Origin of the sequence: Neorhodopirellula pilleata (genome assembly GCF_007859915.1) — a bacterium.
Taxonomy (GTDB): domain Bacteria; phylum Planctomycetota; class Planctomycetia; order Pirellulales; family Pirellulaceae; genus Rhodopirellula; species Rhodopirellula pilleata.
Genome location: NZ_SJPM01000021.1, coordinates 1 through 57671, shown reverse-complemented (window position 1 = coordinate 57671; position 57671 = coordinate 1). Strand labels below are relative to the sequence as shown.

The following is a 57671-nucleotide window of genomic DNA, read 5'->3' as shown; positions in this document are numbered from 1 at the left end:
CAATGGCAGTTCTTCGAACGCGGACATCGCCTTTGCCGTGGTAGACCTTGCCTTGTTCGATGCGTTCGTTCGAGATCGTGATCTCGTTGCGGCAAACGATAACCTCTCGAAACTACGTTTCAATAATTTGCCGTTAAACTTCGCCTCGACGGATGACGAGATCGCACTCGCTCTGGTCAATCGCGACGAGTTCAACATCACGACAGCGGCTCGAAGTTTGCTACTATCGGATCCTGACGCGATGGATGCGGCTGTTCGATTGGCTTCGTTGGGCCTGGATGAAAGTGCCACGAATGCACAAATCGAATCGCTACTTGGGACGACGCAGGACGAGATCGATGCCACGAAGGAGATGCGTGATGTATTACTCGACACGACCGCCAATGAGGGGCTGGTGGCGTTTGCGAAGAGCTTTCTGGCCGAAAAGGGACTCAATGGCACCCCCACGGATGAACAGATTCTCGCCGAACTGGACGATACCGACGCAATCGCCGAGGCCACGACCGACCGCGACCTACTGCGTGGGCGGAGCATCGAGATTCGCGACGCGGCGGCTCTCCTGATCGGTCTGGGGCTGAACCCGAATTCGACCGACGCTGAAGTCGCAACCGCCCTGGCCGATACCTCCGCGCTGGCTGCTGCCAGGTCAGATCGGAACCTACTCGCGTTGCAAGGCGAAACAGCGGCCGAGGTCAGTCGCGCAGTGGCGGATGCCCGCGCAAGTCTCGTGGCGCAAGGTCTCGACGGGAGATCCACCAACGAGCAAGGAGCAGTCGCGTTAGCCGATCCAACGGAGCTTGCGACAGCACTCACTCAGCGTGATACGTTGGCGCAGTACGAAGCGAATAGGTTGATGCAATTAACCTACAAGAATTCGGAACTGTCTGTCGATTTGGATTTCGAACAGTTGATTCAGGAACAGTTGGGATTCCAATTGGATCTCCAGGATCTTATTGACAACAGTCCGCCAGAACTTCAGGGCGCACTCAGGAATCTGATCGGCAACGCCGGTGCCTTCACTGCGTCCGCAAGCGGGATGTTGGACGTCCAGGCAAGGGCGCGGTTCAACCTGGGGTTTGGATTCGATCTTAGTAACGTCTTGAATCCCAAGTTCTATGTCCATGACGATACGGGGATTTCAGTTGGTCTGATCGTCGAACCGGCGAACGGAACTTCGCTTGATTTCACCGCGACCATTGACGTTCCGTTGCTTGGCGATGTAACCCTGGCGGCGCGCGACGTTGATGCCGGTTTGAATCTGCGCGGTCGCTTCGGCCTGGCGGACGACAGTGCCGACGACAACCAATACTTGATCAGTGAATTGACCACCTTGGGAGCCGCAGGAGTCGATGCGTCGATTACGGGTGGCCTCACGCTGGATGTTCCCCTGTTCTTCCCGACGGCTAACATGCCATTGGGAGGGTCAACGGCAGACGGCAATGCGGACGGGATTGCCGACAATTCGCTTCACGTCGATGCGGGTTTCGAAGTCGGCGGTGGTGGCTTCCAGGGTTTCAATGTGGTTGCCCCTAATCTTGCTGGCAACTTTGACATCATCTCGCTGATCAATAACCCGACGCTGATCATCAACGGTGTCAAGAGCGGACTCAACGGGCTGTTCGATACGATCGGCGATGGGATGGAAACGGGCGTCTTTGATGTGCCGATTCCGCTGGTGGGTGAGCGGTTGAAGGCGGAGCTTGGCTTCGCCGACGGCACCAGTTTCCTTGACACGTTGCAGTCCGATATCAACACCAAGCTGAACGATGCCTTGGCGGCGATTGGTGGCCGAACCACGGTCGAGCTGATTCAAGAGGCGTTGTTCGATGCCTTTGGACCTGGCTCCGACGGTCAGGGTCCGAATATCTTGGTCGATGACAACGATCAAACGATCACGCGAGTGGAAGACATTCCCGTCGTCGCGACAACGGATTACATCCAATTCAACGTACGGATCGCCGATGCGTTGATCGCCGCCGAAGTGCCGATGGATCTTGCCGCCTCGATTCCTGGTTTGGATCTCGATATCGATGGCAACGTGCGACTCGATCTGGGGTATCAGTTCCAGTTCGGATTCGGATTCCACAAAACCGATGGTTTCTACTTTGACACCACCGGCGCATTGCCCAGCGGCGAGGAATTTGCCTTCACGGTTTCGGCGAGTCTCGCGAATGATTTCAAGGCTTCCGGGACACTCGGTTACCTGACCGTCGAAGTGGCCGAAACGGCCAACCGGCCGGGCACCGCCGACCGCAACAGCGGTCTTTACGGCAGCTTCGGTGTCGATATTCGTGATCCCAACGGTGACGGTCGCTTTACCCTTCGAGAACTCGGTACCGCGGTGCTGGGCGAGACCATCGTCGGTACGTTCCAAGCGGAAGCCGATGTCGATTTGGGTATCACTGTATCGATTCCCAAATCGCCCGCTGGCGGTTTGGAATTCCCCACGTTCACCACCCAACTGCTTTACGACCAAGTGTTTGCCAACGTCAGCACCGCGCCCGGGGCGAGCAACGGATTTGGTGGCGCTCCGGTGGTCGAGTTTAAAGACATCCGTCTGGATTTGGGTGAGTTCATTACTGGATTCGTGGGACCGATCATCGACGAAGTCCACAAGATCACCGAGCCAATCGAACCGGTGGTCGATGTCATGCGGCAAGACATTGGTTTGCTCGTACAACTCAAAGCCGAACGCACCAATCTGTTGCAGATTGCCGAGGGCGTCTTAGGGCCGACGAAGTATGAGCCGGTCCTGACGGCCATTAATGCGATCATCGATATCGTTGACTTTGTTGAAAAGGTCAACGCGCTGCGGCAACTCAACCCCGACGGCAACCTAATCCTCGATTACGGCAGCTTCATCGTCGGTGGCAATTTGAAATCCGCAGGCGGATCGAAAGTTCCTGATTCGGCGCCTACTTCAAGCAACCCCGAATCTCAATTGGCAGGCGGTTCCAACGCCAATGCGAAAGGAAATGCACAGGCTACCGAGGTGATCAAGAGCATTGGGACGCAACCGGGTAGCATCCAATTCCCAATGCTGTCGGATCCCAGTGTCGCCTTCGGCTTGCTGCTTGGAAAACCCGAAACACTGTTCATCTATGACATGCCGAAACTCGATCTGAGTTTTAGCTACATCAAATCGTTCCCGATCTTTGCGGGTCTGAACGCACGATTGGGCGGCCGCGTGACTGCCCAGACGGACTTGGCATTTGCCTTTGACACCAACGGGTTTGAAGCGTGGAAACAAGGCGGGTTCGCTCCCGAACAGAGCGATGCCTTGTTCGATGGATTTCATGTCCTCGACCACGGCATTGAAAACACACCGGGCGATCGCCCCGAAGTCACGTTGACGGCATCCATCATCGCGGGACCATCAATCGGCATCGCGGGATTGGTCGAAGCGGGGGTCGAAGGTGACATCACCGCCAAGGTGGAATTCGACCTCAATGACGTCCCCACGCCCGGCTCAAATCCGCTCGAGTACGATGGCAAATTGACTTTGGATGAACTGTCCCAACGGGCCGCGCAAGGTGCCCACTGCGTGTTTGATACTTCGGGCACCGTTTCGGCGGGACTCACTGGCTTTTTGTGGGTCGGTGCCGACACGGGACTGTTCGGTCGGATCACTCTGTATGAAGAACGTGTCAGTCTTTATCGGCAAACATTAGCGACATTTGGATTGGGTTGTGCCGATCAAGTGCCGCCGACATTGGGACGCGTCAACGGTGGCGTGTTGACGCTCGCTTATGAACCGAGCGAATCGTTTCCGATGCTGCCCAGTGGTGATGCCTATCAGGTGTCCGAGTTCACCAAAGACAACGAAACCCAGATCCGAGTTCAAGCCAACGGGTTCACCCAGACTTTCAAAGGTGTCACCAGCATTGCCTACAACGGTACCGCCGGCGCCGACGCGGTGTTGGTCAGCAACGTTTCGGTCCCCGTGACGCTCCGCGGTGGCCATGGCAATGACTTGCTGCGGATCATCGCCTCGGCCGATAACACGGCAACTCGTGAATTGCACGGCGAAGGTGGTGACGATGTGCTGATCGGCAGCGATTCCTCCGACACGTTGCGAGGCGGAGAGGGCAAAGACGAACTGTCCGGCGGCAAAGGGATCGACACGATCGATGGTGGCAGCGCGGCAGACGAATTGTTTTGGATGTTCGGCGACGGGGCTGATTTGTTTGTCGGTGGTGATGGCTCGGATGTGATCAAGCTTAGCGGCTTTGATTTCGACGACGACGCACGCACGACCAAACTGCATGACGACACCGTCACGTTGACCAAGGCCGGCACGACAGTGGACGTTTCCTGGAAGCGGGGCAACACCACTCAGGTCTTGAACATCACGGGAACCGAGCAAATCCAGTTGGATGTCAGCGCGGGCAGCGACACGGTGACCGCCAACGACCTTCGCGGCTCGGGAGTCGTTGATGTGATTCTGAACTTCGGAACCACCGACTCGGACACGACGACCATCAACGTCTTCAATCCTCCGGTGCTCTTCAATGGTGTGGAGCTCCATTCCGAAGACGTGCTGACGCGCGTGAGTGAACCGGATCAGGGCATCGACACGTTACGAATCGTCGGAACAAATGCAGCCGATATCTTCGAGGTGCTTGCCGAAGATGACGAGGCGTTGATCGTCAAACAAGCCGGCGGCGTGAACTATTCGATTCGCAAATCGGAAGCCGATCGCGACGAAGTCATCATCGAGACGCTGGGGGGCAATGACCGAGTGGACGCCAGTCGTGTGACGGCCAACCATCTCCGACAACTCACGGTCCTAGCCGGCGGTGATGATGACACGATCATAGGCTCGCCGTTTGTCGATCATATCGACAGCGGCTTTGGCGACGACACCGTGACGGGTGGCGCGGGCATCGACACGTATGCCGACGCAGGGGGCAACAACACATTGATCGAATCGCGTGATGTCAATTTCACGCTCAGCGATACTCAGTTCGCAGTGACTGGCACCACGGAAGTCGAGCAGCTGGGCGGTCTATTTAAGACGGTCTACCTCTACGGATACGACCTGAACGCCCCTGCACCGGCGCAAGCTCATTCGGGCATCAATACATTTGATCTGTCGGGCTGGACTGGCGATGCCACGCTGGACGGCGGTGAAGGTGATGATATTTACACCGTTTCGACAAGCATCGCCAATGGCGTCGCGTCGACCATCCGCGTTGAAGACACCGGTAGCGAAACCGGACAAGTCGACCGACTCAATATCCGCACCAGCGGTGAGAATGAAACGCTCTTTTTCTTCGACGGTCACGTCGATGTGTTTGCCTATAACGCTGCACTGGGTGAGACGAAACCTGCGACGCCTTCGTTTACGTTCGAGTTCGGTAGTGCCGGGGCACTGGATGTTGAGCAGTTGACCATCGATGGCGGTACGGGCTTCGACACATTGGTTGCTGGCAATCAGAGCAACCAGTGGAACATTACCGGTGCGAACGCAGGAAGTTTAACCAGTGATGGTTTTGGCATTTCGCTTGGTTTCCAGAACGTCGAAAACCTGCTGGGTAGCAACTCGGACGATACGTTCCATTTCGCCAGCGGCGGCGGTATCGCAGGACGACTCGATGGCAAGGGACTCGTTGCTGGCGATTTGACGTCCAACGAAGACACGCTTGACTACAGCGACTTTGGTTCGTCCATCGTGGTGGATCGCCAACTTGCCACCGCAACCGCGATCGGCCAAACCTTTCACAACATCGAAGTGCTGGTCGGCAGTCACGTTTCGGACAAACTGATTGGGGAAGACTTAGCCAACGACTGGCACATCACTGGAATCAATGCGGGCACGGTCCAAGGTGAACTTGGTCGTCCGGTTTTGTCGTTCCGTGATATCGAAAACTTGACGGGCGGTTTTGCTCCCGACATGTTTACCTTGGAACCGCTGCAAGGCGTGGATGGAATCATTGATGGTCGTGGTGACGCGGGCGACGTGCTGGACTACTCCAATTGGACGACGTCGGTCGAGGTTCACCTGGGAGACACATCGTCAGTCGCCGGTACAACGACGACCGGCACCGGTGGTGTGCGGAACGTCGAGCATGTTTTTGGTGGCTCTGCGGCCGACAAGATCTTTGGGAACGCGTCGGCCAATCAATTGTTTGGCGGTGCGGGAGGCGACTCGATTTCCGGAGGTGCGGGCCACGATTTCATCGACGGGCAAACCGGTGACGACATCCTGACGGGCGATGCCGACAACGACTTCCTGATTGGTGGTTTCGGTAACGACACGCTTGAAGGCGGCAGCGGCCAAGATGTGATCTTCGGTGGCTTCGCACTGGGTACTCAGGCCGACTACGACCGGAGCATTCTTGCGAACTTTGAGCTGCCGTTGGACTGGATGCTCACCGAAAATGCATACTCCAGCAGCGATGGTACGAACTTTGGAAATCTGCCAACGCTCGCCGATCCGATCGATGGTGCGAGTCGGTACCAACCGCCGCGGATTACTCCCGTCATCGTAGCCGGCCTATCCCTTAATGGATTCATCAACGACGGCGACGACACCCTGCGTGGTGGCATCGGCGACGATGTGTTGTTCGGTGGTTCCGATAGCGATTCACTGTTCGGAGACGCCGGCAATGACTATCTCGACGCTGGTGCCGGATCGGATCTGACGATTGCTGGCGACGCTGGCGACGATGTGATTCGCGGTGGAGCGGGGAACGACAATCTCAGCGGTGGAGCAGGCATCGACCAGCTTTACGGCGATGGCGGTGACGACACGATTATCTCGGGTGCCGGTCATGCCAATGGCCGACAAGCGGGTCAACGCTTGTACGGCGGTTCAGGCAGCGACAAGCTGTTTGCCTTCACACCTGGAACCGGGACGACGACCGTGTCTTATGTCGACCAACTTGGACTCGCCGGTGACCAGTTGTTCGGCGGCGACGATAACGACATCTTGCGGGGGAACATTCGCCGCGAACTGATCGTCGGCGGGGCGGGCAACGAATTCATCGCCGGCGACATTTTGATGGGCGCGAATCGCGTGTTCAACCCGGAAGCGGACACGTTTGGTTCGGCGGATTTAATCTTCGGTGGCAGCGGCGAAGATCAGTTGTTTGGCGGCGGCGGCGATGATGTCATCTGGGGCGGCGCGGGTACGGACTTGATCGACGGACAAGACGGAGCTGACACGATGTACGGCGGTTCGGGCATCGACCTGTTCGTCGCTCCGACAAAGCTTGGTGCTGCCGGTCGTATCCAGGCCGACAACCTTATCGACACCATCGACGGCCACTTCGGCAATCTGACGAAAAGTGATGTCAGAGACGATAACGCCACCGATATCTTGGTAATCAATGGCACAGGCGGCAACGATTCGATTCTGCTCAGCCAGCAGTTGCCGCAAGACGGTGGCCAACTGCGAATCGATTACAACGGCGGTCAGCTGTTTGTCAACGTGCTCGATCAACAGAGGACGCCGCTGGTCGAGCAGTTCCAGGTCGCGGGTCTGGCCGGCGACGACACGATCGGCTTTGTCACCGCTGATACGCAACTGCCGGAGGGTGTCACGAACCCGGTGGCTCTTGGCGAGTCCAATCCTTTGGATCTGACGCGGCTGTCTAAGCGAAGCAAGGACTTCATCGGTGTCTTCGACGGCAACAGTGGCCACGACACATTAATTGGCGGTGCTGGCCGCGATCGTTTGGATGGCGGCCGCGGCAGCGACTGGCTGTATGGGTTCGGTGACTCCGATCGATTGTGGGGCGATGGCGGTGAAGGTTCCATCATCGATCATGACGTGCTTTTTGCCGGCCAAGGCGACGACGATTTGCTTGGTGGACAAGGAACCAACAGCCTGTTCGCTTGGTCGCTGGTGCCTGACCCGCGTCTGATGGCGACCGACGGCAACGGACGCCCGACCATCGACATCAAGGACTTGGTTGAACAAGGTCCGGATGCCACGTTCGGCATCTACGTCGACGAGGCGGGCGAACTGTTCAGCGACAGTGGAGATTTCGAGGGTGGACCTTTGGACGCCGAAGGCAATGTGACTCCAGACGGGCTGCTCGACGCAGACCCGACCAAACCGGCACGCAAACTGGAGGTCACGGGACTCAATCGGATTTTAGGTGGAACTGGGGACGACGCCCTTTTCGGCGGGACGGTTGTTGACTTCCTGTATGGCAATGGCGGCAACGATACCCTTTTCCGGGCCGACGGCAGCACGTTCGATTCACTCGACGGAGGCCTGGCCGGCGATACATGGAAGGAATACGCCAAGGAGTCGGATCAAGTCTGGTACGTCGGCGGCACGAACGCGGCGGACGAAATCCATGTCGACTTTGTGACCGAACCTGGATTGTTAGCCGACCACCACTTAATCACACGTCTGACCAACAACAACGGCAACTTTAGCTTTGCCGCACAAGTGCGGTTGGACTTCGAAGCGACCGATGCCGACGGCAACTTAATCTGGGACCCGCAAGATCGCGTACTCGATACCCAGGCATTGCTTGATGCTCGTGAGTCGGTCGTGGGGGCCAACGTGACGGCAGACTCGGACCCGACGCGACTCGGACGGTCTCTGGCTGATCTCAAAACGGCTCAGACCGATTTGGTCAACGGCCTGCTGCCGCCCGAAGGCGACTTCTTGGTGATCCTGATCGACGCTTTGGGGGGCAACGACACCATCACGGTTGGTCCCACCGTACAGAAGACGGTTTGGATCGATGCCGGTGCGGGCGACGATCACGTCGAGATTCGCAGCGGCAATGCGATCTTGGTCGATAAAGCGGAGTCGGTCACGCCCGAGGGATTACTGCGTGGACGCAACGATCTTGCCACGCACGCCTTCGCACTCGAATTGCCAACTTACTTACCGTATCCGCCCGATCCTGAGAGTGTGACGTTCACGGGGTTGACGATCGACAATCCGGAAGACGTTGACTGGTTCGAATTCCAACTGCCACAAGGCGTTCACCCCGAGGCGAGACTGATCGTCGCGGGCGCGGCGGAGAACGATCAATTGTCCATCGAGTTGTTCGAGGCCGATGGTTCCGCCGTCCCGTTGGCAGATCGAACCGAATCACCTGCGGCGAGCGACCCTTACCCCTTGGGAGACATCGGCTCCTTCTCCGTGGTGAACGGACTGACGTTCCACAACTTAAACGACACCGATCGATTGACGTTTAACGTTTCAGACGCGAGTCTGGCCGCGCCGACTCGGATGACCGCGCCGATGCAACTCGATGTCGACGCCACGACATCGATTCCGCGGGCCGAATTCACATTGGGCGTCGGCCCAAACAATGCATCGCAGCAAGTTGTTTTCGATATCGATCCTGCATGGTCGGCGCAAGAGTTTGTGGATCACCTGAACGTCGCATTGCACTCCCTTAGCCCTTCGTTGGGAACTTTTGACGCGTCGTTATCCTCCGATAACCAGATCGTCGTATCGGCGAGTGGAACCGCTCTCGGAAAGACGCTCACGATTGATGTGCCAGCCCAGGTGAGCTTGCCAGCCGAGTTGTACGACGTCGAATTTGTCAGTGAAGACGGAAAGCTAGTCTTGCGTGAATTAGATCCGCAAACCGGCCAACCGATTGGACAATTCATTGCGGCACCATCCGAAATTAAAGTTGCCGCAAGTTCATTCGCATTTCTTTATGACGGAGCGAATTCGATCGTCGAGATCGATGAGAACGGCAATCAGACGGGAGCTCCGATCACGGCGCTGGCGGGCATCGATCTGCAACTGGCCCCCAGTCGACAGTTCGTCCTCAGCGACCAATTCGGATCGACTCGCATCGTCGAACTCGAAACAGAAACCGGGCAACCCACAGGCAATTCGTTTGCGATTCCCGACGAGTTCCAAAGCACTCCGTTCAGCGAACTCAGTCTTGGATTCGACGGCGTCAGTTTCTACATGACCGGTGGAGACCAGTTGTTGGTTTTTCACTCGGAGCTTGGTGGTCCCGCGGAGGTACACGAGGGCTACGGATTTGGCGCCGGCACGAAAGACGGGATTGCCATTGTGAAAGGCGAAGCCTACGTGCTTGATTCCAACGCGGGTACGATCCAGCGGACCTCCAACTTCGAGTCGGTTCAACTGAGTGGTGACGTCGCTTGGAATCCTGGGCTGGCCTTTGGGGATGGAGTATTCTGGCTGACGGGTGAGAAAGATGGCGTTCAGAAGGTGTTCCGTGTCTCCGACAATGGCAGGATACTGACCGAGAATCTGCTAAGAACGAACGAGACGCCGACGGGAATTGTGTACTTGGTTGGTCAGACGGGCGATGAGGTGCGCGTCAGTTATTTGGATCAACAAGGCGGTCGTTTGGATCTTTACGATCGCGTCAGCCTAACGCCAATGGGAACATCGTTTCTGGGACAATTCGCAACCGGGGCAGTCGGCGCTGGTTCGAAACCGTTGCCGCTCGACTTGGACTTTAACGGCCAATTCTTTTACCTCGTACAAGGTAAAGAACTATTCGAATTCGATGAGGCGGGGATTCACGCAGGGGGGATGATTGACTCGTTCGATCCGAGTGACCGTTACGATGGCGTGGAGGCTCTCGATGACGGACGGATTTTTGTCATGGACTCCGCTGCCAAGAAACTACAGTTTCTGCCAGAGGGCATCGGCAGCACGGCTCAAGATCTCTTCTTGAATCCAAACGTGAACTGGAACCCAGGGTTGGCTTACGGGAACGATCGGTTATGGCTCACTGGCGAAGAATTTGGGAGGCAGTACTTATTCGAATTGGACGAGAATGGTTCGCAGCGTCGTCGCTCGGAACTATTCGGCCTGAACGGGGAGCCCGCGACGGGAATTGCTTACGTGCCCAGCCCAGTCTTCTGGCAAGACGAGATCCACATCAGCTATCAAAGCAATGACTTGAACGGTCGACAGCAGCCCATGTTGAACCGTTATGAAGCGTCGAGCGTCAGTCTACTGGGAAGCTCCCCTTTGCGAAGGCAAGCCACCGGCGCGATCGCTGCGGGCGATATCCCCCATTTCGATTTGGATTACGACGGCCAAACCTTCTACTTGGCGATGGAGCAGGAACTCTACGCGTTTGAACAGACGCAAGGTGGAACGACTCTCAGTAACGTCCAGTCTTTCGATGCGGCCGAGGGACAGATTGACGGCGTGGAAGTGGTTGACGGAGGCATCGCCTTCCTAATGAACTCCGCCGCTGGCGAACTTCGCGTGGTGGATGTCAACAGCGGCACCTTGCTGGCACAGTTTGACCTGGATGCACTGATCCCCAGTCAACAGGGTGGTGGCTCCATGAACTGGCACCCAGGTTTAGCCTACGGAAACGGCATGCTCTGGCTGACGGGCGAAGAATTTAACGATCAATGGTTGTTTGCCCTGCAAACGAATCCCTCCGATCCCAACGATCTCACGTTCCGTCAACAGGACCGCTATCGCCTTGATTTCTCGAGCAGAGGATCTGTCACCGGAATTGCTTACCTGGAAAGTGCAACGGGTCTCGAAGACGAGATCCATGTGACTCAATCGGATCCGTTCGGGTCCCAGTCACCCAAGCAGTTCACTCGGTACCGCATCGACTTCAATCAGGGCGATTTCTTCCTGAGCCCCCAGGGATCCGCTTACCATGATAGCTCAGGTGCTTTAGCAGGCATCAGTGTTCGAACCGATGTCAATGCGGCGATCAACTTCTACGGCTTTACGTCGGGAACACAGACTGCCGAACCGCTGATTGCTCCCGGCACAACCATTGTTGTCGACAACGGACCGAAGGGCCTGGCAGCGAACTTGTTGGACTCGGCTGATGCATCCTTGAACGGCCTCAAGACCGAAGACATGGGAACGATCACGTTCGAGCTCGGTGGTTTGAAACTGACGGACTCGTTTCAACTCGACGTCAGCACTGCCGAACCAGGGCACTATACGATTTACTCGCCCGCCAGCGTCACCACGAATGCGATTGACCTTCGGCCATCGCTCTCTAGTGAACTTCGGCTGAATTCGCTCGTTGGCGGCACCCAATACCTGGTGAAGATTCAATCAGAGAATCGCACGCCCACGATCTATGATCTGCAATTCGATTTTGATAACGACCTCGAAACGCTAGGGCAACAAACCGAACTGTCTCTGCGAACGGACGTCCAGCGCCGGGACGTGATCGTTGGCGGACCCGGCGACGATGTATTGATGGGTGGAGCGGGCGAAGATTGGATTTTCGGTAACGAGGGAGACGACGTGCTCAGTGGCGGACTGGATCGCAACGCCAGCGACTTGCTGTTCGGCGGTGCGGGTAATGACACGTTCCAAATCATTCCCGACTTTTTGCCGCTGTTGGGCAATCAATCCGACACGGTCTTCAGCCCGGCAACGCAAACGTACATTCCGACGTACAGCGATCAATTGCTCGGCGGCGAAGGTGACGACCGGGTATTGTTCCTGGGTGGTGACAAAGACCGTCGCGGTCACGACGTGCCGGATTTCGTGTCACTGCGATACAACTCGGGGCTGCATCGGTACGAGTTTACGAGTCTCGTCTGGGACATCGGACAACAGCAGTTCGTTACGGAGGATATCGATAACAACGGTGATGGCACGACGGACTGGACCGCGTATCAGCAAAAGTACATGTTCTATCAGGCTCGCGACGTCGAAAGCACGGTGATCATCACGCAGGGCGGTAACGACGTGGTTCATGCCGATCCGGGTTTTCAGTTCCTGCCGATCAGTGGAACGTTCGACGCCTCGCTGTTCGAAGAGTGGGGCATCGATCCCGGTGATTTTGAACAAGGTGCACGTATTGCGGCCCTCGATATTCGCGGTGGAGCTGGGGACGACGTGCTGTATGGTGGCGCGTTGGCCGACACAATCGACGGTGGCACGGGCGATGACATCATCGTCGGCGGCGGTGGCAGCGACAAGCTGTTCGGAGGGCCTGCCAACGACACCATCTTTGGCCACGCGGATGCGGGAGTCGACCAGATTCTGAACACGTCGGATGACCCGGTATATGCCTATCCGTACGTGCCGGTCGCCGGACCCACGTTCGAGCCCGAATTATTCACTTACGAGCTGGCGCAGCCCATGTTGGGCAGCGTGGAGCCAGGGCTGGCAGGAATTGATTTGAATAACTCCACAAGCTTGGATGTGAGTAACGCGTTCGCGTTGGAAGGCTCGGCTCGCGGAGAGCGACTGTCGACGTTGCAAAAGATCGGTGATTTTAACGGCGACTTACAGGACGATTTTATCGTCAGTGGTCTCAACTTCAGTTACGTCCTGTTTGGACCGGTAACGTTAGATGCCGTTGAGAACATCGAAACCTACGCTGAGATTGTGATCGACCACGCGGCCTTGGGAATTCCTGCCAAGACCTTTGGTAACATAAACGGGGACAGTTATGCCGACCTGGTATTCGTGCATGCCGTGCCGAGCCTTCCAGAAGCTTCTGCGGTATCGGTTGGCGACACGCTGGTTACCGTGATCCTTGGCGGTAAGGCTGGGCGAGTTGATGTGAGCAACGTGGCTGTGCCCTGGCCGCGTCTGTGGGATCAAGCCTTCGTCCACAACTACCTTAATCAACGAACGGCCGACAGAGGCCTCAATAGTCGCACAATTCGTTTAGCCGGAGCACCACTGAATCCGGCCGTGGGGACGAACTTTGTCCCTGATGTTTACGTCCTGAATCTGGACGGCGACTCGCACGACGACATCCTGATTACGACCGAGAACTCAACGCAAACCGGATCTTCCGTGACGCCGGGCAAGTTTGATCTGGGCTACATCTATTCTGGGCAAACTCTTCAACAAACCGACCGCGAGCTATTACTCGGCGACCGGTTGGGCAAAATGCGTTCGGATGCGGGCTTCTCAGACTTGCAGACGATTGTTGCGGGTGACGTCAATGGTGATGGACTTGATGACGTCCTGTTTGGCAATTCGACGCTGACAGTGAACGTGGCGAGCGTTACCCGAGCCGTCGTCACGGCACCGGACGGCATCACATCCACGCCCGGTTTCTCTTCGCAATTAAGAATTGAATTGGGGAATTTGAATGAGACACTGACAATAGCGCAAACCGCGAACGAAAATGCGGTCACATTGGCAACGAAGATTAACTCAGCCATTCTGCAAAGTAGTCTTGCCGGGAATGTGAGCGCAAGCGTGACCGGTGGGAAACTGACTCTGACGACGCTTGATGGCGGGAGTGATGTGACGCTGTCGTTAAGCGAATTCCTGCCACCAGGTGTGCTTGGATTCCCGACGGTGAGGAACGATACCCGCACAGGCAATAGCGCACAGGTCATCGGGGACGCCATCGGTCCGATCCCAACAAACCTAGTGACGGTTCTCGATTACGACGTGCGGAATATCTCAGCGAATGGGTTCAGCCAAGTAACGACATTGATTTCGCCAGGACCGAGTCCCATCACCATTCCTGCGTCGGCTGCACCGCGACCGATTAGTGAAGTCGTCAATATCGTGAACGCCGCCTTCCGGAATGAACCCTTACTCGACGTAATTGAAACGACTGTAAATGATGGAATTAGGGTGCAGGACGATAGTGGAGGTGTGTTATTCATTCCAAATACGACCCCGCTGAAATCAATGAGGTTGACCATCAGTTCGGAGGGCTTCGAAGCAGGAAGAACGGACCTGAGGTTCAGTGTTAATCTCTACTCGCCGTCGGGAACACGAGTCAACTTGCCATCACCAGACATCATCAACTTAGAACGGAACACATGGACGTTCGACGTTCCGGTAATCAACCTCGCTCCGGGTGCATGGCGTTTGAGTCTGGATAAGATTGGTCAGAACGCACAGTTTTCTCACAAAGAAGGCGCGTTTTGGAATCTTAGGACCACACGTTCTCAGTTAGTTGCAAGAGAAAACAACGGCCGGATCATGGTCGAGGCCTTCGGTCCATCGGGTGTGCCTACGACATCACTGAGCATTTCTGATCGGACCGTTACCCGGCCGCTCGGCTTTACAGCGTCTCAGAGCTCAACGGGAACGACAAACGCTTTCGGAGTGCCTTCCAATTCGCTGTTCCAGACGAAACTTCCCACTGGCGGCCAGACGCTGATCAGCCTGACGGCGTCGTCTGCTAGCGAACTGAGACGTCCTTCCGCGTTGGGTGACCTGAACAACGATGGGTACGATGATGTCGCCCTGGGGACAGCAACCGATCTTCGGATCTATCTGGGAACAACCACCGGGATTCTTAATTTCGGCACTCCCGATTACGTGATCGAGGGATCTGGTTTGTATGCAACCGCTGGTGACTTCAACGAAGATGGCCATGCCGACCTTATCATCAGCCAGCCCAACTCCGGTAATGCCTACACATTCCTTTCGATTGCCGATGGATCAGCCACTCGGCAACTCTCCGATGCCAACGTGACGTTGCCAATCGGTACTGGCGTGATCGATTCCAACGGCGGTTTGCCTTCGTCGCCCAACCTGGATCTGAATGCCGACGGAATTGATGATCTCGTTATCGGTGCTGGTTTGGCGAGCAGCACATCGGGTGGTTTTGAAAGTGGCAAGATCTACACGATCTATGGTGCCCATCAACGAATCACATTGCCGGCAATATTTGATACGCTTGAAAATATCTCTGTGCCAGGTAGCGGATCCTATGTGGTCAATCGCGGGACAGGTCGTGCCGAGTTGTTTCAGGAAGGCGATCAGCCATTCGCGTTGCCCGCAGGTGGCGAGCGTTGGTTCCAGTTCAGCACACTCGGGGACGGAAAGGGCGGCGATGCGATCCGGATCGATGGCCAAGCTTTGGCGGACTTGATCGACGCGCAAGGGCGTGTGCTAGCGGAAAACGTCGCGGCGATCGATCTACGCAAGTATGCAGCTGGCACCTATTACCTGCGCGTCGTTCCGGCAACCGCTTCGGATACCAACTTCGCGATCTTGGTCGACGCGCCGATCCGTGGTCAGACTCACCAGACATCGACTTTACCGGATCGTGACTTGATCCACGGCGGCGATGGCGACGATCTCATTGTTGGCAACCAGGACCTGGATCGATTGTTCGGCGACAGTGGCGCGGACACCTTCACAGGCGAACCCGTTGAGATCCGCGACCGCAATCTGGCTGATAATCCGGACAATCCAGTTCCGATTGGCCAACTATCGTTCGATGACGTTAGCCAGCCTTTGGATCCGATCGTGACGATCTCGGATCTCGGTCTTCGCACCGCGATTGCCAACACACTGGGAATCCCGGTGACCGGCTCCTCGTCGATCGTTCACAAGGAATTCCACGCCAGCGATCTGGCTGCAATCGTTCACTTGGACGCGTCAGGTAAGAACATCTCGAATCTGGCTGGTCTTGAGTCTCTCACCAATTTGTTGTCGCTCGACTTGTCGAACAACCAATTGGACAATTCTGACCTTGCGACACTGGTACCGCGTCGTCTGACTAGCGGCCCCCAGGCTGGCGAAGTCATCGGATTGGCCCATCTGTTAACATTGAACCTTGACGGGAATTTGTCCCTCGCCGACATCTCTCGAGTTGCCGAGTTGACGGGTCTTCGCAGCCTGAAACTCGAAGGCACCGGCGTCAATGCGTCGGCGAACAATACGACCCGCACCTTGCTCGATCTGCCTGATCTCGAATTTCTGACGATGCCCAATCGGTTCCTGCAAGCGGGCCAGAATCTTGTGTTCGACGAAGGGGATCAAGTCAATCTGCTGTTGGCCGATCCCACATCGACCGTGCCGTGGGAAGTCTTCATCCCGCATGATTCGTTCGCCACACCGGCCGCGTCGGGCACGGGAGCGGTTCAATTCGACACGATGGATAGCGGGCTGGCGACGCTAAGGATTGGCACCGTCTTCCCGGTGTTCGACATCGAGGACATTCAACTCTACATCCGCAACGTCGCACCCACAATTCAACGAGTGCCCGATCTGATCGATATCGATGAGGGGCAGACACTTGTCATCGAGCCGAGCAACAACGGCAGCTTTGACGTGCGGATCGATGCTGGTTCCATCGGGCAGGTCGTGGTCGTTGATCCGAGCAGCGCTGACTTGGCGAACCTGCAAGCCCGGTTCAGCCTCTCCGATCCTAGCGGCCACGTGACGGAACTACGTCCCACAGCGTTGCAACTGGACGGGACGAACGCGATGAAGGTGTCGCACAGCCCCGACCTCGACATCCGCCGACAGATCACGCTGGAGACGTGGTTGAAGGTCGATAGCTTCGATACGACTTGGCAACCGATATTTACGAAGAGTGCCGGCCTCGTGGCAAACGACGCGACGTACAGCCTACTTGTCAAAGACACAGGCAATGACACGGGTCTGCTGCGATTGACTTCGGCGGATGCAATCGGCGAGCAAACTGCCGACACGGCACCGGGAACGATCCAGCTCGGCCAATGGTATCACGTCGCGGCTTTGATCGATCGCGTCACGGGGCTCATGACGATTTATGTCAATGGGGCGATCGCGGGCCGGGACAGCGTGCGCCAGACCGACACCAACTCAAACACGGCGCCCTTGTTAATCGCGCAGTCGTTCTACAATGATTCCAATACCTCGCCGCTGCGCGGCAGCCTAGACGAAGTGCGAATCTGGAACAGCGTTCGTACCGCCGAACAGATCCAAGGCAACATGAACGAATTGTTGCGAGGTAACGAATCCGGACTGGTCGCTTACTATCGCATGGATGAAGCTGGCGGGGATATCGTACGCGATGCGACGCCACAAGCTCACGATGGCCAGTTCGATGTGTTCGGCACCTGGATGCCGATTACCAATTTGTTCAATACGGGCATCGACGCCAGCGGTGCGGCACTGGGAAACAATGTCACCGATCCGCACTATCAAATCGTCTCTCACCCTGGCGGCGGCCTGGTGGCTACAAAAATCGATCTGGTGGGCACTGGGCTCTCCGCGGCCTGGATTGCCAATGACGACAATTCAAACTGGATCGGTCCCAGCGGCAGTGTTGCTCAGCCAGGCGATTACACTTACCGCACCACGTTTACGCTGCCGAACAATGTCGATGTGAATGCGGTGATCATCACCGGTCGATGGGCTACGGACAACGGCGGCCAGGACATTCGTATCAATGGCAGCTCGATCCTATCAGCATCACCAGATACCGGCTTCACCGAGCTGACTGAGTTTGTAATCGACGGAGGCTTCCTTCCAGGCACCAACACGTTAGAGTTCGTGCTCAACAACGGGGGAGCAGACTTCAATCCGACCGGCCTGCGCATCGATGATTTGGTGGGCAAGTTCCGTACGCGCGAAGCGTCTCCTAACGACGCGTGGACCAATGTCATTCCAGATGTGCTGAGACCGTCGTTCGTGTTCACCGACAACGGAACGTACCATTTGACGATCACGGCGTCCGACGGCGATGGTGGTTTCGACAGCAAGCAATCTACCTTCAACGTGAAGAATGTCGCGCCAACGGTAGAAATTGGCGATGGTCACACAGTAACGCCTGGCCAAACGGTTACGTTCAACGGTGCGAACGCTTTCGATCCAGGCCCGCTGGATCAACAATCCCTGCGATATTCGTGGGAAGTAACCAGCAACAACGGCGATGTCGTTCTTCCGGCAGGCACTACGTCGCTGAGCTTCACGCCGCAGTACTCCGGAATCTACTCGGTGGCACTGACGGTCACGGATCCGGACGGTGCCTCCACGACCGATAGGACGAACGTGACGGTCAATCCGGTCGCCGTGATCACCGATCGAGATGATTCTTGGGTGGAATTGAGCAGTGGGGACGGGTTCAACCTACCGCGGGCTGCGTTGAACTCGTTGAGCGATGTGACTCTTGAGTTCCGCCTGCGAACGGCAGACGGCGCAGTGGCCACGGGCGACCAATGGTTGCTCCGCGGTACCGATTCGCCGGATTCCAATGCCTCGCCAAAGTTTGCCGTCCAGTTATCGGCGGATTACGGCTCGCTCACATTCCTGTCTCCGTTGGGTGACGGAACCAGCCAAGGCCAATACGATTTTGCCTTGCCACAACCGCTCAGCGACGGTCAGTGGCATCATGTCGCGCTCGTTCGCAACGCGGTAACGGACCAAATCTCAGTCTTGATCGACGGCCAGTTGATCGGCACTCGCGACGCGGGGGCGAGCGGTTTTGACGTCCTGCCGATTCAGACGCTGCTGGTCGGCGGTAGCGACAGCAACTTCGTTGGTTCGCTGGATGAGCTACGGATCTGGGATCTCGCACGAACACAGACCGAAGTCCATGCGGATCTTGGCAGACAGCTCGACGGATCGGAAACCGGCTTGGTCGGATATTGGCCGTTCGACGAGTTGCCAGGTAGTGATCTCTTCTTGGACCGCGGTCCCCGCCAGAATCATGCCGCAGAAATCGGAAGTTGGAACCAAGTCGCTCGTCTGGTCACCGATGACGCTGCTCTCGCGGATGGATTTGGGCGTTCGGTCGCGATCGATGGCGACACGATGGTGGTGGGAGCACGCTTTACCAACCTCAGTGACGAGTTTGATGACTTTGCCACCGGCGCGGTCGATGTGTATCAGCGCGTCGACGGCAGTTGGCTTCTGGTGCAAGAACTGACTGCAAGCAAACCGTCGGCGGAAGCACACTTCGGTTATTCCGTCGCCATCCAAGGCGATACTTTGGTGATTGGGGCCGTTGATGCCCGGGACGGTACTGGTCTTATCACAGGGGCTGCGTACGTATTCACCCGTAACACTGACAATGGCGTCTGGACCGAAACTCAGAAACTGATCGCCGACGACGTCGCCGAGTACGCTTTCTTTGGTTATTCGGTAGCGATCAGCGAAGACGACACCGTTGTCATTGGTGCGTTCCGCGATGACATCAACGGAGCATCTGAAGGCTCTTCCCAAGGTTCGGCATACGTGTACGCTCGCGAGGGCAACGTGTGGAACGAAGTTCAAAAACTATCCGCCAGCGATGCTGCCCCGGATGATCTGTACGGTGTTTCCGTCGCCATCAGTGGCGATACATTGGTCGTCGCCGCGGACCGCAATGATACCGATTCGATCGACGCGGGAGCGGCCTACGTTTACAAGAGGACCGCTGGCGTTTGGACCGAAACACAGAAACTGACGGCACGCGAAGGTGCGGCGGGTTTCGGATTCGGGATTTCGCTCGCACTGGAAGCCGACACTCTCGTGGTCGGATCATTCAGCTCGGTTAAAGCTGGTCTCGATTCGGGTGCAGTCCATGTCTTCCAGCAAGCAGGAAACCTGTGGTACCCGACCCAAAAGCTGACCGCCAAGGACGGCGATGCCGGCGACCAGTTCGGAATCTCGGTGGCCATCAGCGGTCCAACTCTGGTTGTGGGATCGCATTTCGATGACGACGATGGGGTAGATTCCGGAGCGGCCTACATTTTCCAGCGGAATGGGGACGCGTGGACCGAGGTCCGCAAGTTGACGGCAGTGGACGCGGCAGCCGATGGTCGATTTGGAGTCGGGGTAGCGATCAGTGGCGAAACGCTTGCAATCGGATCTCAATCGACAGCGGGATCCGGGCCGGCGTATGTTTACTCGCAATCGAGTTTTCCCACCCGCGCGGCCGAGGATCGTCCGCTAGGTAGGATCAGCGAGGGCAGCGTTCTGTCGTTCGACGCTCACGATACCAGTGCTCTGGGGATCTTGCGAGGAACGAATGACGGTGTCACTCGCAGCTATCTGTGGAGCGTCGTCGCGAGCAACGGTCAAGTTGTTACCGACGGAACGGAGGCGATCTTCAACTTCACGCCGCTCGATGAAGGCGACTACACGGTCCGGTTGACCGTCACCGATTCGTTCAGTGCTGACGAGACGTCGCTGAGTGACTCGGTGGAAACCATCATTCGGGTCGGGAATGTTGTTCCCAAAATCGATCTGGACGGGAATACTCGCACACGCGAGGGGGCCTCGTACCAATTGACATTGGGTGATGTTTCGGATGCCGGTGCCGATACGGTCATCGAGTATCACGTGCACTGGGGTGATGGGTCCACTTTCGACAACGACGGGGATCCGAACACGGCGGAAGATGAATATGAAGTCTTTACGAATGCTGGAATCAAGTCGCATTTCTACACCGAGGGCGGAACCACTCTTACGATCATCGTCGATATCGTTGATGAAGACGGCACGCATCTTGCCGCCGGAACTCTGGATGTCCTCGTCGACAACGTCGCTCCGGTGATCAGCCTTGCCGGCGACAGCAGCGGTGATGAGAACAGCGAATTCGCGTTCACCTTCAGCGCCACGGAAAACGCGGGTGAAAACGACCCATCACCTCTCGGCCTCAAGTACACGCTCGACTTTGGCGATGGAAATAGCATCCACGATGTCATGATGTCCAGTGGCGTCGATGTGAATCAAATGCACACCTATCTCGACAGTGGCGTTTACACCGTCGTGTTGACGATCACGGATAAGTTCAACGACAGCACGACTCAAAAGATGACCGTGACCGTTAACAACGTCGCCCCGACGTTCTCGGCAAACCTTTCGGGTGACCTGACGGGCAACGAAGGCCAATCGTTGACGTTCTCGGCAACCGCCGTTGATGTGGCCGGCACCCAAGATCCCTTGACCTACGTCTGGGACTTCGGCGACGGCTCAACACTCGTCAGTGGCCTCAACCTGACCAGTGTCGATCACACATTCGCGGACAACGGTTCCTACACCGTCGCCCTGACCGTACGCGATGGCGACGGCGGGAGCGTATCCGAATCATTGAACGTTCTCGTTGATAACCTGCATCCCGTTGTCGTCTCGCCGTTGGCGGGAGACACCAGTGGCGATGAGAACACACGCTTTGAATTTTCCGCCACCGCATCCGACCCGGCCGGATCGAAAGATCCCTTGACGTATCGATGGAACTTCGGCGATGGCAGCTCTAAAATCAGCGGCGTCAACCGCACCAACGTCGACCATGTTTATGCGGATAGCGGCGACTACACCCTGACGCTGACGATCACCGATGGTGACGGAGGCCAGATGGAACAGACGTTGAATGTAACCGTCGCCAATGTGGCACCGAAGATCACTTCGTTGATCGGTGATGTGACAGGCACGGAAGGTCAGACTTTATTCTGGACGGCCGCGGTCACTGACCCTGCGGGTAGTAAGGACCCGCTGACCTATGCTTGGGACTTCGGCGATGGAACACAAACGAATCAAGGCGTCGACTTAAGCCGGATTCCGCATGCTTACTCGAACGAGGGAACCTATACCGTCACATTGACCGTCACGGACGGTGACAGTGGCACCACGACTTCGACTCGCGAGATCGTCATCGCCAACGTCGCACCGAAACCGATCGTTCTCGATCCCCTGCACGCGACAGCGTTAGCGACGGGCCCGCAACTCCTTAGCCTGACTGGTGAAACCAATGGTGTGGCAGGGCAGACTTTGCGATGGGTCGCAACCGGCTTCGATCCCAGCGGTGGTGATCTGACTTATGCATGGGACTTCGGTGATGGCACGAACCAATCGACGGGCAACTTAGGAGCGACCTCCCATACCTATGTCAATGATGGCAACTATGTGATCACCCTGACCGCCACGGACAGTTTTGGTCACACAGCGACTCGTCAACTGACGATTGAAGTCGTTGATTCTGAGGCGATTGTCGGTGATGTGTCACCGCGCATTGTCGACCTGACGAACACAACGATCACACCTGACGCTCTGGGCGTGATGTTCTCGGCTCCTGTGATCGATCCCGACAGCAGCGTCCTTTCTTATGAATGGGATTTTGGCGACGAAAGTGCTTTGCTAGCAGACAACAACCTTGCTGTCGTCAGTCATCAATACGCGAGACCCGGCACCTATACGGTGACACTTCGCGTGACGGATACCGATGGTGGAGTGGATTCGACACGGCAATCTTTCGTGATCGGCAGCCCGATCGCACCGACCATATCTGGGTTGGGTCGGATCGTTCGCGAAGGCGATACCCTCACGCTCGACGCTGCTTCGCTCTTGGCCGTTGGTGATGGTGACACGGTTCGGTGGACGGTGTCGTCTGATAACCCACAGGTGATTCCAGAGAGTAACGATCCGCGATTGAGTCTGACCTTCGAGGACGAAGGAGTGTACTCGGTCACGTTGGCCGTCAACAATGGAGCTTCCGAAGAGACGACGACGTTCGAAATTGCGGTCAGCAACGTTGTACCGCAGATTCCCGAACGCGGCATCGCACTGAGTGTCTCAGAAGGGACACCGGTCACGCTCGACAGTTCGGTCTTCGATTTCGGCAGCGACGACACCCACACTTTCGCATGGAACGTGACGACCAGCGACGGCCACGCAATAGAAGGTGGCAACACACAACAGTACAGCTTCACCCCTCTCGACAACGGGCTGCACACGGTTCTATTGACCCTAACTGACAATGACGGCGGCAGTAGCTCGACCACCATCCTCGTGGACGTTCAGAACACAAAGCCCATCGTCGATGCTGGTTTCGACACGGTGGCTCGCGCGGACGAACTCGTGGTGCTCGTTGGACCTGATTCGTGTACCCAGTCAAACGATGTTCCGAAGCCTGTCCCGAATAGCTTGACCTATACCTGGGCCTTCGGCGATGGCAGTGTCTCGGAATCGGGAGTGAATCTGCGTAGCATCCGTCACGAGTATTCGCAGAGCGGGAACTACGCCGTGAGCGTGACCGCCAAAGAAGGCAGACGTGTCGTCAGTGTTCGAGAGTTTAATCTACTCGTCGATGAACCAACCGACGTCAATTTCAACTACGCTGCCTCATGTATCGATTCGGGCCTGGACCAGCATCACTTCCAATGGAAAGTGCTCGCCAGTACCGGACAACTGATTGCCGATAGCAGCGACCCAATCTTCCACTTCAAGCCGGATGAGGTCGGCACGTACTTGGTCGCTCTTGCCGTGACGGACGACGATGGTGGTATGAGCAGTGACACGCTCGTCGTTGAAGTCGAGAATGCTCCGCCAACGTTCAATGCACCGGACCTTCCACCGTTCCGGGAAGGAAGTGTTATCGACTTATTCAGTTCCTTCAACGACCCAGATTCTGGTGATGTGCATTCGTTTCTTTGGAAAGTTTCTGCGAGCAACGGACAAGTCGTGCGGCAAGGCACGAACCAAGACTTCAGCTTTATCGCGAATGACGATGGTATTTACACCGTCACGCATACCGTTTCGGATAGCCATCGGGCCCAGGCCAGCCAGACTTTCGCGATCACGGTCAACAACGTCGACCCAAGTGTCGTGACCAACGCGACCAACGAGGGCAACCTCGTCACGGTTTCCATCGAAAATGCTTCGGATGCTTCGCAAGCGGATACTGCGGCCGGTTTACGTTACAGCTACGACTTTAATAACGATGGAACGTTTGATTTAGGAGACGGTAGCTATGCCGGCTCGGTTACCGATACTTCTTCGAGCTTTGTGCCGTCCCATTTGCATCTGAACGTGGATGGCTCGGCGATCGCCACCGTCCGCACACGAGTTGTCGACAAGGACGGTGGGACCAACGACACCATTACAACGATCGAGCTTAGCGACCAACTACCTGCTTTGATGTCTCCCGAAGCCGCCGATCCGGTTCCGGGTGAAGCCGTGGTCAACATGAGAGCGTTTTCGACAGCGTCGAATGCTCCGGGCTCTCTGCAAGTGGTCTATGAAGTCATTGGTAGCGAGGCCGCTCCATTTAAGATCACTCTCTATGAGTCATCCGATCCGCAATGGGATGTCGGAACGGATTCACCGATCGGCGCGGTCATTGACGTTGCTGATGTTTCGATGCTACAGCCGGGGCTGCATATCCTGACAATCAATGATCTTGATTACGCAGCATTTCTGACGGAAAAGGATGTTGGTTTTGTGCTGGCTGTTTCCGACAGTGTCGAAGCGGATGATGCCAGCCGTGGCGTTGGCTTCTATGGCGTCTATCAACCGTCCGCAGATGCGTCCGCTACTGCGAAATCCGGAATCGTGATTCGTGGCCTGGACAGTCGTGGGCGTTACTCCGCTTCGGCAAACGATGAAATTACGATCGTGAGTGATACGGATGACTACGTCATCACCAGTCATTTGACTCGCGAGCCTGTTCGAGTCGACAACAGTCTCGCCGGCCCGATTTTGATCATCACCGCCGATGGTGACGATACCGTCCGAGCAAATGAAATGGTCACCAACCCATTACGCATCTTTGGTGGTCCCGGCAGCGATACGCTACGTGGCGGTGCCGGCGACGACCATATCGACGGCGGTGGCAACGTCGGAGACATCGTCGAAGCAAGCGGCGGAACGGATGTCGTGACGAACATCGAAGGCGTGGCATTCTGGGGGACCGATCAAGACGATACGATCTTAGTCAGTTGGTATATCGCAGACTACGAACAACATTTGGAGGAGTGTGCCTTTGATAGCCCATCGTGCGCGCATCACGATTTCGTGAAGGTCCAAATCAACGAACAAGTCTTCGACATAAACTATAAGCCGCAAGATAATTTCGAGACGATTTTTGTTTACGCCGGTGCAGGTAATGACCGAGTCGAAATGACCGATGAAGCGGCGCAGCACTGGAATGCGGAATTCCATGGAGAAGAAGGAGATGACACACTCATTGGCGCGAGTTTCCGATTTGGAAGTGACCGCGGCGGAAAAGATCGACTCTTTGGTGGCCCTGGAGAGGATGTTTTGCAAGGAGGCGAAGGGGATGATTTGCTCGATGGCGGACCGGGGCGTGACATGATCGATGCAAGTGTTAGCGGCATCGACCCTCAGGTCGTTTCGTCTCGCAAATTTCGTATCGACGACGAAGACGACTTCACGTTGGGCGAGGGATGGACGACGTACGGCCCGATTTTGACTGACGGTGAACTGTTCCAGCATCTCGCTCAGAACAACGCGACGGTTCTCGTCGCCAGCAATACATCTTGGAAAAACATCGTCTTGCCGCCGGACGTTAATTTCGATGGCTTGGTGACGGCATTGGATGCACTACTGATTATCAATCGACTGAACCAGAGTGAAAATTCCGATTTACCGGAGGCAACTTCCTCCGCGATCGTTGACTTAGGAGGTTACTTGGACGTCAGTGGAGATGGAGGGGCAACTGCCTTGGATGCACTGATGGTGATCAACTTTTTGAATTCGATTCCCTTCGTGTCGAGGACCGTTTCGTCCGAACCAGCAGGCGGAGAAGGCGAGCCAATGACGTCATCGCCGATGGTGGCAGCCGCGATGCCGCTGCGTCCCTCCGTCCGAGCCGATGATTCCGATGCTCTACCGCCCACCATGATTGAATCGCTAACTTACCTATCTCCATCCAATCGACCGAAGGTCAAGCCTGCAACTGATTTTTGGCTCGAGAATACGTCGGTTAATTTGTTGGACGAGGAAGAGTCGGATCCGTCGGACCTCGATCTGGATGAATTGCTGGACGAATTGGCAAAAGACGCAGCCGAGATCTGGAATCGAGGGAGCTTGTTTTGAACTCAGCCGTAAACGTCCGCCGTTTTTGTTTTTCTGACATTGGGGTCTCCTGAGCGGATTTTGCGAAAAATCTCAGGTGTCCGCCAGTCGTGGGCTAACGCACTCTTCGAACGTCTGCTGGCTTGGACATCCTCCAGATGTGAAGAGGTCAGCAACGAGACGTGGTTGTTTCACGAGCGGGTCGTCGAGATGGTCGACGGTTGGACGGTGACGATGGCGGACACTGACGAGAACCAAGAAGCATATCCTCAGATGGCTAGTCAGAAACCGGGTTGCGGCTATCCAATCGCCAGGATGGTCGGTGTGTTTTCGCTGGCCACGGGCGCACTAAATCGAATGGCTATCGGTCCGTATAAAGGGAAGCAGACGGGCGAAACTTCACCACTCCGATCCATTTTATACAGCATTTTACGAGGCCGTATCCTGCTGGCGGATCGTCACTACGCCAGCTTCTGGTTACTGGCTGCTGGAGAAATGCGAGGCATCGATTTGGTCGCCCGCGTGCATCACCTTCGCCAAGTTGACTTTCGCCGTGGGCTCAAACAAGGGCATCGCGATCAGCTTGTTGTCTATCAAAAAACCGCAACGACAAAATGGATGAGCGAAAGCGAGTACGCCACATTACCAGAGCATATTTTCGTTCGTCACTTGCTGTCTAGCGACAATTAGTTTTCCCTCCCCGCGACAATTAGAATTCCCCGGTTGAGCGACCGCTCTGCAGTTTCACGCGGTGACGTTTTACCAATCAGCGACAATTAGAATTCCCCTGTTTGGGAAGATATTCGCATAGTCGCAAGCTCCTGCTTTCGAAGGAGATTGCGATGGTCACGGATGGACAAGTTCCTGAACTCAGGCGATGGCTGGCCGCAGGCAAGTCTCTCGCCGCTTCTGCCAGGATGGCTTCGATGGATAATAAAACCGCACGGTCCTATCGCGATGGTCAGGCTCTGCCCTCGCAGCGGAAATCTCCAGCACGTGAATATCGAACTCGCGCTGATCCCTTCGCTGACGTTTGGAACGACGTCGAGCACTTGCTCCAAGCCGAACCAAGGCTCAAAGCGGTCACTCTATTTGCTGACCTTCAGCGGCAGTATCCCGGCCAGTTCGAGGACTCGACCCGCCGCACCTTCGAGCGGCGAGTCGCTAACTGGCGAGCGATCCACGGACCCGATAAGCCGGTTTTCTTCCCGCAGGACCATCACCCCGGACGCTTCGCCGCGAGTGACTTCATCGTTTGCAACGAACTCGGTGTGAAGATCGCAGGAACCACTTTTAAACACACGCTCTTTCATTGCGTGCTGACCTACAGCAACGTCGAATCGGTCTCGTTGTGTTTCTCCGAATCTTTCGAAGCACTTAGCGAGGGAATTCAGAACGCCTTCTGGCAGTTCGGCGGCGTGCCCGCGCAGCACCGGAGCGATTCGCTCAACGCGGCTGTTCGAAATCACTCTGATCGAACGACACTGACGATTCGCTATGCGGCACTGATGGAGCACTACGGTTGTGTCGCCCAAAGGACCAATGCCAGGTGCGCCAACGAGAACGGGGATGTCGAATCACAAAACGGACACATCAAGGACCGAATCGACCAAGCCCTGCTGCTTCGTGGAAGTCGCGACTTCGCTAGTCGTGAGCAGTACATGGCCTTCGTTCAAGAGATCATCGACCGCGCCAACGCGACTCGCCAGCAGCGGTTCGCCGAAGAACGATTGGAGCTTGGACGACTTCCCGATGTTCGACTCGATACCGATGACCAGCTCCAAGACATCCGTGTGAGCAAAAGCTCGACGATCAAAGACTAATCCGGATAATAGATCAGGGTGCTGGCCGACGAGTCTCGGTGCACGTGATTCGGAATCGTCCAGCATGCGATCGGGCGACTCGGTGGACGCGGTCATTGCATTTTGTACCGTTTCGGGTGCAAAGAATCCGTGGGTGGCGATGTGCAGGTAGCGATTGCCGGGAGCGTTTTGAGAAAATGCCGCTTCGCTGGCCATGCCGCCGCGCAAGATCGTCGCCTGAGTCGCTCCCTGATGCGTACGAATGAGTGACTCGATCGTGTCGATCTCAGCCGCGGTGCCGGGTACCGACGCAGAGCGTTTGACGCTCGAACAGGTGCGTCGAGCAGCCGATGTGGTGATTCGTTGCATCAGTCTTCCCAAGCGACTTCGAGACGAGCAGTACGAAGCGGAGTGCGACCGAATCAACTACCATCAACGTCGCAACGCTGAGGCGAGTCGTAGCCATCGCAAGAAACGCATCGCTCAATACCATGCCCTCGGAATCGACCCTGAGACAATCAAAAACGTCGAGCCAAAATCCCCGTGAAACCAACTCCATGAACATCAAAGTGGCGCTGTCCAGCTAACCATGAACAGAACAGCCAAACGTAACCGACCCGGCTAAGGCCGCAAAATGCTGCTCGAATCGCTCAAAGGTCGCCGCACATTCGATGCGACCGGGGATTCTCGACTCCAGCGAGCCGGAAGTTCGTGCCCAGGTCATTCCCTGCGAAGTGCGACTGGTGGATGGAACGCTGCGAATCGACGCTCTCGTGCAGGGTCAAAACGTCCAGGTGACGGCCAACGGCGACAAGGTGACTGTCGCGAGCAAACGATTTGGCTCAATGGCCGATGTATCTTTCGATCGATCGGAAGTGGTCGACATCCTGTTCAATGGCAGCGAGGGAGACGACATTTTCGTTAGCGAAACAGGAATTGACAGCATCGCCGTTGGTCGTCGCGGCAACGATCGACTGGTCGGTAGCAGCGGCAACGACGATTTGTTCGGCGGTACTGGCAACGATCGTCTTTACGGGCGCGGTGGAGTCGACCTGCTTTTGGGCAGAGACGGTGTGGATCGATTGTTTGAGGGCGAAGAAAGTGACGTAATCTCCGGAAATCAGGCACCCGCCTCCAAGACGCATTCGGCGACGGGCAACGGCAGCCCTGTGAATGATCCGGCTGCTCCCACGTCTTCGGACGAGGCGGATGACGCAGCGTCACCCAATAGTGAAGCTGGCTCAGCACCGGTGACGGAGTTTCCCGCAGCACAATCGACGACTGAGGATTCAAAGGTCGAAGCGAGCAATGGCCAAACGGTGGTAACCATTGGTGAAGCGCCAGCTCGTACCGGTTCGCTCGATTGGGCTCTGCCTATGCGAAGTGTTTCGATTGTCGCTGAAAACGGGGAAGCACAAGTGCCACTTGATCGCTGGGAAAGCACCTTCAACGCGGCAATTTTTCAGACTGCAACAACAAATACATTGCCAACCGTTATTATCAAGCTGATTGCTGGATAAGCATTATTGATCAAATATGAACTCAAAACCGTCTCAGAGAAATTGGCACACCAGCAGGTCCCTACGCCGATCCTTTGAAGGCATACGCTCAGGTCGTCACACCGTTTGTTCAGCTGCGGTTGTTGATCGACACGTCGGCCACAGCCGGACAGATGTTTCGGTTCGCTATAACGAAAACCTTCGGCGAGGCGTCAACAACGAACTATCTGACCATAACCGTTGAGTCAAGCGAACCGATGGTGAGCGTCGACTCCGGAGCGGGCGTTGCAAGCGGCGAAATTGTGGACCCGGTAAGTGTCTCTGGAGGGCGTGATGACCGATGGCTCTTCCATCCAAGGCATCGAACGACGGTGAAGTCTCTTCCAAACCGCGGAAAATCCGACCCTCAACTATTTTCGTAAAAATGCATTTGTGCATTGCAAGAGCTGGATCGCATCGCTAAGTAGGGGGAGAGCCGTCGTTTTTCTCGATCGCGGCGCGTTTGCTTGACGCTGCGATCGGGCTGCCTTTATTGCTGAAATATTTCGCTTTCCGATCAATCACGACGCCAAACGGCATTGGTAGTCGAGGAAGGACGCGATTCTTCGGCTCGAAACAATTTCGCGAAATTCTGATCACGATTTCGTGATTCGGGCGTTCGTTCCGGTAGGTCAATAAAGGGAGCCCGATCGTCGACGACGAACACGCGAGCGGTGCAAGGACTGATCTTTGAAACCGATGGTCACATGGCGATTTAAAAAATTGTGAAGAATCCCACGGAATCCAACATTCGGGCGTGCCGGTTTGCATAAGTAACTAAGAGAAGGTTTGCGATCGCAAACTATTTGCGGAAATTTTCGCGAGCGTTTCGCCCATCGGGCGAAAAAACCGGAAGGTCTAGGGATAGGGCAGCGTTGTTCGCCGAACGTTTTCGGATGGTTTTTGCAGAACGGCGCGCAGTCGTCACGGAGAACGGCATAGGTAAAGAGTAGAGGGCGACCGTTTCTTCATGATTCAAGGTCGCATTTTATTTTGCAAAGTTCTGATTTTTCCAACGCCAATTTTCGTAACACCAGAGAATTCCAAATACTGAAACGAAGCAGCACGATTAGACCCGTGTTTGCCGCTGTTTTTCGACCGCTGGCGGCAGCACAAACGAACAAGCAGTCGTCCAACCCGTGTCGAAACCGTGACGGGGCAACATTCTCGCTCGGATCGTTCGAGCTTTTTGTAACGACCGTTTTTCCAACGTTTTGCTGTGCCAAACTGCCATTGTGATCCAAACAACGGCACTGCCATATCCAAGCGGAAATTTTGTTTGACAAGCCTCCTTCAATTCCCATAATCCCAATCGCTCGACCACCGAGCCACTCAGCCAACTAACCAGCGACCGACCGAGCCAACGAGCTCCTCGCCCGCCCGCGATTCGTCGCGGCGAGCTTCTTTTGAATCTGCCGTTCGTCCCCGCATCGGGTGACTCCGCAGATTTTGGTCCCTCTCTTTCTTGGCTTCGCCGCCTGCCCATCAACCGGCAACCCCTGCGAAGTTTTTCCGCATGCCCCAAGGAAAGCTATGTCACAGCCCCCGTTGCTGTTAACCGTCGGCGAGATTGCTCGGCGGTTGGACACCAAGGTCCACCGCATCGAATACATCATTCGATCAAGACACATCGAAGCGACCGGCTGGGCCGGCCACGCCCGCGTCTTCTCCGAAGCCAACTTCGATCACATCGCCAGCGAATTGAAACGGATTGACGAAGAACGGTCCGCCACACATTCACAATTATCGACTCGCAAGGAGGTCACTCGATGAACGCTCGTGAATTCCCAACACAGCACATCCCACAACGACTGACTGAACTCGATCAGTGGGTCTGTTGGAAACTATCGAAGACGGAGACTCAGTTCACGAAGGTGCCCATCTCGCCGAAGACCGGGTATCAAGCGAGTTCGATCGACCCGTGCGATTGGTCGTCGTTTAAGGCGGCGATGAAGCAATTCCAGGATGATCCAGTTTTGGCGGGGATCGGCTTCATTTTCACTCCGGACGATTGCTTCACCGGCATTGATCTGGATCGTTGCTTGGACGAGTCAGGAAACTTCACTTGGGGCAAAGAGATCGTTGACTATCTCGCCACCTACACAGAAATTTCGCCGTCAGGGCGAGGTGTGAAGTTGATCGTCGAAGGCTCCAAACCGCCTCACGTTGGTTGTCAGCGTAAAGGGCTGGGGCCGGATCAATCGGGGCAGATTGAAGTCTACGATCACGCTCGATTCTTCACGATTACGGGAAGGCGTCTGTCGGATGCACGCGCCGAGATCGCGGCGAAACAGGATGAGCTCACTCAGATCTGCCAGTACTTCTGGCCGGAGACGTCGCAAAAAACTTCACCGTCGACTGACCGTTCCACCGACAGCCCTAACGAAATCGAGCGGCGTGCGATCGCATACCTCGACGCCATGCCGCCGGCCATCTCAGGAAGCGGAGGCCATTCGCAAACCTATGCCGCGGCCACGGCACTCGTTCATGGTTTTGGGATCGACGCCAGTGACGCTCTCACGATCCTGACGCAGCATTACAATCCGCGGTGCGTGCCGCCATGGTCTGACAAAGAGCTGCAACACAAGATCAACCAAGCCGCAACTAAACCGCACGATCGCCCCTTCGGCTGGCTACGTGACGAGTGCACATCACAAGCGCTTGATGAAGTCGACCTAAGTCAGTTCAACGTTCGAGTTAGCACGGAGGAGGAAACTGACGACGATCCTCCCATCGAACCAGCCTCGTCGATCGAGGATCCCGGACCGCTTCCCGAGCGGCTTTTGCGAGTCCCTGGATTCGTCAACGAGGTCATGGATCATTGCCTCGACACGGCACCGTATCCCAATCCGGTCATGGCATTCTGCGGTGCACTCGCGCTGCAAGCATTTTTGGCCGGTCGCCGGGTACGCGATCCAGGCGACAATCGAACGAACCTGTACCTGCTTGGCCTGGCGCACTCGGCGGCGGGAAAGGATTGGCCGCGAAAACTCAACGTTCGGATCCTTCAGCAGATCGGCGTAGCGGACCAGACAGGCGAGAGGTTTGCGTCTGGCGAGGGCTTGCAGGATGCCTTGCATCTGACACCAACGATGCTATTCCAAACAGACGAGATCGACGGACTGCTGCAGTCGATCAGCAAGTCAAAAGACGCTCGCTATGAACAGCTGATGTCGACACTGCTGACGATGTATTCGTCGGCCAATAGTGTTTATCCCACCGTGCCCCAATCTTTCTCGTGACTGATCACGGGGGCATCAGGAAAAAGCGAGCCGGTCGGCCGCTGCGACTTTCCACGATGCATGAACTCGCCGAGATCTTGTCGAGCTAGTGCGGCTAGCTTCATCATCTCGTGCACCACCATCGGGTTGGTGGCGGCGACGTCGGTACTTTCGGTTTGGTCCGCGATCAGATTGTAAAGAACCGGCTTTTGAAGTTTGATAAAGCCTTTGTTTTCGTCCCAAAACGGTACCTGCTCTTTATGTCGCGGAAGGTGGAGTTTCCACGGGCCGCTACGAATCGCTTGGAGATTCTCACAGTTGTAATATTAGAACGGTTGGGTGGCTGCTCGCTTGAGCGATCTTCCGTCCAGCAGTGGCAGCAAACTCTCACCATCATAGATACGGCCACGCGGCATTTCTGCTCCGATGGCTTTAGATAGGGTCGGAAACACATCCATCGCATGGATGCTAACCTTGGGAACGATTGGGGTTTTGATCCGAGCCGGCCAGTGGAAGATGAATGGAACGCGATGACCTCCCTCGAGCGTCACGTATTTGGTTCCACGGTAAGGTCTGGCGTACCTGTTGCTTGTCGGCCCGTTATCCGAACTGAAAATGACGATCGTGTTGTCCGCAATCCCTTCTTGATTGAGTGCAGCCAACATCTCTCCGACGCTCCAGTCAAGCTCCTGGATGACATCACCGCGTACTCCATCTTGAGATTTCCCCCGGAACACTTTACCTGCCTCGTAGGGCGTGTGCGGATACTCGTCCGTCGTCGCACGATGGCGTCGCCAAATTCGGAATGAATCTTTGTCATCATCGAAAAAGTCAAACCAAAAACGCAAACTCACCCCAGCCCAAGAAGTCGCTCGCCTGGAACGCGAGAATGAACGCCTGAAGGAGAAGCTCCGCCAAGCCGAGCTGATCATCGACGTCCAAAAAAAAGTCTCGGAGATGATGCAGACAAGGTCACAAGAGAAGGACGACTGAAGGCCGCCAAGAAGCTCGGCGAAGAAATCGGAATCGCCGCCGCGTGCAAGGCTTTGAATGTGTCGCGGGCAACTTTTTATCGTCGTCGCGAAGTGACGTCTGATGCCAAGCCACGACCGACACCGGCTCGGGCGCTTTCGGTCGACGAACGTAAAGCGGTGCTTGATCAACTCAATAGTGAACGGTTTGCCGATCAGTCGCCGCGGCAGGTCTATTCGAAGTTACTCGATGAGGGCAGTTATCTCTGTAGTGTGAGGACGATGTACCGCATTCTCGAAGAGAACCAAAGCAGCCGAGAACGGCGAAACCAACTGACCCATCCGAAATACAAGAAGCCAGAATTGCTGGCTACCGGACCCAATGAAGTCTGGTCCTGGGACATCACCAAGCTGAAAGGCCCGGAGAAATGGACGTACTACTACCTCTACGTGATTTTGGACATCTACAGTCGCACCGTTGTTGGCTGGATGCTGGCGCATCGAGAAAGCTCGGACTTGGCGAAACGATTGATCGAAACCACGATCGAGAAACAAAACGTACCAGCAGACCAACTGATTATTCACAGCGATCGCGGGCCGTCGATGACATCGCACAACGTCGCTCACCTGCTCGGTTCACTGGGAGTCACCAAGAGCCACAGTCGTCCTCACGTATCGAATGACAATCCATTTTCGGAGAGCCAATTCAAAACCATGAAATATCGTCCAGAATTTCCGCAACGATTCGGCAGCTATGAAGATGCGTTGGGATTCTGTCGCCGATTTTTTCACTGGTACAACAACGATCACTACCACAGTGGAATCGGCATGCTGACGCCTGCATCGTTGCACTATGGACAAGCGGATGAAATTCGATCGGCGCGAGAGCAAACACTTGAGTTAGCATGGCAACGAAATCCGGAACGATTCGTCAAAGGAACTCCAAGGCCCGAACCCATTCCAGGAGCCGTTTGGATCAACGCGCCACGTTGCCAAGCGGAAAAAGAAAATGAAGCCCCCGCGGTACATTGCGCGGAGGCTCCTGAAGAAACGTCATTGACGCACCCTCGATCCGGCTATCCCTTGGATGGTTGCGTCCCCGCAGAGCCATCTTCCGTTTCACCGGACACGACGACGATACCGCAAGAATCATCATTGAACACCCGAGTCATGCCTAAAAAAATCCCGGGGTTTCAGGGGCTGGCCCCTGACCACACTGAACTACGACTTTAAGTTGAGTCACAAAGCTGTCTCAAAGTCGTTGACACATTCCGCTTCGCAGATTCTCGAATGGTTGAAGTGATGCGTTGTGTGTAGAGCTTAGTCAATTGGTCGAGCGGCGTCTCTGCAAAGACCTTGTCATCGTTGTCGAAAAACTCAGGGGAATGAGAATAGTTACAAGGCATGCCATAGTAGTGATCAAAGCCCTGCGTGCGCGGCAAGAATTCCGGCTCCGTGCCAAGATGCCATTTGCCGACCATGTGGGTTGCGTAGCCGCGTTGCTTAAATTGCTCGGCAATAGTGATTTCGTCGGGGTGCAGTCCCAGAAACCAATGGGCCTTCCTGTTCGGATTGATTCCCATGTAGAGTCCGGCACGCTGGTGATAAGCCCCCGTCAAGAAGGCGGCGCGTGATGGTGAACAAATCGACGCTGCCGTGTAAAACCCAGTGAACCGGGCTCCTTCGGCGGCAAGCCGGTCGATGTGAGGCGTTTTGACCTTCGTTGCTCCATAGCAACCGATATCGGAGTACCCCAAATCGTCAGTCAACATGAAAATGACGTTGGGCGGGTTGCCGGCAGCGCTCACGGGCGAACAGAAGCCGGAGGACAGAAGAATGAGACAAGCAAAGAGGGACAGGAAGATAAACATTGTCAACGTTCCTACCAGCGTTCTCTGACCACAAGCCGACAAAGTAATCATGTGCGTTGTACCGTTTAAAAAGTGATGCAGTGTGGACCGATATCTTCCTGCCAATAGACTTGCGCCGCTATCTTAACCAAGCTGGCACAGAGTCATTCGCTTTCCACCCACGAATCCGGCGGTCAAGCTGGTCGCCTGTCCATTCGGTGGTGCCAGCCGGAAGGACATCGCTCTGGGGAAGCCAGCGCGCGTGTTCTTCGATAACGTCGGTGTAGTTGGGATCGCCCGCCAAATTATTGTGCTCGCCGGCATCGCTGCGATGGTCGTAAAGCTCCTCGCCACCGTCCCGATACCGGATGTATCGCCAGTCATTGCTCCGCACGGCATGATTGCCGTAATACCAGCTGCTCAAAACCGGTTTCACTCGGAACACAGACGGATTGCTCAATTGCGGCACAAGCGACTCGCCTTCGAGTCGCGAAGCCGGAGGAAGTTTGCACAGATCAACCAGCGTCGGATAGACATCCAACAGGCTGACCACCTGAGAACAAGTCTCGCCGGCGGCGGTGACACCCGGTGCTTTGAAATACAGGGGGACTCGGGTGGATTCTTCCCAAAGAGACTGTTTCCGCCAGTGGCGTTTTTCGCCAAGATGCTGACCGTGGTCGGACCAAAGAACGACGATGGTGTTGTCGCTGTATTCGCTTTCCTGCAGGGCATCAATCACTTTGCCAACCTGGGCATCAACGAAAGAGACGCATGCCAAGTAGCCAAACACCAACTCACGCCAATAGTTGTCACTGAGGCTGACGACCGCGTGATGATCGCCGCCTTTCAATCGACCAAAGGCGATTGATTTCCCCATCAGCGGAATGTCTGACATGTCGTTCTCTGGGACGTTCGGCACGTCGATCTCGTCCAGATCGTACATTGCAAAGAACTCTTTCGGCGCCGTGAACGGTGCGTGGGGACGGACGAAACCGACGGCTAGGAAGAATGGTTTTTCATGCTGCTCGCCAAGTCGGTCGACGGCCCAATCGGCAATCAGTTCGTCATACATCTTTCCCCCAGGCATGTCCTCACGATCGAGTGCTCCCCACGCAAGTGAGTTTCCATCTTCGTACTCCTTGCCAAAGTGTCGGCTGATCTGCGGACCATTCTTGGGAAAGGGATAGAACTTTGTTCCTCCGTAACCGTCGCCACGCTCGCGTAAGTGCCCGGGAACCTCGTAGGAAGGAGCAATCTGGTCCCAGAAACGATCGGTGTGCTCGGGGTAGTCCGATGCACCTTGGTGAAAAATCTTTCCGGCTGTGAGCGTTCGGTAGCCGTTGTCACGAAAATATTGCGGGAGCATGACGTGGTTTCCCATGACCTCGTCATACGTCCGTCGCATCGCTTTGGTCGAGGAATACCAGCCAGAGGAAGCTGGATGGATTCCGCTCAAAAGAGAATTTCGCGAAGCAGTACAAACGGCTTGCGAGCAATGAGCGTTTGTAAACAGCAGCCCCTGTTGGAACAGTCGGTCCAGATGGGGAGTCTGGACCTGCCGATGGCCCCCCAGAGACCCCTGCCAATCATTAAGATCATCGATGGAGATGAACAGTACATTGGGGCGGTCTTCTGTTCTTTGCCCGCTCGTCGCGGGTGCCTTTGCCGGCTTCGGCGCTGGCAACTTCATCATCACATTGGCGTAGCGTTGGCCCAACAACAGTTGGCTCTTCGTATCGAAGTGTGTGCCCGGATCCGAGGTGGTTGTTCCAGCGGAGGAAACCAGCCCAACCGTTGCGCTTTCGGCGGCGACAACCTGGATTGCAACGCGAACGCTGTCACGCTGACCGTTGTCAAAGACTTCGCCGACAACGACTGGCAGATCCGGTACCCCTACATCTTCGCGAAGTCGCGTGATCAAATTCTTCAGTCGACGACCGTAGACCGGGATGCTGGACGTCCGGTCAGATTCGCCTTGATGCCATAACAAACCACGGATGGTAAATGAATCACCGCGCTTGCGTAGTTGCTCGGTTGCCGTCTGAATCGTCCTGATGAAATCACGGTACTGGGGTCCCTGGCTTTCGGTGTCCCCATGACGACCTGGCTTCCAGTCCGCCCGCAAACTCGTCCCGCCTTGCGAACCCTTGATCAAGGCTAACTTTTGGTCTGGGTTGGCTTGCAACATCGTGCGAGCGAATGCCATCTCGGGACCGAACGTTGGCGATGGAAATTCCCCTTTGTATTTTGGCGGCACGCTGAAGCCGGGAACCAGAGTCTGCCAACTCTTGCTTGAGCTTTTCTCATTGCGGTAGAAAACAATCACATCCTCAACCGGCTTGGCTTGAGCTTCAGACAACTCACTGACAAACCCTCGCCCATCCATGTTGGATTGCCCCGCCAACAGGTAAACGTCGTATTGATCAGCGACACAGACGGACGGGAGAGCCACCGTCAGCGTCAGTAGCACTACGAGCAAAGCGGTCGTGCAAATCATTTTAGGAATCACGTGGGGACGAGTGATCAATGTCTTGCTCTGGAAGTCGCAGAAGAAGATCGAACTATGGTGTCACCGTTAACGCATGCGGTGTGTAGGACTTCTGCCCCCCCTTCAGTTTCTTCAAACTTGGGTAGCTCACCAAAAATTGGTTTTCGTCAATTAGGTTGATGAAGTAATGCGTGGTTCCCTCGGGCAGCGAGATCGCGAATTTGTCGGCACCTGCTGATTGCATGGAAATTTGAAACCACTCCTCGTAGCGATCGTTGCCGTTGAGGGTGTAGATCAAGTGAACTTGCTGTACGCTTGCGCCGTTGTCTTGAATTTCAACACGGACGATCCCATTTCGTTCTTCGACTTCCGTGATCGTGGGGACCTGTTGTTTGCCGGGCAATTCTGATTTGGTGTTCGGATTGTACGCCGGGTAGCTCGCGTTCATCTCCGACAGCATTTCCGTCAGCTTTTGATTCATTGCCTGTGTTTTCTTCGGCATGGCGGCCGCGAGGTTGTTGGCCTCTTCGATATCGACGCGCTGCTGAGTACCGTCCACCGTCTTGTAGAGCTGAAACAATTCCAGGTTCGGCGTGCCGGGCTTGCCGACATGGTCGTAGTTGCGGATCAGTTTGAAATCGCCAACCCGGATCGTGCTTTCCAAGGCAACACCGTGCGGAAAGTGCCAAGCCATCGTGTCGCGTACGGATCCATCGGCATGCTTGATCAAAGCGGGATTGGTGGGATCGCTTTTCAGCAAAGGCGTCATGTCACAGCCGTCGAGAATTTTGTCGGTTGGACGTTCGGCGCCCACGAGAGACAAAATCGTGGGATAGAAATCGAGCCCATTGACCATGACATCGGATTCCACGCCCGCTGGAATCCCCGGCCCAGCAATGAAAAGCGGCACGCGCGTGCCACCTTCTTTGGCTGAAATCTTGCCGCGATCCAGGGGATTGTTGTCGGTGTAGCGTTCGGTCGGGCCCCCTTCCATGCCGCCGTTGTCGGAAGTGAAGATCACGTAGGTGTTCTCGCTTAGCTGGCGCCCCGGCCAGCGTGGGTCTTCCGTCGAATCGAGATAATGGAAAACCTGGCCCACATAGTAATCCAGCGATTCCACCATGGCCCCGTAGAACGGATTGCGCTGCCCCGGAACCTCTTTGGAGGGAGTTTTCGCAGGATCCACTCCCATGCGTTCGGCATACTTATTTAGCAAGGCTTCGTTTCGCGTAATGATTGGCGAATGAACCAGCCATGTGCAGTAATACAGAAAGAATGGTTTATCTTTGAACTGATTCAGAAACTGCAACGCATCCGCATTGTTTTGGTGGAATGGATATCCATTTTCGTCCAGGCGATAGGCATCGTCTTCGGCCGACGTGGCAAAACCGCTCAATCGATCCTTGACGTTTTGATGAGCCCCGCGATCCGATCGAGTGAAGTCGAACCCAACGTCCATCGGCTGTGGGAAAGCGTTGTGGTTGATCGCGATGTGCCACTTGCCCACGTGCCCTGTCGTGTAGCCATTCGCCTTCATGGCTTTGGCCAGCGTGAACGTGTCTTCAGGCATCCGTCCGCTGTACCAGGGGTCCATCATCGAACTGTTGATGCTGTGCGGATGGGGAGGATGCCCACCGACCACGTGCGTCTTTTGGGCACGTGCCGGATGCACACCGCTGATGACCGCGCACCTTGATGGAGAACACGTTGGCGCTGGCGAGTACGCCTGCCAGAACATCACGCCCTTCTTGGCAAAGGCGTCTAGATTCGGTGTGTCGTAAGGGCACGGCTCGTCGATGTCGTAACATTTGATGTCCTGCCAACCGAGATCATCGGTATAGATCAGGACCACGTTGGGTTGTTTGGGACGATCATCGGCGCGCACCGAGGACGCAGAACTGGCTGCCGCGATCCAAGCAGCAACGAGGGTAAACATGAACCTGTGCATCACGATCCACTGCGTTTGAGTTAATTGAACTTGCATTTCTTCAGCGCTTCCCTATTTGTTTTTGATCTTTTCGACCAACCAAATGTTTCTGAATCGCACGGGCGATCCGTGTTCCTGCAGCACAAGTGGTGAGGTTGCTTCCTCGGGGAAAGCAGCATACTTATTGCGCCGCAGCGACAACCGGTAGTCATTGTGAATTAGCTTGCCGTTGAGCCGAACCGTGACGCGAGCGGCGCCTTCTTCCGTCATAAAACCGTTGCGACCAACTTTCGCCGCTTGGTATTCCAAATCGATGGTTTGCCATTCGCCAGGACCGAGCGCTGCATTCACGTCGGGCACGCGAAGTTGATAGATTGCACCGCAGTCCCCCATTCCGATTTCCGACTGTTTGGCACTGTCCAAAATTTGCAGTTCGTACAGCGGTCCGAAGAACAGACCACTGTTTCCCTTGCCACCGTCTTCGGGCAATTGAAACTCCAAGTGGAGTCGGTAGTCACCAAACTTATCTTTCGTGCTTAGAAACTGTTTGCGTTTCTTGCCCTCGAATTCAAACGTGATTTCCATCGCCGCGTTATCGATGATTTTCCACTGAATTTCTTCTTGATCATCTTTCGGATTGATCCATTGCCAAGAAAACGGCTGCCAAGCATCAAAGCCGGTTCCGTCGAAGAGCACCACGGCGCCCTCCGGCGGTGCCAGACCGAGTGTCGGAGACGCGTTTTCCTCCGCAGGAGTCGTCCCAGTATCCGTCGGCTGATCCGCAACGGCGACCGCCGCCAGGGAGACGTGGAAGGCAAGGGTCATCAGAAGGAGTTGATAAGTCCAATGTCTTTTCGTCATGGTGTCTTCCCGAAACCTTTCGTAAGCATGCCATCAGTCAGCGTGTGAAGTGGATCATTGGCCGTTGGCTTATTGGTGGTGATCTTCCGATTCGACGCTGCTGGAAGCGTCAGCGTTTCAAAACCGCCTGCAGCGGCTGCTGTCTCCAAAATCACCGAAGCTCCCGGTAGAACAAATGACTTCACCTTTGGATGAGTCAATACACTCGGAGCCGACCGGCCCTCCAAGTCAACTTTCTTTGTTCCACGCAAAGCCTTGTCTTCATCGTGGACGATGACGTTGGGGTGGTGCTGGTTTTGGTCGGTCAAAATTTCGAAAGCCCAGGCATGATCGCTTTCTCCCAAACTCGATGGAGGAGTGATTTGTAAGCCACCTGTGGTCATCCGCGAGATCACGGCTGCATCAGATCCGAGTAAACGAACCGATTTGACTTGATCAGCAGTCCATCCCGCCGTGCCCCGAATTACAAATGGCTCGATGGGTTTTTCGAGTTTGATCGCGTAGAGCTTCTTGCCGTTGGTCGTAAAAGCGAGCCGTTCGTCCTTCTGCTCGCTTTCTTTCCAGTATCGCGACCCGTAAATCGCGTCACCATTGACCTTCAGCCAATGCTTCATCGCCATCAGACGTTCCATCTGCGGCTCGGGGATCGTACCGTCGGATTTCGGTCCAATGTTGACCAGAAAATTTCCGTTGCGGCTGATCACTTCGACCATCTCGTGGATGACACTTTCGATACTCTTGTACCGGTCGCCTTCGAGATAGCCGAACGATGTTCCGAAGGTCGTGCAACTCTCCCACTTTGGCCCAATCACTTTGAGTTTCAAGTTGTCCTTCTCGAGACATCCCACTCCCGCTGGCCAATTGCGGTTGCCGCCTTTGTTGTTGACATAAACGTCAACACCGCGTGCGGCGCCATCGTTCATGAAGTCGGTAATCATCGATCGGCATTGATCATAGAAATACTGCACCTCCGGCTTTGTATTGCCGGCGAGCACGTTGTTGCCATCGCGAGTCCAGATCGGAATGTCGTCTATCCACAAGAAATCCGGCTCGTATTTCTTCTGAATCTCTTTCCACCGTGCGACGTAGTCGTCGACAAACTCTTTGGTCAGCCCAAAAGGTCCATACAACGCAGCTGCTTCGGGGACGCGTCGAATTTCTTCGGCAATGTCATCCTGCGGTTCCGCTTGGACGGTGTAGAGCCGCTTGGCAAAAAACGTCTGGTGACGTTCGCGGTGATAGGACGGGGCGAACTTGACTCCCTGCTTTTTGAGGGCTTTGCCGAGTTCGCCGACAAGGTCGCGTTTAGGCCCCATGTCCATGGCGTTCCACGGTGTCAATTCCGAATCCCAGTTCGCCCAACCGTCGTGATGCTCGGCCGTCATCACGCAATACTTGAAACCCACGTCGGCGAAAAGTTTGGCCCAGGCGTTGGGGTCCCATTTCTCCGCTTTGAATTCCGGAATCATGTCCTTGTAGCCGAACTCGGGCGGCGTCGCGCCCCACCGCTCTTTAACGAGCGGGTAGTAATGCTCTGGATCGCTATAAATTTGTTTGGGCACATGTTCGGAATAACCTCGGCCTCCCTTGCGATAGCCGATCACACTGTAAGGCCCCCAGTGAATGAAGACCCCGACTTTCCCGTCATCGAACCACGCAGGGACCGGCATCTTTTGCAGTGACTCCCAGGAACCATCGTAGGGCTTTGCCACGATGTCGGTCTTGGCACCGTGAACTTTGATCTGCACCTCTTTGACGCCCCATCGCTTGTCACCGACGAACAGTTGGGCCTCCATAAAACCAATGCCCTCAGCCAAGTCGGTGTCCTCGATCACGAATCGCTCGGGCGTCTCGTCGAAACGTTTCTCGATCAACTGATCTTGCCAGAGGAACTTGATCTTCGACGGCTTTCCGACGTGTTGCTTCTGCGGGATGATCGTGACGTCAAATCGCTCGATCAGTCCCGGGTTGTTCATCCCCCACCGTCCATAGTTGTTCGCCCACCAACCGGTTTTGTCACCCCACCAGTCTTGCCATGTAAACCGAAACGCCTGCTTTTGAATCGGGTTCAACTCGCAGGGACAAGGCATTCCCTGAGTGCTTTGTAGCTCAGCGGTCACGTCGTCAAACCACGCCTCGTATTCGCTGACGAGCGCCTTCACTCTTTCCGGATGCTGGCTCGCCAGGTCCTCTTTCTCGCCGGGATCGACATCGATGTTGTACAGTTCAAACTGACTGGGATCGTTTGAAACGTTCACCACCTTCCAGGGGCCTTTGCGTGCCATACCGTTTTTGAACTTCGTTGGCACGTTCCCTCGGTTGTGCTGCATGAACAGGCTGCGCTCGGGAATCGAAGGCGACTCTCCAGTCAACACGGGCAAGATGTTTTGACCATCGAGCTTCAGCGAATCCGCAATTTCAATACCGCACGCATTCGCCAAGGTTGGCAGCAAATCGATATGCATGGCCGGGTCCTTGATCTTGCGACCGACCGGGATACGACCGGGCCACCGGATCACGAATGGGACGCGAATACCATTTTCGTAAACACTCCCTTTCTTGGCACGTAGACCGGCGGTGAAGTAGACCGAGTTGGGGCCGTTATCGGACATGAACATGACAATCGTGTCGTTCTTGATTCCTTGAGATTCAACCGCGTCGAGCAATCGCTGAAAGGCTTCATCGAATTGCGAGAGCATTCCGTAGATCGGGCTCGTCCATTGTCGTCCACCCGGTTCATCTAGTACCTGGGCGTCGTATTGCTCGCGATACTCCTTCGCGACATCAAAGGGCGAGTGCGGAATATTGAGCGGAAGATAGCAGAAGAACGGCGCTTCGCTTTTCTCGGAGAGAAAGCGAATGGACTCGTCGATGAAAATGTCTGTGCAGTAACCCTCGGCTTGCCGGAAGATGTCGTTGAAAAGCAGAGTCGGATTCCAATATCGGTTGCCGGGATGATCGGCGAACTGCCCGATGCCGCCACCCCCATGGACCACCACCGTTTCAAAACCCTGGTCTTGGGCACGCATCGGGTAGTTTTCACCAAGGTGCCATTTGCCGAAAATGCCAGTACGGTAACCCGCGTCTGCAAACACCTCCGCAATGGTCGTCTCTTGCGGGTTCATGTTTGAACGCCCAATGTACGTATCATGCGCGCCGGTGCGGAAATGGTAACGCCCAGTCATCAAGGATGAGCGTGTCGGTGTACACATCGGCGAGACATAGAATTGCGTCAGTTCCGTCCCCTCGGCCGCGAATCGGTCGAGATTCGGTGTCTTTAAGACCTCGTTGCCGTGAAAGCCAACTTCACCGTAGCCTTGATCGTCGGTCATCACCAAGATGACATTCGGTCTCGTTGCTGCCGAAGCGACTGCTACGTTCAGTGCCAGCATCACACAAAAAGTGAAACACTTGTTCATTGAGATCGCCATGAGATTGTTGCAGTTTCCAAATGTGTGTCGCGCCATCATTTAACATCGCCAATGACGGCAAGAATTTCGTGAGTGACTTTCTCGGCGAGGTGGATGTACCCGGCTTCCGAGAAATGAACATCTCCCCGGCGAACCAGAATCTCGGGAAGTTTCAACAACGCATGGGAATGCAAATCGTTGATCGCTATCTCATTCGCTTTCATGATCTCATCAGCGATCCGATTGTACTTGACGTCGTCACCCAGCTTTCTTCCCGCCTCGTGTTCGGGCACCGGCGTGGTTGCGCACCAAATCAGTGTCGCGTCCGTTTTCTTGAGACAGGCGACGATTGCTTCCAAGTTGGCTCGGTACTGTTCCGGCGTGGCCGTCAGGGTTCCATTTACCTTGTCCCGGTTTCCTTGAACCTTCGACTTGGGATTTCGGTAACAGAGGTCCCACAATCCCCAATTGAAATGGATGACATCCCAATCGCGTGAACCGAGCCATTTGTTCAGATGCTTCAAGCCGAACTCGGAATGCTTTCCGTTCCCCCGAATCCTAAATACATCAGCTTGTCCTTCAAGTAGCTTCTGGACATGCGGTGTGTAGCCGATCGAGATGGAATCGCCGATTAGCAAGACGTTGGGAAGCTCTGGAGTGTCCTCCACTCCCGCGTCGGCACTCCAACCAAGCGACGCAAACAGCAGCAGTGTGCATGGGAGAAGGTTGCGGATCATCATTGGGATTTGCAGCCCTGTAAACTAAACCGGGCATCTCCCAAGTCGTCGGCCATGATCACGAAGAAAATTGGACGCTTCGCAGCGAAGGCGGTGTCGGCGATCAATAGGACCGTGGCTAAGAGAGAGATCCCAAACATGGATACTTCGTGTAACTTAGTAATTGACTTTCCCGCCTCGGACGGGTTTTTGGCGTTCGTTTTTCCACCATTCGGCGGGGCCTTCGCATTCGATGCCTTTCCAAACTTCAAACAGTGTGTTCTTCATCTCTTCGGTTCGCTCAGGCATCACTGCGGCAAGGTCTCGTTCTTCTTTCCAGTCTTTCTGAATTTCGTAGAGCTGAAACTTGGTCAGCGTTTCGTCGCCGACCAGCTTCCAGTCGCCAATGCGAAGTGCCACGCGGTCACCGGGAGGCGAGACGTGGGTTCGCCAGAACAGCGGCACCTTTCGCTCGACCGGCTTGCCCGCGAACGCAGGCACCATGCTAACGCCGTCAATGGTGCGATCCGTCGGAAGCGGGATTCCTGTGATGTCCAACACGGTGGCGAAAATGTCGGTTCCAACGACCGGAATATCACTGACCGATCCCGGCTGGATGTGCCCCGGCCAGCGAGCAATGCCAGGAACGCGAATGCCGCCTTCGTGGTCGCTGCGTTTTCCGCCGCGAAGTCCGCCGGTGGTTCCTCCGAACTTCGCTACCGGGCCATTGTCGGATGAAAAAATGACGAGTGTATTGTCGCCGACGCCTTCCTCATCCAATGCCTGCATCACCAATCCGAACGCATGATCGAGCTGCGTGATATTGCCCATGTACTTGCTGTTTTCGTGTCCGTCATACAGATCAGAGAATCGGGAGTCCGTTGCAATGGGTGAGTGCGGTTCGTGGCACCAAACCGACAATGCGAACGGTTTGGATTCATCACGCACTTCACTCAACCAGCGCGCTGCTTCGGTGGCAACCAACGGTGCTGAGTAGCCCTCAAGTTCGCCGACAGGTTTTCCGTTACGGACAAAGTTGTTGGGGTTCTTATGGCTAGGTTCAGCGTTGTTGTGAGTCGCCATCCAGTAGTCGTAGCCATGATCACCCGGCTGCGGGTACTCCGTGGTATTGAATTGCGGCTTGGAATTAAGATGCCACTTTCCAACGTGACAGGTCTGGTAGCCGATCGCTCGGAGTAACTTCGGATAGGTGATTTCGCTGCGCCGTAGATGAGCTTCATGTAGTCCCGAGAGGTGACGATAGACGCCATTTCGGTACGGAGTCCGACCGGTCAGGATCGCCGAACGCGATGGCGAACAAACCCCACAGGCTGAATAGCACTGCGTGAACTTGACGCCCTGGGACGCAAGCTTGTCGAGGTTGGGCGTTCGGATCAAAGGATGACCGTACGTTGCCGAGTCACCCCAACCCATGTCGTCGGCTAAGAACACGACGATGTTGGGTTTGGATGATCCGGTTTCGGCGTAGACGTTGGCTGGAACGAGTGCGAGGAGCACTGGCCCCAGATGCAATGCCGATCGACACAGCCCCCCGCAGACACCGAGCAAGCTCAGCAGGACTCTATTAAACGATTTCATTGTGCTTTCTCCTCAGCCTTGTTCTTGCGATCTCCTCGTCGCTTCTCTGATCGCGATTCGGTTCCGGCCGGCTTGAGATGACGACTCATCTTGTCGAGGTCTGCTTTTGACGGGCTGCCACCAAACTGTTCGTAGTAGAGTTTTTGAAACGGATTGATCGCGGGACCGATGGCGACTTCATTGACCATCAGCGGTTGGACGTCAGCCCACCACTGGTCGTAAGCCAAGCTCAAGTTCGCCGCGACCTCCGGATGCTTGTCGATGACGTTGGTCGTTTCACCTGAGTCCGCCTTGAGGTCATAGAGTTCCTCGTTGTTGACCAAGGTGAAGCGTGAATTTTGAATGGCCGACTTCACGTACTTTGATTGTTCCGCCTGTCCACTCTTCCAGCGTCCCGCGTGATGCACGAGCATTCGCTGTTCCCACGGAGCTTTTGGATTCTGTAGCAGCGGAACCAGACTTCGGCCTTCCAATTGACGTTGCAATTTGGGAGTGACCGACGCGCCAGCGATTTCGATCAACGTGCTGTAAAGGTCCACGTGAGCGGTCAGCGCGTCACAAGTTTCACCAGCCGGAACACCGCCGGCGGGCCATCGCACATAACAAGGCGACAGCGTGCCACCCTGGTAGACGGTGTTCTTGCCACCCCGCAACCCCGAGTCGAAGATTCGCCTGCTAATCCCACCACCGTTGTCGGTCCCAAGGTAGATCAGCAGCGTATTGTCTGCGATTTCCCATTGACTGATCTTGGACAGCAGTTTGCCGAAATTGGTGTCGATGTTCTCGACCATCCCGAGGTATTTCGCCAAGCCATCGCTGATGCCTTCTTTGCCTTGGTAGTTGGTGCAGTATTCATCGGGAACGACGTGGGGCCCGTGGGCGGCATTCAAAGAAACGTAAGCGTAGAACGGCTGGTCGGTTTTCCGCTGTGTGTCCATCCAGCGGATCGATTGGTCGAAGAACAGGTCGGTGCAATAGCCTTCGGTCTTCACGAAAGTCCCGTTGTGCCAAAGCGTCGGGTTGATGTTGGTATTGCCCGGCGCGTCTCCGCAGGAACCGGGGAAGGTCTGACCAATCCCGCCAGCACCATGAATGTAGACTTCGTCAAATCCGCGGCTCTCAGGACGATAAGCTTCTTCGTCACCCAGATGCCACTTGCCAAAAATACCGGTCGAGTACCCAGCGGTCTTGAGTGCCTGGGGCAGTGTGAACGTATCAAGACTCATTCGCTCACGTTCCATGATCGTGTGCGTCACACCGTTCTTGAACTCATGCCGACCGCTCATCAATGCCGCCCGAGTGGGCGAGCAAGTGGGGCTGACATGGAAGTTGGTAAACAGCAGACTCTCTTTGCTGAACGCGTCGACCGCTGGAGTCTGTAGGACGGGGTTGCCAAGGCAGCCGTAATCACCGTACGCCAAATCGTCTGGCATCACGATGATGATGTTGGGCTTGGCGGATTCGGATTCTGCAAACACTGGGACCGGCGCGAGAACGACAAGGAAGAGCAATAGTGGGAGTCTTGTGGTCATGATCTTATCTTTGATGAGAGCATTGCGGGCGTAGGGTTATTCATTAAACGACAAGCTCATTCGTTCGAGGATCGGCTTCGACTTGTTTTCGGTTGAATCGGTCAAACGCAGTTCAACCTGAAAACCGTACCCGGCGGGCAGCTTCGAGAGATCGAGTGTTGCGGGTGTTTTGGCAATCTGCTTGGCGAAGTTCGGGATGTAGTGGTAGCTTTCCTTGATCTCACTCCAGTCCGTCCAATGGTCGATCGATGCATCGTTATTCGTATCGACGCCGACTCGAGCTTCAACGGTTTCCACCCACGGACCGGGGCTAACGAAGTCCGTCTTCTGCTGCGTCGCCAAGTAGAACTGTCCTTCGGCGAAGGCGATGTCCGGATCGGGATGGCCGTTTCCGATGTTGTCGCACCACTTGAATGGCTGGTCGATCGACGAGGATGTGAACCAACCCACGCTCATCTGATGACCGCCAGCCGGATCGTAGTCGCCGAATAGGTAGTATTGTCCGCCAACGCAGATCGCGGCCCAATCGCCGTACGCTTCTTGTTCGGGTTCGTGGATTTCGTATTCAGCGACGTTCGTTTTGTAGTTCGCTGGGTCTTCCTTTACCCAGTGGGGATGCTTGTACGTTCCAATCTTGCCGGTTGATTTGGTGCGATTGTCAACAGCCGGCGATTGGAAGACGAAACCATCCGTTCCATTGGAGCTGACCGCGTGAGCGGCAAGTGGCGAGTCCCATGATCGCTTGTTGGCACTGATCGGACTCCAGTCTTCGATGATGACGTGCATGTTGCCATCTAGATCGCGAATGAATCCCGCATCACTACCGTGCGACGGATCTCTGACGGCGATGCCCATGTTCTTGCCCGGCACGCCATCGAACAGATCGTCGTCGACGTAGACGTGAGGGTCTTGGTCGTTGGGAAAGTCGTAGTAGATGTGCGCCTTGCCATCGACCCACTCGGCACTGGTCGTCCACTTGGCGAAACCGTCCGTGACCGGCCCATGATGAACCCAGTTCTTCATGTCGCGACTTTGCCAAGCGTGATAACCGCCTGTCTTAGGCTTCAAACCACCCGGAGCGTCATACTGGTTGGGAAACGGTGTCGTTAGCAGCGGCATGTCGAAACCGGCAAGCGTTGCTGATTCAGCCTTGAACGCGGGAGCAGGCTTGGCTTTCTGCCCATTCTTTTGGCGAGCCGTCTTTTGGACAGGTCGCGCGGCGAGGTAACGACCGAACATCCAATAGTTGTCAGGCCCAACGGTCAGCAATACAGGTGCGTCGCCCAGGTTGGCGGGTCCGAGGTTCTCAATCGGATTCCAGTTTTGCCAGATCGGTGATTGATTGACCACAAGCGACTTGGCGGAGCGTTTCTTGCTTGTCGAATTGATCTTCGTTGTGATCGTTGCAACTCTTTCAGTCGGCGAAGCAACACCATCCGCAACCACGACACCGTCACTCGACTCGATGCTTTGCTCCCACTCGTTTGCGCTATCGATCGTCCAATCGTCAGCCTGGACTGGTGAGACAGACAAAATGGTGGCAATGAGACAACTCTTCAGTGATTTCATAGTTCGCACAACTTTCGAGTGTGACGGTTCAACGACGAGTACGACCGGCGGTTTCAGCATCTTTCAGTGCAGCAGCCAATTGTTTGGTCACGGACGGATGTTTCTTCTGCAAGTTGACCTGTTCACCAGGGTCTTTCTCAATATCGTAAAGTTCATAACTCTCCTTCCGGTCCGCGTCATAACGAACGACCAGTTTCCAGTGACCCGAACAGACCGCAATCGAGCTGTCTTTCCCATCACCGAGAACAAAGATGGCTTCCCGGTGTGGTTGGATTGGATGCCCGAAAAGTGCCGGCAAGAAACTGATTGAATCTTCAGCCGCATCGTTTGGGAGTTCTTGATCGATGATATCTGCCAAAGTCGCAAAGACATCAGTCATGACCACGGTGTGCTCAGACACGCTTTTGGGCTCAATGTGTCCCGGCCAGCGTGCGACAAAAGGAACGCGGTGGCCTCCTTCGTAGGGGTCTCCCTTGCCGTCACGCCAAGGTCCGTTGGTAACGTGGCCCAGCTTCTTTGCGTCCGCTTTCGCACTTTTGAATCGAGTTCGAATCTCCCCGGAGTCGTCAGCGAGGTTCAGATTTACATTCTGCGTGCCTTTGAAATCCTTGGGTGTCGAACCGTTGTCGCTTGTGAAGATGACAAGTGTGTTGTCGCTCAAGTCGAGTTCGTTCAGCGTGGCAAGCAACTCGCCAACATGCGAGTCCAACTCTTGTACGTGATCGCCATACAACCCAGCTTGGCTGGTTCCACGAAACTTCGCCGCGGGTGTCACGTGGGTGTGCGGTGCACAGGGCGTGAAATACAAGAAAAAAGGCTTGTTAGCGTTCTCTTCAATGAAAGCGACCGCTTTCTTGGTCAGTGTGGTGTCCACTTGGTCTTCAATGCGTGGCTCTTCGAGACCTTCGGGAAAGTCCTTGCCTTTGACAATGCGAAAGTCTTCAACTGGTTTGCGACCGACTAAGTCATGGTTTTCGATGAACGCCCGAGTCGAATCGTTGTGATTGGTTGGCACGCCAAAGTGATAGTCAAAGCCGACCTCCAGTGGCCCGGTGATTGGCAGCCGATTCCAATCCTTGCTGTATCCGAGATGCCATTTGCCAATCGCTCCGCAAGTGTAACCATGGCCCTGCAAGAACTTCGCCATCGTGATCCGATCACTGCTCAAGCGGTAACCATTGCCCTTGCGATGAAGTCGCCAGGGGCTATAGCCAGTCATTAACCCATATCGCGATGGCGAACATAGTGAGGCTGCTGAGTGAGCATCGGTGAATTTGATTCCATCGCGTGCGAGGGAATCGATGTTTGGTGTGTGAATCTTCGTCGCGCCATAGCAACTGACATCTCCATAGCCAAGATCATCGGCAAAGACCACGATGATGTTTGGCGTCGAAGTCTCTGCGTCTGCCTTCGCAGGCAGAGCCAGTGAAAGCCCGATCAATACGGCCGGCACCATCACGATCAGCTTCTTTTCAAGTAAATACACTTCACGTAGCTTTGTCATTGATCTGATCCAATTGCGATTCGTCGATAAACCATCGAGATGCTCGCGAGAAAGACGGGCAGAAGCCGCGTGGTGTTCCTTGTTAACTTGGCAATCAGACTATTCCAGGTGCGTCACGACGACGTAGTACGCACCTAGCTCGCCTTCGGGTATTTCAAAGAACGGTGCGAGACGGTGGGAACCCGCATTGAGTTGGGTGACAAAATCGACCGCTTCCGCATCGCCCCCGACGGGTTTGCGATCGAGATCTTGATCGTCAATCCGGAGCACCGCGTGGTTGGCTCCAATCGCGTTTCCTTTGACGGTACGAAACGCAGCAGTGACACCGGGAACGTCGTCGCCTGCGGGAAGTGCCGAATTGATGGCAACTCCCGACTCCGTCGGCCAGCGACGAAGCGAAATCTGGTACTTGCCAGCGGTCAAAGCCTTGACCGCCCAGTAGCCGACATGCTTCAGCTTCTCGTCATCGACTTGATTGCGACTCGCCTCGCGGATCGATCCCTGGTGCCACGGCGGATAAACCTTTTGGATCCAGTCGTGAGCGGTCAGGTTGACGACCGGGTGATCGGAATGCCCTAGATAGATTTCCGTCGTTTGGGCAAAGGTCGGTTCTAGCTCAGCCCACCATTGGTCATAAAAGTCTCGCATCTCCGAAACGATCTCCGGATGCTCTTCGGCGATATTATTCTTTTGCCCCGGATCCGTTGAAATGTCATAAAGCTCCTTTCGATTGACGAGCCGGTATTTACCTGTCATCACCGACGAACCACGCCACTTGATCGGATCGCGTACTCGTTGCGAATCACTGATCACAAACCGTTTCGGCCACTCGACGTCTTTGTTCGGGTCAAGCAAATCGGCGATCGATACGCCATCGAATTTCACGCCTTCGGGTTTTGGCACACCTGTCATCTCAAGAAGCGTTGGAACAATGTCGACCGCGTGCGTCAACTCGTTCACGTCGTGTTGCTGCGTCAATCCACCGGCGGGCCAATGCACAAAGAACGGAACGCGGTGGCCGCCCTCGTATGGGCTTCCCTTACCCGCCCTCATGCCTGCGTTGTAGACCTTAGCGCCGCTGGCCGTGCCATTGTCGGTGGTGAAAATGAAAATGGTATCGTTCGCGATTCCAAGCTCGTCGATCAGCTCACGCGTCTTACCCACGTTGTCGTCGATGTTGGTGATCATTCCATAGAATGCTGCGATATTGTCTGATTGCCCCTCGTACATCTTCATATAGTCCGGTGGGCAGTGCAGCGGCTTGTGTGGAGCGTTGGTTGAAATGTAGGCCAGGAACGGTTGGTCCTCCTTCGCACACTTCGTAATGAAATCATTGGCTTTTTGAAAAAACACATCCGTGCAAAAACCCTTCGCCGGAATGATCTCGCCGTTGTGAAAATACGAACCGTTGAAGTAGGCGTTGTCCCAAACGTCAGGCGTTTGTCCGATGCCGCCTCCACCATGCCGATAGACTTCTGTGAAGCCACGATCCTCGGGACGGTACGGATAGTTATCACCAAGGTGCCACTTTCCAAACATTCCCGTTTGGTAACCAGCGTCGGAAAACATCTGGCCGACCGTGACTTCGTTCTCACGCAGCATCGATCGCCCCATGATGGTGTGCCACACGCCCGTGCGGTTGGTCCAATGCCCCGTTAGAAAGGAACAACGAGTCGGCGAACAAGTCGGGGCAACGTGATAGTCGCTCAGTCCCGAGCTTTCCGACGCAAGCTCATCGATGTTCGGAGTCTTGATGATTGGATTGCCGGTGCATCCCAGATCGCCGTAGCCTTGGTCGTCGGAAATCACAATCACAACATTGGGTGATTTGGCAATCGCGGAGCATGCAGTCATCGTTGTAATCAAAGCGGCGATGGCACATTGGAAGAGCATGTTTCGTGACATAGGAATCAACGGTCGAAGAAGTCGAAAAAGCGGCCCCAGCGGTTCTGGTTGCCCGTTAGCGAGCAATTGTGGCTGGGAAACGCCCCTACATCGAGAACCATTTGCGACTGGCGGGTAATGATTTGCGGCAAGCAGCGGGCCGCTGGCCGCAACCGCTACTTCTGAGCTGGTTGGGGGCGATGGGGAGCTTGACGTCGGTCCTTCTCCATGAGCTGGCGATCATAGACTTCGCCAGGCCTCACCGGCTCGCGAGACGATTTCGCGAGTGTCACCAGCTTTTTGAGAACCGCTGGATGATGTCCTGCGATGTTTTGCTTTTCCTCCACATCAAGGGATAAATCGTAGAGTTCCCAGTCGCGATTGCCTCGTTTGCAAGCTTTCCAGTTCCCCATTCGCACTGCCCTTTGATCACGGTACTCCCAGTACAAGTGATCGTGAGCTTGTTGCCCTGGTTGAGCCAGTAGGGTCGGAGCGAAAGAGAGCCCATCGGTTTTGGGGCAAGATGCATCGGTCAGGTCCGCCAGCGTCGGCATGACGTCTTGGAAACAGATCAGTTGATCGGTCACCGCACCAGGTTCAATGGTGCTGGGCCAGCGCACCAAGAAAGGAATCTTTAAACCGCCTTCGTACAACGAGCCCTTTCCGGCGCGAAAACGCTTCCCGGTGGCTGGATTGAGGTTCGGCGCAAAGAACCCATGCGGTCGTTCCTCCGTCTTGAAATAGTCTTGCCCACCATTGTCGCCGCACACAAAAACAACTGTGTTGTCGTCGATCTGAAGCTCTTTCAGCAGAGCAAGGATCTCGCCAAGTTGGCGGTCAACCATGTGCATGAATGCAGCATAAACTCGAGCGTCCCGGTCGGTTCGTTGCCCAGCAGTCCAGGGTTTGTCTTTGAAGAGTTGCCAGGATGGATCATCGTCATCAATCCCCCACAGACCATGCGGAGGAGTCCACGGGAGGTAGCAAAAGAACGGTTGGTTCTTGTTCTCTCGAATGAACTTGAGCGACTCGCGAAAGATCGCAAGCTGGGCGTGAGTATCGCCTTCGTAAAAGCTATCGCCGCTGTTGCCGGCGAGCGGGACTTCACGACTGTTTCGGATCAGGTACTGAGGATAAAAGGTGTGGGCGTGAACTTGATCGTAATAACCAAAAAACTCATCGAAACCATGCTTCTCGGGGACGCCGGAAGTCCCCCGACCACCAATGCCCCATTTCCCAAAACCACCTGTCGCGTAGCCCTGCGGTTTGAGCATTGTGGCTAGCGTGGGCTCATCTTCACGGATCGGTGAGAACCCATCGTTGATTCGCATCGACATGTGGCCGGAATGAAGGCCCGTCAACAACACGCAACGGGTCGGTCCGCAAACGGGGGCACCTGCGTAGGCGTTGGTAAAACGCATCCCTTGGCCAGCAAATTCATCGATGTTGGGAGTCAGCAGCTCGGGATGCCCCATGTGCCCCGATTCAAAATATCCCCATTCATCCAGCATCAGGTAGATGATATTGGGTGGATCGGCTGCCATCGACAATGACGATGAAAAAAGGAAAAACGCGAACAGGCAGACAATTCGATTCATCGATTGGTGTTCCGGCAACAAGCTGTAGAGAGGTCACGATTCGGCAGTGCATTTCAATCGAAGGTCTGCCTGGGGGTATCGCGCCACGCTATCCCACGCGGTCTCCTTCATGGCGAGCGCGCTTACCGCTTCCAAACGATGCTCGCCGATTCGTTCTCGATATCGAGTTCAACGGACGCGTTGGGGAAATCGCGAGCGTATGTATAGCCGCTACGAGTCGCTGGCCCTTTCGGTGGACCCAAGGGACGATCAAAAACAGCCGGACGCGTCATCCAGGTCTTACTCGATTTCGCGTCGTAGCTGTCTTTTAAATCAAAGTAGCTGTACCGCTCGGCGCAGATCAAGAAGATTGCCAACTGGTAGTCGAACCGGTCCTTCGCGTTCCCTTTCCGTCTCTGTTGATCGTCGCCTTGAACGGCGGCCCCCGGTGTCTCGTCTGCATCTTGTTGGTTGCGACCCAGTCCACAGGTGTAGGCAATGATGGAGCCCTGACGCGCGGCTTTTTGAAAGTCTCTGATGCCCTGGGCAACATAGTCTTTCTTGGACATCCCTACATCGCCCTCAAATCCCTCGATATAAGAACCATCAAGCGTCTTCAGATAGCGGATTCCCGAATCTGGAAAACGCGCTCTCAGCAAATTCGCTACCATCAGCTTCTGCGGCCCGAGCATCTTGCGAGTCTCTTCCATCATCGTCACGTATCCGGCCAGCACGGCGTCCTTCTTTGCTCCACCAATTTCACGTTTCAAGAAAGCAGGCTCCAGAACCTTGACAAAACCGTCGAGAAAAATGCCATCAACGGCGGGATCGGCACAGACATCCATCGCAGCGTTGATCCACCAATCACGCATCGCCACGTTGCTGAGGTCATAGGCTTGGACGCGGTTGCGAATCAGCTTTTCCTCGCCTTTTCGTCCGACCAGAAACGCACCCGGAATCTGTTTCAAAGTCTCGTTGGCTGCATAGCTACCATAGTGCACGATCACGTTTCGGTAGTACAATATTTTGGTTTCTGGGTTGACCGCTTTTACAGCGCGGGCTGCTTTGAGGGTTCCCGCTTCAACGGATCCGAAATCTTGATGTCCGGTTGCTTTCTCAAAGGTAATCAACGGAAACGTCGCCAGGTATCGGATCTCATCATCGGTAAACGCGGTGTCTTTGCGAATGTGCACGTACAAAGGCACGTGGTCCCATGAAAAGTCTGGCATTCGCTCCAGGTCCACCGGAGCTGCGATCGGCTCGGCCGCACCACGATCACTTGCCAATGAGAGCAGAACACCAAGGACGGCGATTAATTGCAGTGGTTTCATGTCATTCATCCGCTTCCAATACAGAAAAGAGATCGTTGGGTCCGCAAGGTGTTCGGATTCGCTAGAAGGCTTCCTTAATCGCATCCAATTCAACGCCGAGCAATTGGTTCGCGAGCCCATTCAGTTGTTCTGCAGGACCCTGGAGGTGATAGGTCCGCTGCACGTGCGTCATGGTTTCGCTAGGCTCCAGCGCAGCTGCGGGAGAAGAAGTTTCCAACTCATAGAACGGTCCCAAAGGTGGCTTGCCAGGCTCGGGGGAGCCATCGTTGTAGGAATTGATCACGTCTCCCGCGTAAGGCTCGTCTTGCAGTTCCCACATCGAGTTGACGAAACCGTTGGGTGCTTTCTGGACGTTGTAAGTGACGATGTTCAGTACTTTTCCGGCGGCATCGTAGCTGCCGGCGATTCCTTTGGAACGCTTGGCCGTGATACCGATTTTCCCGCGGCGGGTACCATCGCCGCGGAAAAACATTTTGGAGTCTTCGACCTTCAAGTAGTCCAATGGTACCTTGCCGAAGTAGGTGTCGTTGACGATGGGGCCAAGTGTCGCATCATCGCCTGGCTTGAATGGGATGACCACGGTTGTTTGTGGCGACGGGTTGTACATCCCTAGGATCCAAATTGACAGCAGTCCCGTGTCCCGCCTCCAGGCTCTATCGCCAGTGTTCGTGATCTGGTTGTCAGTTTCGTACGCGACCATCCGCAGCCCGTCACCGAGTTTGACGCCCAGCAACTCGGACGCCGCCTGTCTACGGAGCAGCTTCACAGTCCGCTCGATGCCGACCTTGAAGCGGGTGCCGCTGTGATTGATCAGCTCGGTCGAGTGCTTGAACTTGGCGGATGTCTTCGTCTGTTCAACCAATTCGTATGAATCGGTGTCGATTGCCGCGGGAGTGCTCCAGTCGGAGAACTCAAAATCCGTTCCTGGCTTGAAGAAGATCGCAAATTGCCCGCCTTCCGGGCCCAACCAGAATCGCTCTTCCCCCCCAAAGATATAGATGTGCTCTTCGAGTTTTCCCTCTTTCTCTTCGGCGGACAGGAAACCCTTTTCGATGACGGGACGATTGATCCAGCCGAAACTGGGACCGGCTTCTCGATCATAAGTGCTGGTCATCACGCGGCCCTGATAGGCGGGCGCGACGGCGACGGCGGCATCTCCGCTTTGCAGCAATACGATCGGCGTGTGCTTTTTCATGAATGTGACGTCGCTGACAAAAGTGTCACCGGCAGTTGCTTTGGCGCAGTTCAGCATCACGATCACTCCCAGTAATAGCAGTCGGGCCGATGGCTTCGTTTCGGTCATTGTTTTGTCTTTGTGATAGTGTGGTACGGACTTCGTGATCCGACGACCCTAGCGGGCTGTCGGTTTAGTGTATCCATAACATGAGGGGACAGTACCCTGTTCGCTTGAGTTGAAAGGTCTGGTATTCTTTAGCCTCACGGTCACGCCGCCGGAACCAACTCACCAAGGAAGCGAC

At 55.3% G+C, this 57671-nt stretch carries 22 protein-coding genes and 2 pseudogenes (1 of these 24 running past the window's edge); 7 read left to right on the top strand and 17 right to left on the bottom strand.

What is annotated here, in order from left to right:
• From Pla100_RS27355 to istA, 3 genes are all read left to right on the top strand, one after another.
• Nucleotides 1-26434, top strand: the 3' portion of a protein-coding gene (locus Pla100_RS27355; protein ID WP_231603700.1) for a PKD domain-containing protein. 8699 nt of this gene lie to the left of the window's left edge; 26434 of the gene's 35133 nt are visible here — the last part of the coding sequence; the start codon falls outside the window, past its left edge; it ends in the stop codon at nucleotides 26432-26434.
• 213 nt (nucleotides 26435-26647) lie between these two features.
• On the top strand, nucleotides 26648-27103 hold the full coding sequence (locus tag Pla100_RS27350) for a hypothetical protein (RefSeq protein ID WP_231603699.1): 456 nt from the start codon (nucleotides 26648-26650) through the stop codon (nucleotides 27101-27103).
• A 152-nt stretch (nucleotides 27104-27255) separates the two neighbouring features.
• Complete coding sequence (gene istA / locus Pla100_RS27345; protein ID WP_146582054.1) at nucleotides 27256-28236, top strand: IS21 family transposase; 981 nt, start codon at nucleotides 27256-27258, stop codon at nucleotides 28234-28236.
• 153 nt (nucleotides 28237-28389) lie between these two features.
• Here istA and Pla100_RS32530 read toward each other — a convergent pair.
• Nucleotides 28390-28584 (bottom strand): annotated as a pseudogene (locus Pla100_RS32530) (hypothetical protein); the annotation flags it as partial.
• A 302-nt stretch (nucleotides 28585-28886) separates the two neighbouring features.
• Between Pla100_RS32530 and Pla100_RS27330 the strand changes: the two are divergent.
• From Pla100_RS27330 to Pla100_RS27320, 3 genes are all read left to right on the top strand, one after another.
• Complete coding sequence (locus Pla100_RS27330) at nucleotides 28887-29735, top strand: calcium-binding protein (protein ID WP_146582052.1); 849 nt, start codon at nucleotides 28887-28889, stop codon at nucleotides 29733-29735.
• Between the two features lie 1551 nt (nucleotides 29736-31286).
• The gene (locus Pla100_RS27325) at nucleotides 31287-31526 is read left to right on the top strand and encodes a hypothetical protein (protein ID WP_146582051.1); all 240 of its coding nucleotides are present in this window, start codon (nucleotides 31287-31289) and stop codon (nucleotides 31524-31526) included.
• Nucleotides 31523-32995: a hypothetical protein gene (locus tag Pla100_RS27320; protein ID WP_146582050.1), complete on the top strand. Its 1473-nt coding sequence runs from the start codon at nucleotides 31523-31525 to the stop codon at nucleotides 32993-32995. Before Pla100_RS27325 ends, Pla100_RS27320 begins: the two co-directional genes overlap by 4 nt.
• On the opposite strand, the pseudogene Pla100_RS31990 reads toward Pla100_RS27320, so the two are convergent.
• Both Pla100_RS31990 and Pla100_RS31985 read right to left on the bottom strand, forming a co-directional pair.
• Nucleotides 32965-33288: pseudogene (locus Pla100_RS31990) on the bottom strand (sulfatase family protein); the annotation flags it as partial. The gene Pla100_RS27320 and the pseudogene Pla100_RS31990 sit on opposite strands and share 31 nt — an antisense overlap.
• A gap of 12 nt (nucleotides 33289-33300) precedes the next feature.
• Entirely contained in the window at nucleotides 33301-33828 is a 528-nt protein-coding gene (locus Pla100_RS31985) for a sulfatase-like hydrolase/transferase (RefSeq protein WP_231603697.1), read from the bottom strand.
• A gap of 135 nt (nucleotides 33829-33963) precedes the next feature.
• Here Pla100_RS31985 and Pla100_RS27310 point away from each other — a divergent pair, with 135 nt between their 5' ends.
• A complete protein-coding gene (locus Pla100_RS27310; protein ID WP_146582043.1) occupies nucleotides 33964-35178 on the top strand; it encodes an IS3 family transposase in 1215 nt (404 codons plus the stop codon).
• Here the strand turns inward: Pla100_RS27310 and Pla100_RS27305 are convergent.
• From Pla100_RS27305 to Pla100_RS27240, 14 genes are all read right to left on the bottom strand, one after another.
• A complete protein-coding gene (locus tag Pla100_RS27305; protein ID WP_146582041.1) occupies nucleotides 35175-35816 on the bottom strand; it encodes a sulfatase-like hydrolase/transferase in 642 nt (213 codons plus the stop codon). The genes Pla100_RS27310 and Pla100_RS27305 overlap by 4 nt on opposite strands.
• A 118-nt stretch (nucleotides 35817-35934) precedes the next feature.
• Nucleotides 35935-38292, bottom strand: coding sequence for a sulfatase-like hydrolase/transferase (locus Pla100_RS27300; RefSeq protein ID WP_146582039.1), 2358 nt, complete (start codon nucleotides 38290-38292; stop codon nucleotides 35935-35937).
• 64 nt (nucleotides 38293-38356) lie between these two features.
• Entirely contained in the window at nucleotides 38357-40267 is a 1911-nt protein-coding gene (locus Pla100_RS27295; RefSeq protein WP_231603696.1) for a sulfatase, read from the bottom strand.
• 15 nt (nucleotides 40268-40282) lie between these two features.
• Complete coding sequence (locus tag Pla100_RS27290) at nucleotides 40283-41071, bottom strand: 3-keto-disaccharide hydrolase (protein WP_390620668.1); 789 nt, start codon at nucleotides 41069-41071, stop codon at nucleotides 40283-40285.
• Nucleotides 41068-44490 (bottom strand): alpha-L-fucosidase, encoded by a 3423-nt coding sequence (locus Pla100_RS31980; RefSeq protein WP_231603695.1) that lies wholly within the window; start codon nucleotides 44488-44490, stop codon nucleotides 41068-41070. Before Pla100_RS31980 ends, Pla100_RS27290 begins: the two co-directional genes overlap by 4 nt.
• Before the next feature lie 47 nt (nucleotides 44491-44537).
• Nucleotides 44538-45221: an SGNH/GDSL hydrolase family protein gene (locus Pla100_RS27280; RefSeq protein WP_146582036.1), complete on the bottom strand. Its 684-nt coding sequence runs from the start codon at nucleotides 45219-45221 to the stop codon at nucleotides 44538-44540.
• Nucleotides 45222-45374: 153 nt separating this feature from the next.
• A complete protein-coding gene (locus Pla100_RS27275) occupies nucleotides 45375-46796 on the bottom strand; it encodes a sulfatase-like hydrolase/transferase (RefSeq protein ID WP_146582034.1) in 1422 nt (473 codons plus the stop codon).
• Nucleotides 46793-48328, bottom strand: coding sequence for an arylsulfatase (locus Pla100_RS27270; RefSeq protein WP_146582032.1), 1536 nt, complete (start codon nucleotides 48326-48328; stop codon nucleotides 46793-46795). The genes Pla100_RS27275 and Pla100_RS27270 overlap by 4 nt, the downstream gene beginning before the upstream one ends.
• Before the next feature lie 36 nt (nucleotides 48329-48364).
• Nucleotides 48365-49906: a hypothetical protein gene (locus Pla100_RS27265; protein WP_146582030.1), complete on the bottom strand. Its 1542-nt coding sequence runs from the start codon at nucleotides 49904-49906 to the stop codon at nucleotides 48365-48367.
• Nucleotides 49907-49925: 19 nt separating this feature from the next.
• Nucleotides 49926-51401: a sulfatase family protein gene (locus Pla100_RS27260; protein WP_231603693.1), complete on the bottom strand. Its 1476-nt coding sequence runs from the start codon at nucleotides 51399-51401 to the stop codon at nucleotides 49926-49928.
• 99 nt (nucleotides 51402-51500) lie between these two features.
• Entirely contained in the window at nucleotides 51501-53255 is a 1755-nt protein-coding gene (locus Pla100_RS27255; protein ID WP_231603692.1) for an arylsulfatase, read from the bottom strand.
• A gap of 206 nt (nucleotides 53256-53461) precedes the next feature.
• On the bottom strand, nucleotides 53462-54883 hold the full coding sequence (locus Pla100_RS27250; protein WP_146582026.1) for an arylsulfatase: 1422 nt from the start codon (nucleotides 54881-54883) through the stop codon (nucleotides 53462-53464).
• A gap of 122 nt (nucleotides 54884-55005) precedes the next feature.
• Nucleotides 55006-56202, bottom strand: coding sequence for a putative glycoside hydrolase (locus Pla100_RS27245; protein ID WP_231603691.1), 1197 nt, complete (start codon nucleotides 56200-56202; stop codon nucleotides 55006-55008).
• A gap of 52 nt (nucleotides 56203-56254) precedes the next feature.
• Nucleotides 56255-57445 (bottom strand): DUF6786 family protein, encoded by a 1191-nt coding sequence (locus Pla100_RS27240; RefSeq protein ID WP_197168279.1) that lies wholly within the window; start codon nucleotides 57443-57445, stop codon nucleotides 56255-56257.
• Between the last annotated feature and the right edge of the window lie 226 nt (nucleotides 57446-57671).

Excerpts from the sequence above, each read along its gene's own strand:
- Pla100_RS27350 (WP_231603699.1), top strand. The coding sequence starts at position 26,648 with ATGGCGGACACTGACGAGAACCAAGAAGCATATCCTCAGATGGCTAGT.
- istA (WP_146582054.1), top strand. The coding sequence starts at position 27,256 with ATGGTCACGGATGGACAAGTTCCTGAACTCAGGCGATGGCTGGCCGCA.
- Pla100_RS27330 (WP_146582052.1), top strand. The coding sequence starts at position 28,887 with ATGCGACCGGGGATTCTCGACTCCAGCGAGCCGGAAGTTCGTGCCCAG.
- Pla100_RS27325 (WP_146582051.1), top strand. The coding sequence starts at position 31,287 with ATGTCACAGCCCCCGTTGCTGTTAACCGTCGGCGAGATTGCTCGGCGG.
- Pla100_RS27320 (WP_146582050.1), top strand. The coding sequence starts at position 31,523 with ATGAACGCTCGTGAATTCCCAACACAGCACATCCCACAACGACTGACT.
- Pla100_RS27305 (WP_146582041.1), bottom strand. The coding sequence starts at position 35,816 with ATGTTTATCTTCCTGTCCCTCTTTGCTTGTCTCATTCTTCTGTCCTCC.
- Pla100_RS27300 (WP_146582039.1), bottom strand. The coding sequence starts at position 38,292 with ATGATTTGCACGACCGCTTTGCTCGTAGTGCTACTGACGCTGACGGTG.
- Pla100_RS27295 (WP_231603696.1), bottom strand. The coding sequence starts at position 40,267 with ATGCAAGTTCAATTAACTCAAACGCAGTGGATCGTGATGCACAGGTTC.
- Pla100_RS27290 (WP_390620668.1), bottom strand. The coding sequence starts at position 41,071 with ATGACGAAAAGACATTGGACTTATCAACTCCTTCTGATGACCCTTGCC.
- Pla100_RS31980 (WP_231603695.1), bottom strand. The coding sequence starts at position 44,490 with ATGAACAAGTGTTTCACTTTTTGTGTGATGCTGGCACTGAACGTAGCA.
- Pla100_RS27280 (WP_146582036.1), bottom strand. The coding sequence starts at position 45,221 with ATGATGATCCGCAACCTTCTCCCATGCACACTGCTGCTGTTTGCGTCG.
- Pla100_RS27275 (WP_146582034.1), bottom strand. The coding sequence starts at position 46,796 with ATGAAATCGTTTAATAGAGTCCTGCTGAGCTTGCTCGGTGTCTGCGGG.
- Pla100_RS27270 (WP_146582032.1), bottom strand. The coding sequence starts at position 48,328 with ATGACCACAAGACTCCCACTATTGCTCTTCCTTGTCGTTCTCGCGCCG.
- Pla100_RS27260 (WP_231603693.1), bottom strand. The coding sequence starts at position 51,401 with ATGACAAAGCTACGTGAAGTGTATTTACTTGAAAAGAAGCTGATCGTG.
- Pla100_RS27255 (WP_231603692.1), bottom strand. The coding sequence starts at position 53,255 with ATGACTGCATGCTCCGCGATTGCCAAATCACCCAATGTTGTGATTGTG.
- Pla100_RS27250 (WP_146582026.1), bottom strand. The coding sequence starts at position 54,883 with ATGAATCGAATTGTCTGCCTGTTCGCGTTTTTCCTTTTTTCATCGTCA.
- Pla100_RS27245 (WP_231603691.1), bottom strand. The coding sequence starts at position 56,202 with ATGAATGACATGAAACCACTGCAATTAATCGCCGTCCTTGGTGTTCTG.
- Pla100_RS27240 (WP_197168279.1), bottom strand. The coding sequence starts at position 57,445 with ATGCTGAACTGCGCCAAAGCAACTGCCGGTGACACTTTTGTCAGCGAC.